This window comes from Tatumella sp. UBA2305 (assembly GCF_002345795.1).
In the GTDB taxonomy this organism is placed as follows: Bacteria; Pseudomonadota; Gammaproteobacteria; order Enterobacterales; family Enterobacteriaceae; genus Tatumella; species Tatumella morbirosei.
The window spans coordinates 115,344-171,627 of the sequence record NZ_DDVT01000015.1; the positions used below are offsets into that span (position 1 = coordinate 115,344).

The 56,284-nt window shown below is 50.8% G+C and carries 56 protein-coding genes, 1 tRNA gene and 2 pseudogenes (2 of these 59 only partly in view); 25 read left to right on the plus strand and 34 right to left on the minus strand.

Annotated features, from left to right (window positions below; genetic code table 11):
* From B3Z23_RS06890 to katG, 3 genes are all read left to right on the plus strand, one after another.
* Nucleotides 1-1,861 carry the 3' portion of a cyanophycinase gene (locus B3Z23_RS06890; protein WP_294904695.1) on the plus strand. The gene continues 323 nt to the left of window position 1, outside the view, so only the last 1,861 of its 2,184 coding nucleotides appear in the window; its start codon lies off the left edge, out of view; its stop codon occupies nucleotides 1,859-1,861.
* Between the two features lie 63 nt (nucleotides 1,862-1,924).
* On the plus strand, nucleotides 1,925-3,142 hold the full coding sequence (locus tag B3Z23_RS06895; RefSeq protein ID WP_294904698.1) for a M14 family metallopeptidase: 1,218 nt from the start codon (nucleotides 1,925-1,927) through the stop codon (nucleotides 3,140-3,142).
* A gap of 182 nt (nucleotides 3,143-3,324) precedes the next feature.
* Nucleotides 3,325-5,526 (plus strand): catalase/peroxidase HPI, encoded by a 2,202-nt coding sequence (gene katG, locus B3Z23_RS06900; protein WP_294904700.1) that lies wholly within the window; start codon nucleotides 3,325-3,327, stop codon nucleotides 5,524-5,526.
* Between the two features lie 476 nt (nucleotides 5,527-6,002).
* Here the strand turns inward: katG and B3Z23_RS06905 are convergent, their stop codons facing one another.
* Together B3Z23_RS06905 and B3Z23_RS06910 are read right to left on the minus strand one after the other, a co-directional pair.
* Nucleotides 6,003-6,389, minus strand: a complete 387-nt coding sequence (locus tag B3Z23_RS06905) for a hypothetical protein (protein WP_294904703.1) — start codon at nucleotides 6,387-6,389, stop codon at nucleotides 6,003-6,005.
* A gap of 10 nt (nucleotides 6,390-6,399) precedes the next feature.
* Nucleotides 6,400-6,717 carry a hypothetical protein gene (locus B3Z23_RS06910; RefSeq protein ID WP_294904705.1) on the minus strand — a complete coding sequence of 106 codons (318 nt, stop codon included), beginning with the start codon at nucleotides 6,715-6,717 and terminating at the stop codon, nucleotides 6,400-6,402.
* A 313-nt stretch (nucleotides 6,718-7,030) separates the two neighbouring features.
* On the opposite strand from B3Z23_RS06910, the gene B3Z23_RS06915 reads away from it, so the two are divergent.
* Genes B3Z23_RS06915 through B3Z23_RS06925 form a run of 3 tightly spaced genes read left to right on the plus strand, consistent with a single transcriptional unit; the run spans nucleotide 7,031 to nucleotide 8,443 of the window.
* Nucleotides 7,031-7,354, plus strand: coding sequence for an antibiotic biosynthesis monooxygenase family protein (locus B3Z23_RS06915; RefSeq protein WP_294904707.1), 324 nt, complete (start codon nucleotides 7,031-7,033; stop codon nucleotides 7,352-7,354).
* Nucleotides 7,347-7,730: an amino acid-binding protein gene (locus tag B3Z23_RS06920; RefSeq protein WP_294904710.1), complete on the plus strand. Its 384-nt coding sequence runs from the start codon at nucleotides 7,347-7,349 to the stop codon at nucleotides 7,728-7,730. The genes B3Z23_RS06915 and B3Z23_RS06920 overlap by 8 nt, the downstream gene beginning before the upstream one ends.
* Complete coding sequence (locus B3Z23_RS06925) at nucleotides 7,730-8,443, plus strand: ArsR/SmtB family transcription factor (RefSeq protein WP_294904713.1); 714 nt, start codon at nucleotides 7,730-7,732, stop codon at nucleotides 8,441-8,443. Before B3Z23_RS06920 ends, B3Z23_RS06925 begins: the two co-directional genes overlap by 1 nt.
* Nucleotides 8,444-8,529: 86 nt before the next feature.
* On the opposite strand, the gene B3Z23_RS06930 is transcribed toward B3Z23_RS06925, so the two are convergent.
* The 5 genes from B3Z23_RS06930 to B3Z23_RS06950 all read right to left on the minus strand — a co-directional run bounded on the left by B3Z23_RS06930 (nucleotide 8,530) and on the right by B3Z23_RS06950 (nucleotide 14,011).
* Entirely contained in the window at nucleotides 8,530-9,438 is a 909-nt protein-coding gene (locus B3Z23_RS06930) for a LysR substrate-binding domain-containing protein (RefSeq protein WP_294904716.1), read from the minus strand.
* Nucleotides 9,439-9,739: 301 nt separating this feature from the next.
* Nucleotides 9,740-11,176: a CoA transferase gene (locus B3Z23_RS06935; RefSeq protein ID WP_294904718.1), complete on the minus strand. Its 1,437-nt coding sequence runs from the start codon at nucleotides 11,174-11,176 to the stop codon at nucleotides 9,740-9,742.
* A 45-nt stretch (nucleotides 11,177-11,221) separates the two neighbouring features.
* Nucleotides 11,222-12,793, minus strand: a complete 1,572-nt coding sequence (locus B3Z23_RS06940; RefSeq protein ID WP_294904721.1) for a sodium:solute symporter family transporter — start codon at nucleotides 12,791-12,793, stop codon at nucleotides 11,222-11,224.
* 1 nt (nucleotide 12,794) lies between these two features.
* The gene (locus tag B3Z23_RS06945; RefSeq protein ID WP_038021074.1) at nucleotides 12,795-13,046 is read right to left on the minus strand and encodes a DUF485 domain-containing protein; all 252 of its coding nucleotides are present in this window, start codon (nucleotides 13,044-13,046) and stop codon (nucleotides 12,795-12,797) included.
* A 590-nt stretch (nucleotides 13,047-13,636) separates the two neighbouring features.
* Entirely contained in the window at nucleotides 13,637-14,011 is a 375-nt protein-coding gene (locus B3Z23_RS06950; protein ID WP_038021072.1) for a hypothetical protein, read from the minus strand.
* Nucleotides 14,012-14,126: 115 nt separating this feature from the next.
* Between B3Z23_RS06950 and B3Z23_RS06955 the strand changes: the two genes are divergently transcribed.
* From B3Z23_RS06955 to B3Z23_RS06970, 4 genes are all read left to right on the plus strand, one after another.
* Entirely contained in the window at nucleotides 14,127-14,531 is a 405-nt protein-coding gene (locus tag B3Z23_RS06955; RefSeq protein ID WP_038021070.1) for an Rrf2 family transcriptional regulator, read from the plus strand.
* Nucleotides 14,532-14,710: 179 nt separating this feature from the next.
* A complete protein-coding gene (locus B3Z23_RS06960) occupies nucleotides 14,711-15,865 on the plus strand; it encodes an MFS transporter (protein WP_294904730.1) in 1,155 nt (384 codons plus the stop codon).
* Nucleotides 15,866-16,363: 498 nt separating this feature from the next.
* Nucleotides 16,364-16,621 (plus strand): AbrB/MazE/SpoVT family DNA-binding domain-containing protein, encoded by a 258-nt coding sequence (locus B3Z23_RS06965; RefSeq protein WP_294904733.1) that lies wholly within the window; start codon nucleotides 16,364-16,366, stop codon nucleotides 16,619-16,621.
* Nucleotides 16,622-16,954 (plus strand): type II toxin-antitoxin system PemK/MazF family toxin, encoded by a 333-nt coding sequence (locus B3Z23_RS06970; RefSeq protein WP_294904735.1) that lies wholly within the window; start codon nucleotides 16,622-16,624, stop codon nucleotides 16,952-16,954.
* Between the two features lie 265 nt (nucleotides 16,955-17,219).
* Here the strand turns inward: B3Z23_RS06970 and B3Z23_RS06975 are convergent, their stop codons facing one another.
* On the minus strand, nucleotides 17,220-18,080 hold the full coding sequence (locus tag B3Z23_RS06975) for an SDR family oxidoreductase (protein ID WP_294904738.1): 861 nt from the start codon (nucleotides 18,078-18,080) through the stop codon (nucleotides 17,220-17,222).
* A 316-nt stretch (nucleotides 18,081-18,396) separates the two neighbouring features.
* Here B3Z23_RS06975 and B3Z23_RS06980 point away from each other — a divergent pair, with 316 nt between their 5' ends.
* On the plus strand, nucleotides 18,397-19,317 hold the full coding sequence (locus tag B3Z23_RS06980; RefSeq protein ID WP_294904741.1) for an AraC family transcriptional regulator: 921 nt from the start codon (nucleotides 18,397-18,399) through the stop codon (nucleotides 19,315-19,317).
* Between the two features lie 1,159 nt (nucleotides 19,318-20,476).
* Here B3Z23_RS06980 and B3Z23_RS06985 read toward each other — a convergent pair.
* The 3 genes from B3Z23_RS06985 to B3Z23_RS06995 all read right to left on the minus strand — a co-directional run bounded on the left by B3Z23_RS06985 (nucleotide 20,477) and on the right by B3Z23_RS06995 (nucleotide 23,866).
* Entirely contained in the window at nucleotides 20,477-21,445 is a 969-nt protein-coding gene (locus B3Z23_RS06985) for an ornithine cyclodeaminase family protein (protein WP_294904743.1), read from the minus strand.
* A gap of 34 nt (nucleotides 21,446-21,479) precedes the next feature.
* Entirely contained in the window at nucleotides 21,480-22,991 is a 1,512-nt protein-coding gene (locus B3Z23_RS06990) for an amino acid ABC transporter permease/ATP-binding protein (protein ID WP_294907628.1), read from the minus strand.
* A gap of 83 nt (nucleotides 22,992-23,074) precedes the next feature.
* A complete protein-coding gene (locus B3Z23_RS06995) occupies nucleotides 23,075-23,866 on the minus strand; it encodes a transporter substrate-binding domain-containing protein (RefSeq protein WP_294904746.1) in 792 nt (263 codons plus the stop codon).
* A gap of 359 nt (nucleotides 23,867-24,225) precedes the next feature.
* On the opposite strand from B3Z23_RS06995, the gene B3Z23_RS07000 reads away from it, so the two are divergent.
* The 4 genes from B3Z23_RS07000 to B3Z23_RS07015 all read left to right on the plus strand — a co-directional run bounded on the left by B3Z23_RS07000 (nucleotide 24,226) and on the right by B3Z23_RS07015 (nucleotide 28,487).
* A complete protein-coding gene (locus B3Z23_RS07000; protein WP_294904750.1) occupies nucleotides 24,226-25,569 on the plus strand; it encodes an alanine racemase in 1,344 nt (447 codons plus the stop codon).
* Between the two features lie 16 nt (nucleotides 25,570-25,585).
* On the plus strand, nucleotides 25,586-26,377 hold the full coding sequence (locus tag B3Z23_RS07005) for a maleate cis-trans isomerase family protein (RefSeq protein WP_294904753.1): 792 nt from the start codon (nucleotides 25,586-25,588) through the stop codon (nucleotides 26,375-26,377).
* Nucleotides 26,374-27,507 carry a M20 family metallopeptidase gene (locus B3Z23_RS07010; protein WP_294904756.1) on the plus strand — a complete coding sequence of 378 codons (1,134 nt, stop codon included), beginning with the start codon at nucleotides 26,374-26,376 and terminating at the stop codon, nucleotides 27,505-27,507. The genes B3Z23_RS07005 and B3Z23_RS07010 overlap by 4 nt, the downstream gene beginning before the upstream one ends.
* Before the next feature lie 95 nt (nucleotides 27,508-27,602).
* Complete coding sequence (locus B3Z23_RS07015; RefSeq protein WP_294904759.1) at nucleotides 27,603-28,487, plus strand: LysR substrate-binding domain-containing protein; 885 nt, start codon at nucleotides 27,603-27,605, stop codon at nucleotides 28,485-28,487.
* 143 nt (nucleotides 28,488-28,630) lie between these two features.
* Here the strand turns inward: B3Z23_RS07015 and B3Z23_RS07020 are convergent.
* Nucleotides 28,631-28,934: pseudogene (locus B3Z23_RS07020) on the minus strand (transposase); the annotation flags it as partial.
* Nucleotides 28,935-29,515: 581 nt separating this feature from the next.
* Here B3Z23_RS07020 and B3Z23_RS07025 point away from each other — a divergent pair.
* Complete coding sequence (locus B3Z23_RS07025) at nucleotides 29,516-29,674, plus strand: S-type pyocin domain-containing protein (protein WP_294907631.1); 159 nt, start codon at nucleotides 29,516-29,518, stop codon at nucleotides 29,672-29,674.
* On the opposite strand, the pseudogene B3Z23_RS07030 reads toward B3Z23_RS07025, so the two are convergent.
* The 8 genes and pseudogenes from B3Z23_RS07030 to shiA all read right to left on the minus strand — a co-directional run.
* Nucleotides 29,626-30,167, minus strand: a pseudogene (locus tag B3Z23_RS07030) (tyrosine-type recombinase/integrase); the annotation flags it as partial. The gene B3Z23_RS07025 and the pseudogene B3Z23_RS07030 overlap by 49 nt on opposite strands.
* A 161-nt stretch (nucleotides 30,168-30,328) precedes the next feature.
* Nucleotides 30,329-30,404 (minus strand) — tRNA-Asn (locus B3Z23_RS07035).
* Nucleotides 30,405-30,731: 327 nt separating this feature from the next.
* Nucleotides 30,732-31,832: a porin gene (locus tag B3Z23_RS07040; RefSeq protein ID WP_294907633.1), complete on the minus strand. Its 1,101-nt coding sequence runs from the start codon at nucleotides 31,830-31,832 to the stop codon at nucleotides 30,732-30,734.
* 252 nt (nucleotides 31,833-32,084) lie between these two features.
* Nucleotides 32,085-32,879: a metal ABC transporter permease gene (locus B3Z23_RS07045; protein WP_294904762.1), complete on the minus strand. Its 795-nt coding sequence runs from the start codon at nucleotides 32,877-32,879 to the stop codon at nucleotides 32,085-32,087.
* Nucleotides 32,872-33,771 carry a metal ABC transporter permease gene (locus tag B3Z23_RS07050; RefSeq protein ID WP_294904764.1) on the minus strand — a complete coding sequence of 300 codons (900 nt, stop codon included), beginning with the start codon at nucleotides 33,769-33,771 and terminating at the stop codon, nucleotides 32,872-32,874. Before B3Z23_RS07050 ends, B3Z23_RS07045 begins: the two co-directional genes overlap by 8 nt.
* 10 nt (nucleotides 33,772-33,781) lie before the next feature.
* Nucleotides 33,782-34,612: a metal ABC transporter ATP-binding protein gene (locus B3Z23_RS07055; RefSeq protein ID WP_038021054.1), complete on the minus strand. Its 831-nt coding sequence runs from the start codon at nucleotides 34,610-34,612 to the stop codon at nucleotides 33,782-33,784.
* A 6-nt stretch (nucleotides 34,613-34,618) separates the two neighbouring features.
* Nucleotides 34,619-35,605 (minus strand): metal ABC transporter solute-binding protein, Zn/Mn family, encoded by a 987-nt coding sequence (locus B3Z23_RS07060; protein ID WP_294904769.1) that lies wholly within the window; start codon nucleotides 35,603-35,605, stop codon nucleotides 34,619-34,621.
* Nucleotides 35,606-35,936: 331 nt separating this feature from the next.
* Nucleotides 35,937-37,247 (minus strand): shikimate transporter, encoded by a 1,311-nt coding sequence (shiA, locus tag B3Z23_RS07065; RefSeq protein WP_294904771.1) that lies wholly within the window; start codon nucleotides 37,245-37,247, stop codon nucleotides 35,937-35,939.
* Between the two features lie 391 nt (nucleotides 37,248-37,638).
* Between shiA and B3Z23_RS07070 the strand changes: the two genes are divergently transcribed.
* The 5 genes from B3Z23_RS07070 to dsrB all read left to right on the plus strand — a co-directional run bounded on the left by B3Z23_RS07070 (nucleotide 37,639) and on the right by dsrB (nucleotide 40,405).
* Nucleotides 37,639-38,346: a phosphohydrolase gene (locus tag B3Z23_RS07070; RefSeq protein ID WP_294904774.1), complete on the plus strand. Its 708-nt coding sequence runs from the start codon at nucleotides 37,639-37,641 to the stop codon at nucleotides 38,344-38,346.
* 345 nt (nucleotides 38,347-38,691) lie between these two features.
* Complete coding sequence (locus tag B3Z23_RS07075) at nucleotides 38,692-38,970, plus strand: hypothetical protein (RefSeq protein WP_294904776.1); 279 nt, start codon at nucleotides 38,692-38,694, stop codon at nucleotides 38,968-38,970.
* A 57-nt stretch (nucleotides 38,971-39,027) separates the two neighbouring features.
* Complete coding sequence (locus B3Z23_RS07080; RefSeq protein WP_294904779.1) at nucleotides 39,028-39,942, plus strand: DUF808 family protein; 915 nt, start codon at nucleotides 39,028-39,030, stop codon at nucleotides 39,940-39,942.
* A 32-nt stretch (nucleotides 39,943-39,974) separates the two neighbouring features.
* Nucleotides 39,975-40,106, plus strand: coding sequence for a hypothetical protein (locus tag B3Z23_RS07085; RefSeq protein WP_281177686.1), 132 nt, complete (start codon nucleotides 39,975-39,977; stop codon nucleotides 40,104-40,106).
* Nucleotides 40,107-40,204: 98 nt separating this feature from the next.
* The gene (gene dsrB / locus B3Z23_RS07090) at nucleotides 40,205-40,405 is read left to right on the plus strand and encodes a protein DsrB (RefSeq protein ID WP_294904785.1); all 201 of its coding nucleotides are present in this window, start codon (nucleotides 40,205-40,207) and stop codon (nucleotides 40,403-40,405) included.
* A 35-nt stretch (nucleotides 40,406-40,440) separates the two neighbouring features.
* Here the strand turns inward: dsrB and rcsA are convergent, their stop codons facing one another.
* From rcsA to fliF, 14 genes are all read right to left on the minus strand, one after another.
* Entirely contained in the window at nucleotides 40,441-41,073 is a 633-nt protein-coding gene (rcsA, locus tag B3Z23_RS07095; RefSeq protein WP_294904789.1) for a transcriptional regulator RcsA, read from the minus strand.
* A gap of 280 nt (nucleotides 41,074-41,353) precedes the next feature.
* Nucleotides 41,354-42,127, minus strand: a complete 774-nt coding sequence (gene fliR / locus B3Z23_RS07100; RefSeq protein WP_294904792.1) for a flagellar biosynthetic protein FliR — start codon at nucleotides 42,125-42,127, stop codon at nucleotides 41,354-41,356.
* A gap of 6 nt (nucleotides 42,128-42,133) precedes the next feature.
* Nucleotides 42,134-42,403 carry a flagellar biosynthesis protein FliQ gene (gene fliQ / locus B3Z23_RS07105; protein WP_294904795.1) on the minus strand — a complete coding sequence of 90 codons (270 nt, stop codon included), beginning with the start codon at nucleotides 42,401-42,403 and terminating at the stop codon, nucleotides 42,134-42,136.
* Between the two features lie 36 nt (nucleotides 42,404-42,439).
* The gene (fliP, locus tag B3Z23_RS07110) at nucleotides 42,440-43,168 is read right to left on the minus strand and encodes a flagellar type III secretion system pore protein FliP (protein ID WP_294904798.1); all 729 of its coding nucleotides are present in this window, start codon (nucleotides 43,166-43,168) and stop codon (nucleotides 42,440-42,442) included.
* A gap of 2 nt (nucleotides 43,169-43,170) precedes the next feature.
* Nucleotides 43,171-43,554, minus strand: a complete 384-nt coding sequence (fliO, locus tag B3Z23_RS07115) for a flagellar biosynthetic protein FliO (RefSeq protein ID WP_294904802.1) — start codon at nucleotides 43,552-43,554, stop codon at nucleotides 43,171-43,173.
* A gap of 2 nt (nucleotides 43,555-43,556) precedes the next feature.
* Complete coding sequence (fliN, locus tag B3Z23_RS07120; protein ID WP_294904805.1) at nucleotides 43,557-43,961, minus strand: flagellar motor switch protein FliN; 405 nt, start codon at nucleotides 43,959-43,961, stop codon at nucleotides 43,557-43,559.
* Nucleotides 43,954-44,961 carry a flagellar motor switch protein FliM gene (fliM, locus tag B3Z23_RS07125; RefSeq protein ID WP_294904807.1) on the minus strand — a complete coding sequence of 336 codons (1,008 nt, stop codon included), beginning with the start codon at nucleotides 44,959-44,961 and terminating at the stop codon, nucleotides 43,954-43,956. The genes fliN and fliM overlap by 8 nt, the downstream gene beginning before the upstream one ends.
* A 4-nt stretch (nucleotides 44,962-44,965) precedes the next feature.
* Nucleotides 44,966-45,460, minus strand: a complete 495-nt coding sequence (gene fliL, locus B3Z23_RS07130; protein WP_294904810.1) for a flagellar basal body-associated protein FliL — start codon at nucleotides 45,458-45,460, stop codon at nucleotides 44,966-44,968.
* Between the two features lie 191 nt (nucleotides 45,461-45,651).
* The gene (locus B3Z23_RS07135) at nucleotides 45,652-46,836 is read right to left on the minus strand and encodes a flagellar hook-length control protein FliK (RefSeq protein ID WP_294904812.1); all 1,185 of its coding nucleotides are present in this window, start codon (nucleotides 46,834-46,836) and stop codon (nucleotides 45,652-45,654) included.
* Entirely contained in the window at nucleotides 46,824-47,276 is a 453-nt protein-coding gene (fliJ, locus tag B3Z23_RS07140; RefSeq protein ID WP_294904815.1) for a flagellar export protein FliJ, read from the minus strand. The genes B3Z23_RS07135 and fliJ overlap by 13 nt, the downstream gene beginning before the upstream one ends.
* On the minus strand, nucleotides 47,273-48,643 hold the full coding sequence (gene fliI, locus B3Z23_RS07145) for a flagellar protein export ATPase FliI (RefSeq protein WP_414716467.1): 1,371 nt from the start codon (nucleotides 48,641-48,643) through the stop codon (nucleotides 47,273-47,275). The genes fliJ and fliI overlap by 4 nt, the downstream gene beginning before the upstream one ends.
* Nucleotides 48,643-49,377 (minus strand): flagellar assembly protein FliH, encoded by a 735-nt coding sequence (locus tag B3Z23_RS07150; protein ID WP_294904818.1) that lies wholly within the window; start codon nucleotides 49,375-49,377, stop codon nucleotides 48,643-48,645. The genes fliI and B3Z23_RS07150 overlap by 1 nt, the downstream gene beginning before the upstream one ends.
* Nucleotides 49,361-50,353, minus strand: coding sequence for a flagellar motor switch protein FliG (gene fliG, locus B3Z23_RS07155; RefSeq protein WP_294904820.1), 993 nt, complete (start codon nucleotides 50,351-50,353; stop codon nucleotides 49,361-49,363). Before fliG ends, B3Z23_RS07150 begins: the two co-directional genes overlap by 17 nt.
* Nucleotides 50,350-52,059 (minus strand): flagellar basal-body MS-ring/collar protein FliF, encoded by a 1,710-nt coding sequence (fliF, locus tag B3Z23_RS07160; RefSeq protein WP_294904823.1) that lies wholly within the window; start codon nucleotides 52,057-52,059, stop codon nucleotides 50,350-50,352. Before fliF ends, fliG begins: the two co-directional genes overlap by 4 nt.
* 218 nt (nucleotides 52,060-52,277) lie before the next feature.
* Between fliF and fliE the strand changes: the two genes are divergently transcribed.
* The 4 genes from fliE to B3Z23_RS07180 all read left to right on the plus strand — a co-directional run.
* Complete coding sequence (gene fliE / locus B3Z23_RS07165; protein ID WP_294904826.1) at nucleotides 52,278-52,586, plus strand: flagellar hook-basal body complex protein FliE; 309 nt, start codon at nucleotides 52,278-52,280, stop codon at nucleotides 52,584-52,586.
* A gap of 751 nt (nucleotides 52,587-53,337) precedes the next feature.
* Complete coding sequence (locus B3Z23_RS07170) at nucleotides 53,338-53,850, plus strand: hypothetical protein (RefSeq protein WP_294904829.1); 513 nt, start codon at nucleotides 53,338-53,340, stop codon at nucleotides 53,848-53,850.
* 469 nt (nucleotides 53,851-54,319) lie between these two features.
* The gene (locus tag B3Z23_RS07175) at nucleotides 54,320-55,276 is read left to right on the plus strand and encodes an ABC transporter substrate-binding protein (protein ID WP_294904832.1); all 957 of its coding nucleotides are present in this window, start codon (nucleotides 54,320-54,322) and stop codon (nucleotides 55,274-55,276) included.
* 18 nt (nucleotides 55,277-55,294) lie between these two features.
* Nucleotides 55,295-56,284, plus strand: partial view of an SfnB family sulfur acquisition oxidoreductase gene (locus B3Z23_RS07180; protein WP_294904835.1) — the 5' portion only. Its footprint extends 192 nt past the window's final position; 990 of the gene's 1,182 nt are visible here — the first part of the coding sequence; it begins with the start codon at nucleotides 55,295-55,297; its stop codon lies off the right edge, out of view.

A 56,284-nucleotide genomic window follows, 5' to 3' on the forward strand; every position in this document is an offset into this window, starting at 1 on the left:
TACCGAAGCCCTGGCACCGGACGGTAACGAGAGTCCGGTACTGGCGGCTATCCGTGAAGCTTTTGCCGCCGGAGGGCTGGTGGCAGGTTCCAGTGCCGGAGCGGCGATGATGTCTGACACGATGATTGTCGGCGGCACCTCACTGGAAGCGGTGACCTACGGGATTATTCCGCACGAAGACCAGCCCGGCATGTTACTGGGCAAAGGGCTGGGATTTTTCAGCCAGGGTATTATTGACCAGCATTTTATTAAACGCGGGCGCTTTGGCCGGCTGGTGATTGCGCTGATGAACAGCGATGTCACCACCGGCTTTGGCGTTGACGAAAATACCGCAATGTTTATTCAGGGCAATGAAGCCAGTGTGTTGGGAGAGTACGGCGTGTTTGTGATTGATATGCAGCACGCCAGCTATGACACCACAGCCGGTACAGCAGAAAATATCCGCTTCAGCTATCTGGATAACGGTGACCGGTTACTGCTCGACACGCTGCAGGCACTGCCTCATCCTTCCAAAATCGCGGTTTCGCACGCGGATGTGGCTTACCGTGCGCCGGCCCGCTCACTGCGCAATGTGTTTGGTGCCTATACCCTTTACGACCTGCTGGCTCGTCTGGTGCTGGGTGATCCGACGAGTTACCAGAGTGACAGTGCCAGCGCTGTCGATCCCAACCGTGGGGAAGCCACCAGTGTCGGGTTTGAACGCATCGGGGGCAGTTCTCAGTCGCTGATCTCGATAAAAAATAATGAGTTACGGATGACCGCCATCGGTTACCGTGCCAGCCTGAATCATTTCCGGTTAGATGCCTCACAACTCACAGCCAGCCATTATCGTGCACTGGCGCGTGATTATGGGATTGAGCCGCAGGTCGATTCCCGTCTGATACTGCTCGGCTCTACGCCGTTGGCCTATGATTCTCTTTTGCTCGATGAAGTGCTGAATGCCTGTGTCGGTGCAGGCCCGGTAGGTATTCTTGCGGCGGCGTCGTCTGAGCCACGCAGCGAGGCGGCACGCTATGTCAGACGGCTTGAAGAACAGGGTATCGACAGCCTGGATTTGCGGGTTACCATCGACAATATTGAGCGGATCGGTCTTGACCCTGAACTGGTCGAACAGATTGCTTCCCTGAAGACCATTCTGCTGACTGGCGGAAATCAGATCCGTCTGGCAGAAGCCTTATTACACCGTGGTGAAGTGACGCCTGTTCTGCAGGCGTTGGTGGAGGCTTATGCGGCCGGGGCTACTATTATTGCGGTCAGTGGTGCGGCGGCGGCTTTGTCAGGATTTATGATTGCCGGTGGCAGTTCCTATGAAGCGATGCGCTTTGGTATAGCCTCAGATATGGGACGCCGTGGTCTGGTGATTCAGGAGGGACTTGGCTTATTCGGCGTGGGAGTGGTTGACCAGAATCTGATTTCTGCCGGGCGGCTGGGTCGTCTGGTGGTGGCCTGTGCTGAAGAAGGGGTACATTACGGGCTGGGTATCTGCGATGACAGTGGTTTTATCACCAACCATGATAATTCGTTACTGACGGTGATTGGGGCCAAAGGCGTGGTGCTGGTAGAAACTAACCGCTCGCAGATTACCCTGCAGGCGGATGAATTTATTGCCAGTGGTAATCAACTGACCTTTGCGCTGCCCGGAGATGTTATCAATCTGAATACCGGAACCGTGTTACGTCAGCAGCCGGTTGAGAAAGCTGATGAGATGCTCAGTCGGCTAACCGCAGACCTTATCGAGGATTGTGGGGACGATGGCAGAAGCAGTTATACAAAACGAGGTCCGATACAACTCAGTTATCAACCTACTGGCAGTGGTCAGGGAATACTCGATATCGAAAGTCTGCGCGAGAAACATGGCTAATCGCTGGCTGTTTATCGCCAGAGATGGCTGCAGATTTGCAGATTTTTACTCAGGTTTCGTTGCATGACAGCGAAATCAGGCAGCAGTACGACAATGCAGGAAATAATGATGACCAATGACTTTCAAACCGGCGAAGTGGTAGCCACCGATGAAATTTCAGCTACCGCCAGCCAGTATCCGCTGATTGCTCTTGAATCGGGTACTAAACATAGTGTCACTGCCTATCACTTTGGTGAACCGGGGGCCAGACCGAAAGCCTACCTGCAGGCTGGATTACATGCCGATGAGTTTCCGGGCATGCTGGTGTTACATTATCTGCGTCCAATGCTGGAGCAGGCTCAGCAACGGGGTAAACTGACAGGGGAAATAGTCCTGTTACCGCAGGCGAATCCGCTGGGGCTGACTCAGCACCATCAGGGATTTCTGAATGGTCGCTATGAAGCCGAAACCGGAAGTAACTTTAACCGGGATTTCCCGGAACTTGCGGCGGCAGTCGGAAAAAAAGTGGCGAAAAAACTGGGGCAGGATGCACAGGAAAATATCGCGTTGATTCGGGCTGAGATGGCCACCGTGCTGGCGGCAAAACGCCCGAAAAGTGCTATCGACAGCCTGCGGAATACGCTGCTGACACTGGCCCATGATGCTGACCTGGTATTTGATTTACACGCCGACAATGAGGCGCTGGTGCATATGTATACCGGGCCTGCGCTCTGGCCCGATGCCAGCGATATTGCTGCCGAGTTGGATGCGAGAGCGATACTGCTGGCTGATCTTTCCGGTGGAAATCCGTTTGATGAGGCCTGTAGCGCACCCTGGTGGCAACTGGCGGAGCGCTTCCCGGATAACCCCATCCCGCCGGCCTGTCTGGCGACCACCCTGGAACTTGGCAGCAATGATGATGTGGATATCCGTCAGGCTCAGGATCAGGCTGCGGCACTCTACCGGTTGCTGGAAAGACGTGGTGTGATCAGTGGTCCGGAGGCATCGGCGCTTCCGGCATTGCGTTGTGAAGCGACCCCTCTGGCGGCGATGTCACAGGTAAAAGCGCCGCAGGCAGGGCTGGTAGCTTATCATCTGCGGCTGGGGGACACGGTGAAGAAGGGGGATCTGATTGCCACGATTATCGACCCGCTGAAGGGGAGCACCGAAGTCCTGGCGGAGACCGATGGTATTCTGTTTGCCCGCCACAGTCAGACCTATGCCTGGCCCGGGAAAATAATCGGCAAAGTGGCCGGCAGTGAACCTCTGGACGGGCGCGAAGGATTACTGTTAAGCGATTAATCCGACCATGCGTGTCTCCGGCCGATCGGGGGCACGCGCTGGCAATCCCCCTCAGTGAACGCCTGATTCATCACAGACAGACCTGGTAAGGTATTAGCTATCAAAGAGATAGAAGCAGGCAGATAGGCGTCCGGCCAACTCCGCGTTAAGGTAACTCCGCTAAATACTATAAGGGGTTGCGCATGAGTCGTTCCGAAGAACCGAATAACAATACATTTTCCACAGCAGAGCCTGAGTCCGGGGCTGCTAAATGTCCTTTTCCACACAGCAAAACCAATAAAGTCGCCGGTGGTGGTACCCGCAACAGTGACTGGTGGCCCACACAACTGCGGGTAGATTTACTGAATCAACACTCCTCACGTTCCAACCCGCTGGGTGACGACTTTGATTACCGTCGTGAATTTGCCAGCCTGGATTATTATGCTCTGAAAGCCGATCTCCGTAAGCTGTTGACAGATTCACAGTCATGGTGGCCGGCTGACTGGGGCAGTTATATCGGGCTGTTTATCCGTATGGCATGGCACAGTGCCGGAACTTATCGTTCTGTCGACGGCCGCGGTGGCTCTGGGCGGGGACAACAACGTTTTGCGCCGCTGAATTCCTGGCCGGATAACGTCAGTCTGGATAAAGCCCGCCGTCTGCTTTGGCCGGTAAAACAACAGTACGGGCAGAAAATCTCCTGGGCCGATTTGTATATTCTGGCGGGTAATGTCGCCCTGGAAAATTCCGGATTTCGTACCTTTGGTTTTGCCGCGGGTCGTGAGGATGTCTGGGAAGCCGATCTCGATGTGAACTGGGGTGAGGAGAAAACCTGGCTGCAGCACCGCCATCCGGAAGCCCTGGCCGGTTCGCCGTTAGGGGCGACCGAAATGGGCCTTATCTATGTCAACCCGGAAGGACCGGAGCATAGTGGTGACCCCGCATCGGCGGCTCCGGCTATCCGTGCCACCTTCGGTAATATGGGGATGAATGATGAAGAGATAGTCGCGTTGATTGCCGGAGGCCATACCCTGGGTAAAACTCACGGTGCAGGACCTGCCAGCCATGTGGGTGCAGACCCGCAGGCAGCGCCAATTGAAGCGCAGGGACTGGGGTGGGCTTCGGATTATCAGAGTGGTGTCGGGACTGATGCTATCACTTCAGGTCTGGAGGTGGTCTGGACACAAACCCCGACCCAGTGGAGTCATTATTTCTTCGAAAACCTGTTTAACTATCAATGGGTACAGACGCGCAGTCCGGCAGGCGCAATCCAGTTTGAAGCAGTGGATGCCCCGGCATCGATTCCGGATCCTTTCCATCCGGGGATAAAGCGTAAGCCGACGATGCTGGTGACTGATTTAACCCTGCGTTTTGACCCGGAATTTGAAAAAATTTCACGGCGTTTCCTGAATGATCCGCAATTATTCAATGAAGCCTTTGCCAGAGCCTGGTTTAAACTGACTCACCGCGATATGGGGCCAAAATCCCGATATATCGGCCCTGAGGTTCCGTCAGAAGATCTGATCTGGCAGGATCCGCTGCCGGTGGCGAAGTATCATCCCTCACCGGAGGATATCCGTGCCCTGAAACAGCAGATTAAATCGTCCGGACTGTCGGTGGCTGAGCTGGTAAATGTGGCCTGGGCTTCAGCCTCTACCTTCCGCGGCGGTGATAAACGCGGCGGAGCCAATGGGGCAAGACTGGCGTTATTGCCGCAACGTCAGTGGCCGGTCAATGCGCTGGCAGCCAGTGTTCTGCCGGTACTGGAAAAAATTCAGCGCGAATCGTCGGTAGCTTCACTGGCGGATATTATTGTGCTGGCCGGTGTGGTAGGTCTGGAAACAGCGATTGCCGGTAGCAGTTTCGAGGTTGAAGTGCCGTTTACTGCGGGGCGGGTCGATGCCAGTCAGGATCAGACAGATATTGAGTCTTTCGGCTTTCTGCGCCCTGAAGCGGATGGTTTCCGGAATTATCGCGACAGTCATGCCACGTCACGCACCGAAGATTTGCTGATTGATAAAGCACAGCAACTGACCCTGACGGTTCCGGAGCTTACGGTATTGATCGGTGGAATGCGCGCTCTGGGAGCTAATTTCGACGGTAGTTTAGTCGGAGTGTTTAGTCATGTTCCGGGTCAACTGGATAACAGCTTCTTTGTGACATTGCTGGATATGCGGACCGAATGGCAGGCAACCGATGCAAACGCTGAACTGTTTAATGGTCGTGACAGGGTCAGCGGTGAGGTTAAATACCAGGCCAGTCGTGCCGACCTGATCTTTGGTTCTCATCCGGTCTTACGGGCCAACGCGGAGGTTTATGCCAGCGCAGATGCCGGCGAAAAATTCGTCCGTGATTTCGTGGCAGCCTGGACCAAAGTGATGAATCTGGATCGGTTCGATCTGTGATTATCCCCTGAATGAGTATCGGTTAATATCTTTCCCCACCAGTCACTGAGTAACACTGGTGGGGAAGGACAAATAACAGTTTTATCGATCGATACTGACCGTTCATTGCAGGTACGACCGCAGGCTCATAACCCCGATGAGCCCGTGAAATTCCTTTCTCAGTCACGTTATCAGACTCACCCCTGTCCGGTTGATGATCCTTACCCATCGAATCGCCAGTCGGTTGGTAATTACAGGCCCGGGGTTGACGGGTTCATGCGTAGCGGGTTACCCGGAGTAATTCACGCGGCCAGACAATCTGCGATTTACGGGGCAAATACAACGGATTCCCCCCACAAACTGAGGCTAACTGTACGGTAGTGCTGGAATTTGAACAGCAACTGGCACCGTTGCTGACGGAAAAATTGCTGTCGGTGTAGCGCAGAGAAACACGCGGTGAACTCAACAGGTTAACCGCGTGTCTCAGGGCAGGGTGCTTATTCGATGACCGGATGATGAATCATCGCAAACTCGGCGGTATTTTTCATCATCAACGGAAAACCCTGGCTAAATGCGCTGGCGGGTAGTTGATGGGCGTATTTACTGCCGGTGGCGGGTTCTCCCGGGGCTGCCTGTTTTCCAAACCAGGTCAGTTCAGAGATGAGTGCATTCGGGTTTTGTAATATCGACTGATCGTCATTGGCCCTGACATCCGACATTCCATTAATAGCCACCGCCTTCAGATATTTATTTCCGTCAAAACCCAGACCTTCATAGCTGAGCTGACCATTCTGATACCAGGTTTTTTCGAGCACCGACGCGCCGGGATCAGGATAACGCCGGACCTCTTCGGGCTTGCCGCTTTCGCGCCAGCGGGTTTCCATTCCGACAGAATCACCCTCCTGATTCCATTCCCCCTGTTTTTTTAAGCTTGCCGTCAGGGTAAAACATCTGATAATTCCCCGTCATATTATCGCTGGCCAGCAGGTCCGCAGCATGGGGATTTTTGAGGGTTGCCTGAATATAGGGCTGATTATTGGGGTAGCGCAGGGTGAATTTACCGTTGGCGGGAACCGGCCAGTCCAGTAACCAGGCGGTTGCTTCGCCGTTTATAGCCGGTTGAAATTCACTGTTAATCTTTCGGGTTTCCGCCATGACGGCCGGCGACAGCAGGGCGGCAGACAACAGGTATATTGCAGGCTTGAAGATCATAGGGTTCCGTAATTATTTTGAAATTCTGTTTAGCGTTTTACATTTGGTTCCATCCTGTCTTATCAGGGGAAATATATCAACCTGATGAATTACCGATAAATTCTGATTTTAATCCCATCATTAACCCGGCATAACTATTGGATATGCAGGTCATGCATTCATTTCCATCGTAAATAAACCTGACCTGCATCAGTGCGATATTTCCGGAAGATACGGTGATCCTGGCAGCACTCATGTTCCATATTTCGTTGCGTAACGAAGCATCAGAAGTCAGTGCTGGCAGAATAGTGTCTTCAGAAAACAGGAGACAACTATGATTGCTGTATTATTCGAAGCCGATGCACGACCGGAACATCAGCAACGTTATTTTCAGCTGGCGGCCGGGCTCAGATCGGAGCTGGATAATGTTCAGGGCTTTATTGCGATTGAGCGCTTTCAGAGCCTGACGAATCCCGGCAAAATTCTTTCCCTGTCATGGTGGGAGAATGAACAGGCGGTACGGGAATGGAAGTGTAATTTGCGGCATCAGGCTGCACAGAGCGAAGGAAGAGAAACTATATTCTCCCGTTACCACATTAAAGTGGCTACTGTAGTTCGTGAGTATTCCTCTGTCGGGAGTGGAGCCGAAAATGTATGACATCTGGGTAGTTCTGGCGAATCAGCCCGCTGAACTGGCACGACTGGGGCAACGGTTGGGCCAGGAGAATATTGGTCTCGAAGGTGGCGGGGTGTTTACGGTGGGTGAGGAATGCCATGCTCATTTTCTGGTGGAAGAGGGTGAGCGGGCCGCACAGGTGCTCCGCAATGCAGGTTTACAGGTGAAACAGGTAAAGGCTCCACTTATCAGAAAGCTGAGCCAGACAAGGTGTGGAGAACTAGGTGAAATCGCTGCGGTTTTGGCCGGTCATCATATTAATATCCTGACTCAATACAGTGATCACTGTAATCACCTGATTCTGATGACGGACAATGATAAACTCGCGGCGCAAGTCACTACCCGTTGGAGTCTGTAATGAGCACAAAAAATTCACAGGCGTCTGCGTTAGCAGAGGTTGAAAATCCGCTGCTGCGGCCTGTGTCGGAAATTGCTGCCGCCATGGCTGACCCTTCACGGGTCAGCATGTTGTGTGCGCTAATGGATGGCAGGGCGTGGACTGCCACCGAACTCAGTGTGGTGGCCGGTATTGCCCCTTCAACTGCCAGTGCGCACCTGGCCAGACTGCAGCAAAACAGACTGATCAGTTGTCTGTCTCAGGGCCGTCATCGTTACTACCGCTTGTCGGGGGAAGAAGTAGCGGCTGTGCTGGAGTCCCTGATGGGGCTGTCAGTGAACCCGCAAAAAACAGCATCTGTCCGGACTCCGGCACACTTACGCCATGCACGTACCTGTTACGATCATCTGGCCGGTGAAGTGGCTGTTGCCATTTACGATGTGATGCTGGCTGAACAATGGATCCTCCCTGAAAGTGAATGTTTATCTCTGCCGGGTAAAGAGAAATTTCTGCTAATGGGGATAAGCGACATCCCAAAGCTCAGACGTAAAGCCGCTTGTGCTTGTCTGGACTGGAGTGAACGACGCTTTCACCTGGGGGGAAATGCCGGAGCTCAGTTGCTGACGATTATGTTGCAAAATCAGTGGATAACCCGGCAGCCAGGTTACCGGGAAGTCACTTTTACTCCACAGGGAAAAAGGGCAGTGAAACGTTTTTTTGGTGTGACAATGTAGTGGTCCGGGGTATCTGTACCTGTGCATAGTCAGACCACACGGCAGACGGTCTCTGGTTCTTCTGAAGAACCATCGGCTGAATGATATCAGGTGGCAACCGTAATGCTTTTCCCGGGCTGTCCGGCCAGGCTGTGGTCTTTAACACATCGAACAAATCGTTTGAGCGCGGTGGTTGGTTGCACATCATTCCGGGTTATAAACAGGGTGGGAACCCGGGAGATGGCGGGGATCACTTCATGAACCTGTAATCTTTCTGCGAGTCCGGATTTCTCAACCACCGAGTGGGGCAACAGAGTGATGCCCACTCCGGCACTGATACATCCCAGCATGCCATCCAGCGAGCCGAACTCCATGCGCTTGAATGACGGGTGGCCCAGCCAGGTCAGATACTGTTCCAGCCTTTGTCGGTAGGCGCAGCCTTGTTTAAACATCAGTGCGGTAATACCCCGCGGGTTATCTTTCAGTTGTTGCGGATCACGTATTCCGGTGGCAGTCACCAGTACCAGTTCCTCGCTGAACACCGGTGTCGCTGCGAGTAACGGATGATCTACCGGTCCGGCCACAAATGCCCCGTCAGCCTCACAGCTGAGAACTTTATCGATAAGAAAAGCGGTGGCATCAATGGTCATTGCCAGTTGAACATCCCGATAACAATCATGAAAGCTGGCCAGAATATCCGGCAGACGGACTGCCAGCGTGGTTTCCATCGAACCAATAGTGATAGTCCCGCTCGCTTCCCCTTCATCTCTGGTCACCCGAGAGGCTTCTTCCAGCATAGCCAGCGTGCGTTGTGCATAGGGTAACAGGCGGTTGCCGGCACGGGTCAGTGTCACCCCACGACTATGGCGTTCCAGCAGAGGTAAACCGATAAATTCTTCCAGTGACCGGATTCTGCTGGTGACATTGGACTGAACTGTATTAAGTTCTTTGGCGGCGGCAGTAATGCTGGCGCATCGGGCCACGGCAGAGAACGTCAGTAAATCACAGGTTTTCATCAGGAACTCCCATCTCGTTTCTACCTCGTTAGGGTACGTTGCCATCATCAATTAAGATGTCAGAAAACTAAGCAAGATTCAGGCCAGTCGAACAGTTGAAGGTAATATACTCAATATTAAGAGAATTAAATCCGACTCATCGCCAGGGCTGTCCCGGGGTGCCTGTGCTGTAAGCGCTATTGCACCATCAGGAGAGTACTCCCGCTATCTGAGGAATACGGGTTCACCGCGGGTCGGCGGGTAATACTGACTCCGGCAGGCCCCGGCAGGAGTGACTTGCCGGTCGGGTTGTTCATCCGGTTTACCAGACCGGTGGATGGCTGCCTAATGCCGGCGTGGTTCCCCGCCACTGACAAGGTGTTTCAGACATCCGCAGCACCGGTCCCAGTGTTTTAAGGTCGCCATAACAGGTGCCTTCATCACACACTGCCCACTGTTCAAATTCCGCGGCGGACAGACGTCCCGGGGCATGCCGGAAATTATCCAGTAACCCCTGACGTTGCAACAACATGGCAGACTGGCAGAGAGAGACCTGCACCCGATAACTGCCCCCCTCGCGGGCACGACGTGCCAGCGCCACCAGACCGCCAAAGGTCGCCAGGAAGCCGGTCAGAAAATCACAGGTAAATACCGGCATCAGTCGGGGAGAACCGTTACCGTGATGGAGTCCCTCGGTATGGCAAATTCCTGTGACCGCCTGGGCGACCTGATCCCAGCCGGCGCGGGATGCAAACGGTCCTCCTGATCCAAAGCAGTTAATCGCAATATGAATCAGCCCGGGGCGTAAATTCATCAGCTCATCTACGCCAAAACCATGCGCTTCGAGTCGTCCGGGACGGTAGCCATCAATAAATATATCAGCATCTCTGACCAGCTGTTTCAGTTGCCCGGCTTGCTGTGGATTATCCATATCCAGGAAACAGCTGCGTTTACCGTGGCTGGTATCACGGACAAAGGCGGGGACCTGCGGCAGATGAGGGGCGGTGACCATTAATACATCCGCGCCATGTTCAGCAAAACCGATTCCTGCGGTCGGTCCGGCCAGAATCCGTGTCAGATCTAACACCTTAATCCCTGAGGCCGGAAGCTCCCCGTCAGGGAGCGGCTGCGGTTCACCTTCCGCTATTTTGGTGATTTCCACCACCGGACGAGCTGCGAGATACTGGCCATGTGGGTGATTCAGCCACTCTTCAGGACTGCGAACTTTGCCGCCGCAGGCCATGGCATCGGCAATCGTCTGTTCAAGCTGATCTGACTGCCAGCGACGGACCCCCTGACTGACGGAGGACGGCGTGCTACTGCATTGCAAAATATCGAGAATTCTTTTTTCGAGATGGGGGAGATTGGTATGAGGCAACAGCCAGCGATCATCGGCGGTTTGCCAGGGCTGGGTAAGCGATACCATGTGTTTCATAGCCTCAGAAACGACAATCGGCCTGAATATGCCGTCATCGCCGCGTCGCTGTGTCATGTCTCCGCCCGCCAGCGAGGTTGCCGCCGCCGCACGCATATCGATACTGATTTTTTGCCGTCTGCCAGTTTTCAGTTGCCACAGATCATTGGCCGCCACACCCCGGGCTGCGAGTAATGCTGCTGCGGTTTCGCCGACCTTAAACGGAGTGTTAAATAAGTTATCCTGGCCGGTAACCTGAACTTCGCCTTTTGTCAGCGGGGTTCCCTCCCTGATGGCCATCAGTTCGGCAAAAGCCCCGGACTGTTCAGTAAAATTTTCCAGCATGGTGAGTGACTCCATAATAGCATGATGAATAAACCGGTGAATAAATCAGACAGTGTTATCGGCTGTGAAACTGGCAAGACTTTTCCTGCCTGCCAGTGAAACGGCGATACACACCATAAACGCCAGCGGGACGGTAACAATGGCAGGAGGGTCGATAGCAAATAGTGGCGTGCTGTGGCCAAGAACCTTTACCCAGACGGAGGGGCCGGCAATGGTCAATACCAGTGATGACACTAATCCGCATCCACCTCCCCACAACGCACCACGGGCAGTGAGTGAACGCCAATAAATAGCCAGAAGGAGTACCGGGAAGGTGGAGGAACAGGAGAGTGAAAATGCCAGGCTTATCATGTAGGCAATATTTTGCCCTTTAAACAGGATAGCAAGCAGTACAGCCAGTCCCCCCAGGACGATGACCGATCCCCGCATGATTTTTACTTCGCTGGCATCACTGACGCTGCCTGTCTGGCTGAGAGTGCCGTAAATATCATGGCTAACCGCCGATGCCCCTGACAGTGTTAACCCCGCGACCACCGCCAGAATGGTGGCGAAAGCCACTGCCGCCAGAAAGCCGAACAGGGGTTGTCCGCCAAGCAATGCTGCAAGTTGTAGTACGGCGGTATTACCGCCCACGCTGGCAGAAGGCAGACTATGAGCACGAAGCAGATACAGCGCACCAAAACCGATGATAAATATCATCAGATAAAATCCGTTCATAAACAGGGTGGCCCATAACACCGAGCTGCGTGCAGATTTGGCGTCTGGCACCGTGAAGAATCGCATCAGTACATGTGGCAGGCCAGCAGTGCCGAGCATTAATGCAATACTCAGTGAAAATGCTGACCACGGGTCTTTCGCGGGAGAAACAGGGATAAGGACCTGCTGGCCAGCCGGGTGAACACTGACCGCACCTTTCAGTAGTTCACTAAAACTGTATCCTGTCATTCTTAGTACCAGAAAGCAGAGCAGCAGGCAGCTGAACATCATTAATACGGCTTTGATCATCTGAACCCAGGTGGTCGCCATCATGCCGCCAAACATAACGTACAGCACCATTAATACCCCCACCAGGGCGACGGCCCGGGTATAGTGGATGCCGAACATGACTTCAATGAGTTGCCCTGCACCTACCATCTGGGCAATCAGGTACAACAGCACAATGGCCAGAGAGGCAAAGGCTGAGAAAATACGGATGCCTTTCCCCGGTAACCGGGCACAGACCACATCGGTAAAGGTATATTGACCCAGCCTGCGCATTTTGGCAGCCATCAGAAAGACCACGATTGGCAGTCCGGTGGTGTAACCGATGGCATAAAACAGGCCATCAAAGCCACGGGAGAATACCAGAGCCGTCAGCCCCAGTAAGGCCCCGGCGGACATCGCATCTCCGGCAATGGCTAAACCGTTCTGAAAACCGGTAATTTTCCCTCCGGCACTGTAAAAATCACTCGCGGTTTTGGTCCGGCGGGCCGCCCGCCAGGTGATAACCAGCGTCATCAGAATGACGGCGATAAAGAATAAAATAGCTAACCCGCCGGAGGCTGGTGAGGTTCCGGTCGATGCCAGTACCGGTGTACAAACAGCACTTAGCAGAGCGATGAGTAACAGCCTGATCATCTTAGTATTCCTCATGCTGGTTGGCTATCACCACATACAGCGTGGTGAGGATGATTCCACTGAGAATAACCACAGCTCCCAGCACAAAAGACACGGGAATCTGCGTCTGCATAAAGTTCTTCTGCAATGCCTCTGTGTTAAAAACGCACAGCTTAATAAAGGTAAAAAAAATAATAATTTGTACAGCGCTGAACAGGATGCCTGGCGTTGTATCATTCCGGGGTTTATGACTGACTTTCACTGAACGGCTCATACCATCTGTCTCCTCATTAGCAGAGTAAAAGCGGGTCTTTCCTGAGGGTGACGACAACTCACGGGGTGCTACCAGAGGAAAATCATCACTTATGAGAAAACTGTAAAAGTCTGCCGGTATCACGGGTAGCGATTTGTTCTGATGTCTGTCATCTGAATTTATGATGGCTGGCGGGTATTGCACTGCGGACAGTGCATGACGCACCTGTGTGGGATCTCTGAAGATTCATTCTGGTGCATTTTGTGATTCAGTACGGAAAAAAAGATGAGACAATGCCCTGAATATTTTTTAAGTAACTCAATGAGTTAAACTGTATTTAATAAGAGAGGGTGGGGTAGTCCGCCTCGCCGGACCGGGCCCACAGAGGGTTCTCCCGATATCCCAATATCTAAATGATTCTGGCTTTTATATGTCAATTTAGAATAAAAACTAATAAGGATGTAGAACCCCGGCCTCCGGAGAAACTCACCGACAATGTCTGATCAAGAGCGTTGACGGATGACTATTCAGTGAAAGCATTGTTCACCCTAAGCCCCCGGGCCAGAGGCCTGTAACATAACTCCTGCCGGTGTGTCCGGCAGGCATAGAGGTTAATTCGCAGATTTATTTTTCAGGTCTATTTCTTCACTGGCTTTAGCTATCGCAATGCGTACCACCTGAAGGATGATACCGCTACACACAACAGCAAGCACAACGGTAAAGAAGGCCGTGACCACTAAATCCACCAGAGTATTACCGGAGATCACCACCACCGGCCGATAGATAGCGATACCCGCGAATACCACCCAGTGACTAAAACAATAAAAACAACTGAACAGATGTCCTGCCATAGGATGTTTTGTCGCGGCCCACTGACGCAACGGACGAAACATTTCCTGTTGGGTGACCGAAACAGCCATACAGGCGGATACCATGGCAATGACCAGGCATAACCAGAGATTTTGTAGCAGATTTTCAGACAGCATAACCGATACCTTCGTTGAGTACTTCATGTAATAATATAAGGTACATGAAAGTAACTAACTCATGCAACTAATAAAGTTACAATATTAACCCGCATTAACTGATCCGGAGTGAAGAATGCGTAAAGATCACCGGCTTTCCAGAGCCTTACATATCCTGATTCATATGGAAAAAATCACTGAAGCCGTGACATCAGAGCAAATTGCACTGATGATAAAAACCAATCCGGTCGTAGTGAGAAGGCTGTTTCAGGGATTACGCGAGGCCGGACTGATTCGATCTGAAAAAGGCCACGGCGGCGGATGGACTCTGGAAAAACCCTTACAGGAAATCACCCTGTTACAGGTGTTTTTAGCGATTGGCAGTAACGAGATGTTTACGGTGGGATGGGCTAACGAACATCAGGATTGCCGGATAGAACAAGCGGTTAATCAGCAACTTGAGCAAACTCTGGAGGCGGCACAGATGCTGATTGTTGAGCGTTTTGCCGAACTCACTCTTGACCGGTTGGTACCGCAATAATAGCAAGTATTGCAGAGGGGAGGAGCCCTTCATCCCGCCCGGTCAAACTTCAGCGGAAAAGTGTCTTTGATTACCGGCAGGAAAGGGAAGGTTATCATACTGAATAACCAGGCTATTATTTTAGTTTCTGGCTGGAAATTTATACTTATTCAGCCGTTAAGGCGGTTAGCGGAGGGTTAATGCAGGACGCAGGTCTATCTCAGGAAGTGAATACTGTTGCACGTAGAGTATCGACACGGGCAGTGTTTTTTATTGCAGGCTTTGCAATGGGGGTCTGGGCGCCGTTAGTCCCTTATGCTCAACAGCGGTTACAACTTGATGCTGGTTCACTGGGGCTACTGTTACTTTGCCTGGGCACTGGTTCACTGATCACAATGTTGTTTTCGGGTAAGCTCACCAGCCGCTTTGGCTGTCGGGCTATGGTTATCGCGGGCGCTCTGATGGCCTGTCTGGCTTTGCCGCTGCTGGCTACCACAGAGTCTCTGTCCTTAATGATTGCCAGCTTGTTACTGTTCGGCGCCGGAGTGGGACTGACCGATGTGACAGTGAATATTCAGGGGACTCTGGTTGAGCAACAGAGTGAAGTTCCTCTGATGTCTGGATTCCATGGTTTATTCAGTGTGGGTGGAATAGCCGGAGCTGCGGGAGGAAGTCTGGTACTGGGGGCGGGCATGTCGCCTCTGTTGATGGTATTCTCCGCGGTGACGTTAATGCTACTGACCATGATACTGAGCCTCCCACATTTATTACCTTTTGCCTCTCACCAGCAACAACAGCATTCTGTTTTTCGCCTGAATCTTCGGCTTATCCTGATGGCGGGAATGTGTATGCTATGTTTTCTGGCAGAGGGTGCCATGCTGGACTGGAGTGGGATCTGGCTCACCGAACAACGCGGGCTGGCGATTGAACATGCAGGCTGGGGCTATGCGGTGTTTGGGGGGGCGATGGCGTTGATGCGACTCACTGGTGATCGGCTGGTCAGCCGGCTGGGGCGAAAAAAACTCCTGATTCTCAGTGGTGTTTTTGCGGCGGCAGGTTATGCACTGGCGGTATTGCTGCCAGGCATTGCATCCTCGCTGGGGGGATTTATTCTGGTGGGGATAGGTGCGGCTAATGTCGCGCCGGTGATGACTACCCTGGCGGGAAAAGAGCAGGTGATGCCATCAAATATGTCGGTAGCTTTTGTCGCCACGGTCGGTTATCTCGGTATTCTGATGGGCCCGGCGGTGTTGGGTTTTATTGCGCATGGTTATGGGCTGGCGATGGCGTTTACCTGCATGTCATTATCGTTGCTGCTGGTGGCGGCAGGGGCACTAAAACTCGATTACCGGTAATGATGGGCAGGGCTGGCTGCCAGAACGGACTATCGCCGGGAGCCAGGTCTGTTTGCCGGAAGTTTTTTTCGCCGGCCAGCAGGCTTATCCTGTCAGTCACCTCCAAACATAGCATGACCTTCCAGGCGCTTAGTGTTTGCCATATCACATATTTTCCGTCAGTGAATCACAAATTCCAGACTCTCTCTTAAGCAACGCCGCAATTCAAACTTCTTCGTGAAATTAATGCTGTTCATCCGCAGAGGGTTGTATTGCAATGTCGTTGCTTTCCCATGACAACAGTCCTGGCGGACATAAATAATTGATGGTATGGCCGACGGGAAGATGGAGCATTCACCAGGCGCTGTAGTCCTTTTGCTGACTACTATCTTGAGAATTACGCCGGCATTTGCCGTTAACCAATATCGTAATGTTACGGAGGGCCTTATGCAGTTGGTTAAGAATTGCACTTCGGGTGGTTCGGATGTTATATTAAAATATAATATCCGGAGATCTTTTATGCATACCACACGTCTCAAAAAAGTCGGCGGTTCAGTCATGCTGTCAGTTCCGCCAGCTTTGCTGAAAGCCCTGGGGCTGTCAGCAGACAGCAAAGTCGGGATTACCATTGAAAATGGTTGCCTGGTTATTGCACCACAGAAAAAGCAACATTATACACTCGAAGAGTTGTTGGCACAGTGTGACCCTCACGCTGAAGGCGTTATGCCAGACAGCCAATGGATTGACGGAACTCCTGCTGGCAAGGAGATTTTGTAGATGGAGAGAGGTGAAATATGGCTGGTATGCCTTGACCCCACAGAGGGGCATGAGCAGCGCGGCCAGCGGCCGGTATTGGTCGTTTCCTCCACGGCATTTAACCACTTTACGCGTCTTCCGGTTGTTCTGCCCGTGACCCGGGGTGGAAACTATGCCCGGGTGGCCGGTTTTACTGTGTCTCTTGAGGGCGCTGGCACACTCACGACCGGGGTGATCCGTTGCGATCAGCCCAGAACCATTGATATAAGCGCACGTCACGGAAAACTGCTGGAAAAAGCCCCTGAGTCTATCGTCAACGAAGTACTGGCCCGGCTGGAAACCATTATGAGCTGATAAGGTCTGTCCACGAAACTGCATTAGCACGACAGACCACAGCGTTATCATTCAGATTCCGGGCGGGCAGACAAATTTTAAACAGTCATCATATTTTCCGTTGCAGGGAGCATTAATCGTGCTTACCGAAGGTTTGTCGGCTTACTGTAAAAATTAAACAGACTTAATCTGTTATAAGTTATGCCGGTAAACACTCCGGTTACAGGCGCAAAGTATTGCGAGAAAAACTTACCGAATTCAGTTCAGGTGCATCCGGATTTCATGCTTAGAGCCACACAAAATCTGTGGCGTCTGACGCACTTCTCCAGACATCAAGGTCCTGACTCACTGCATGCATTTTTTGTTCAGCAAGAGAGTTGGCAATCTTACCTGCAAAAAGATGTACGGGTGGGGCGTCAGCACTGGCCGTCTGCAGTATCAGAGACGCGACTTTATCAGGATTGCCTGCCTGTTTGCCGTCCAGACCGTTCAGATGGAGGTCCAGCGAGGCCTGAGCTTCGGTATAGTCAGCGATCGTGCGGCGGGCGACGACCAGCGTCTCCTTCGACAGGAACCCGGTGCGCACCGGCCCGGGATAGACCACGGTGGCTCTGATATTCAGTTCGGCCAGTTCGGCCGCCAGGGTTTCGGTCAGACCGGCCAGTGCGAATTTACTGGCGACATAGCTTCCCCATCCCGCGTAACCGCCCTGAAAGCCCACGATCGACGCCACGTTGAAGATATGGCCGCTGCGCCGCGTACGCATGTGCGGCAGGGCATGGCGCAGTACATGCAGGGGAGCAAATACGTTAACATCGAAATTGCGGCGTAATTCGCTGTCAGTTAATGCTTCAATGGTACCCTGCTGGCCGTAGCCTGCATTGTTAACCACACAGTCAATGCGCCCGAAGGCGGCAATGGTGCTGTCGATGGCTTTTTGAACGCTGACTTCGTTCACCAGGTCCACCTCCAGCGTCAGCAGCCGCGCGTTATCGTCGCCGAATTCCTGTCGCAGACTGGTCAGACTGCGGGAGGTTGCGGCTACGGCATCGCCTCGCGCCAGTAACTGTCGTGCCAGCGAAAGACCAATACCACGAGCCGCGCCGGTGATAAACCAGATTTTTGCAGGGGAGGTTATTTGTTGCATTGATGAAGACTCCTGTTGTTGAAAAATGAACTGTATCACTGAATGGTGACACGCACGCCACTGTCGGGCCATAACCACTGCGCCAACCATGTAACTGGCCCTGTCCGACGCCATAAAGACTGTTTCTCCTTGCATGTCACCGGGCTGGAGAGGGTATGTCGTGGCAATATTTAACTGACAGGAATCATAAAGAGAGAGCACATCCGCTGACAGACCTGACACTCTTGCATCATTGCCTAATCCTATTTCCCTTATTGATTTTTATGCATGCAGGAGGTGAAAATATAAGCATTAAGTTAATTAGCAGGTCTGATGTATGTCACAAAGATTACCTTCAGGATCTCAACAGTCCGAAATGGCGGCTATGATTTGCCAGCTCGCCCCCCATGAAGGTCATACCCTTACGTTGCTGGATGGCGTGCGTCTGATGCGAGCTGACGGAGCGCTGGGGAGAACCCCGGTATTGTACGAACCGGGCATTGTTATTGTCTGTCAGGGGCATAAAAGAGGTTACCTCGCCGATAAGATTTATCACTACGACCCATTACACTACCTGGTGCTTTCAGTACCTCTGCCATTTTCAACCGAGACAGATGCCAGTCCGGAAGAACCTTTGCTTGCCGTGTCCATTCGTCTGGATATGACGGCGGTGGCAGACCTGGTGATGACTATCGATCACCATGACAATGCTCCTTCAGGTTCACCTGTTGGTATTGTCTCAACCCCCCTCGATGACACGCTGGCAGATACGACAGTTCGTCTATTGAAGGTATTATTTTCACCAATTGAGGCCAGAATTCTGGGGCCCGGGATTGTTCGGGAGCTGATTTTTCGTGTTTTGCTGGGTGACCGGGGCGGAGCTATTCGTGCTGCGTTGGCCTGTCATGGTAACTTTGGTCGTATCGCGCGAACGTTACGGCGTATCCATCTCGAGTATACCCAGCCACTGGATGTGGCCTCGCTTGCGCAGGAAGCTGGTCTAAGTGTTCCTGCTTTTCATGTGCATTTTAAAGCTGTGGCGGCGACTTCTCCCATCCAGTACATCAAGTCTGTGCGTCTACATCAGGCGCGACTGATGATGATTCGGGACAACGTTACTGCAGCGGGCGTAGCTGCGCGGGTCGGCTACGAAAGTGCGTCGCAGTTCAATCGGGAGTTCAAAAGATTATTTGGTCGTAGTCCCGGAGAGGAGGCGCGTACAATGCGCACAGCATTCGCACTAATGGAACCTGTGTAACCCGAAGCGGCAGCACAGGCACATTAATCTGCAACTGTCGGTATCCTGTGCAAATGTTCAATGTAGACCGGACTGCGGCGCCAGGAGGCACATGACGATAATGGGGTTATCGTCATGTGCCGATGGATTTCGTTGGTGAAAAAAATTTTAGCAACAGCTGCTATCACATCGACATCCACTATCAGAGTCAATATGGGGCACTTCATTATTGAGCTCACCTGAGTACTGCCAAACCACCGGACTTTCCTGAGGACGAGGAAAAATAAAATGCCCTGGAAACAATCAATAGTTAGTGTGTTGTCGCAGGATCAGAGCCAGATAAAGATCGTAAGGCGGTATAAAAGCAAAAAGCCCGCTTAAGTTTCCTTAAGCGGGCTTTTTTAATTTGGCTCCTCTGACTGGGATCGCCTTTGCCAGTAACTGGCTAATAAGTAAGCTAAACCTCGCTCATCCTCTTGTCAAGACCGCCAAAATGACCACCATTCTGGATTACAGTCAGGGCTGACATGAAACGTTTACTATCTAAACCTAAACTCTGGATTTTATATGGCTGCGTTTCACAGACGTAATTTTGCCTATGACAGGCTTTTCTCTTGTTACTGGCTGGTTAAGCTCATAGAGCTACATATCCAAGGACAATACGGCTAACACTTGCCCCAACACGCTGAATATAGTTAAGTGCATATTCATACCTTAGCTTTGCGATAATTTTCGCATCCTTATGATTAATATTGATTTTTATATCATCGAGTTCGGGTTGAAGTTCTAACAAAGAAAGTCTTCCGTTTTCAATAATGCCACCATGTTGTGCAACAAAAGTTCTCCAATCTATTTTTTGGACCGCAGGATTACTGGAATCCTCTTTAGGAGGTTTTACTCCTGGTCCTAATATCTTCCCTTCATGCTCTACATAGCAATAAGATCCACTATTGATGTGGCGGTGAGTTAATTTATAGAGACCTGTTACAGGATAAAGTCTTATGGCGGTGAAGGTGTAAGCATCCCTGCTTCAACGCAAATATGGTATGTCTCTGTTACAGGAAAGCTTTGTCTGGTGTTATGCTAAAAAAACGGTGTAATGCTGACAGACAGTTATGTAAGTCCGTCCTCAATGACAGACTATCTGCAGGCTGTACTCCACAGAGTAAAACGCCAGGCTCTAAGATCTCTTAAGATTATCCAGGGCCAGCAAGGCAATTGCCGTGTCCTGTACGCCTAGTCCAGTCAGGTCGGCTATAGTGATATCTTCTTCGCTGGTTCTTCCCAAACTCAAGCCGGTAATCACATCTCCAATTTCAACTACGGGGTAATCATCAGGAATCGCTCCGGCCTTGAGTGCCATATTTAGTTCGGATAACGCCCTGCATTGTTGTGCGCTGTCAGCAATATAGCGATCTGCCTTAGCCAAAACATCAGGGAAAAGCTCGGATTTCCCAGGCGAATCCGCCCCCATTGCAGTGATATGTTGTCCCGCGCTGAGCCACTCTGGTCGGATAATCGGTTCTCTTGCAGGGGTGGTGGTTACGATAATATCCATCTCCCTTACAGCCTGCTCTGCGTTGAGCGTCGGTTGAACTTTGATACCCAACTGCTCAGACATTTTCTGGCAGAACTGCTCAGTTTTTACCATGTCGGGCGACCATATTCTTACCTCTTCTATGGGGCGCACTGCCAGCAGGGCGGCAAGCTGCAATCCTGCCTGTTTACCAGCACCAATAATGCCTGCGCAGGCGCTACTGGCACGAGAAAGATGCTTTGCCGCAACGGCCCCGGCAGCCTGCGTGCGTAACGCTGTAAGATAACCATTATCCAGCAAAATAGAATCTACCTGTCCAGTCTGACTCTGGCAAATCAACATCAAACCACTGCTGTTAGGCAGGCCTGACAAATGATTATCGTGCCAGGTACTTGCGAGTTTCACGACGAAGTGTGATGCGCCTGCAACATATGCTGATTTAACGCAGGTCTGTCCATGAAAGGCTTCGACATTGATTTGCATCACGGGTGGCATAATCACTGTGCTGCCACCCGCCAGTGAAGCAAAAGCAGCTTCAATGGCTTCAATTGCACGGGTATCAAAGCTGACAGCATCTGTAATCTGCTGGGTGGAAATAATGTTCGGCTGCATAAGGTATGTTTATCCTGGTGAAATGTGAAAAATATTATTCAGCAGACTGCTGCAGAAAACCTGCAATACGAGGGTTGAGATGACTGAACAGTGTTTCAGGTGGGGAATCCGCGACAAGACAACCGTCTTCCATAAAGATAATCCGGTCAGATATTCTTCTGGCGAAGCGCATTTCATGTGTGACAATCAACATGGTCATCCCTTCTCTTGCCAGCTCTTCGATGGCGCGTAAAACTTCGTTGACCATTTCCGGGTCGAGTGCAGAGGTCGGTTCGTCAAATAACATTACGCGAGGTTCCATGACCACCGCACGGGCAATAGCGACACGTTGTTGTTGCCCACCGGAAAGCTGATGGGGATATTTATGTGCATGTTGCTGCATACCTACTTTTTTTAACGCGTCCAGCGCCTTAACTTTGGCCTCTTTGCCACTTGCCTTACCGTGATAGGTCAACGCCAGCGTCACATTTTTCAGTACGCTCATGTGAGGAAACAGATTGAAGCTCTGGAAAACCATACCGATGTCTGTAATTCTATTTTCGAAATCTACCGCCAGTTTGTAATCGCTGTTATGCGCACCAATCCACTCGCGGTTATCAAATAAAATCACGCCATCATCAATATCCTGAAGCCCATTAATCGTTCGGATTAATGTGGTTTTACCCGAGCCAGAAGGACCGATGACCGATATAACTTCACCCTGACGAATACGGAAACTTACGCCTTTGAGGACTTTTCGGCCATCAAAAATTTTCGTGATACTTTCCATTGCAATAACCACTGGGTTTTTATCTGAAGGTGGCTGGCGTGGAGATAAGGGAGGATTGAAGGGCGTTGCTTCAACAGCATCGTCACTGGACGTGTTATTACGAACTTTTGTGACATCCAGCCAACGTTCAAGCTGATGCACTAATATATTAAAGATACTCACAATCAAGACATAGAACACAGCCACCACGACCAGGGTTTCGATAACCTTAAAATTCTGTGTATAAAGTCTCTGACCCACCAGCAGAATTTCATTTAGGGAAATCACCGAGACCAACGAGGTTAATTTTACGATGGTTATGAATTCATTTGACAAACTCGGCAGCGCGATGCGAAATGCCTGAGGAACGATAATCAGGCGCATCCGACCCCAGAAGCCAAACCCCAGCGCTTTGCCTGCCTCATGTTGCCCTCGCGGAACTCCGAGTAATCCACCGCGATGGATTTCAGCAATATAAGCCGATTCACTGGCAATGAGGGCGACTAACCCTGCTATAAAAGGGTTAGATAAAAAAGAGGTGGTGGCGGGAAATAACTGTGGAAGATTATAGACAAAAATCAGTAATACCAGCAGCGGCAAGCTGCGGAAAAACCAAATATAACCATACGCAGCTGCCCGGACATAACTTTTCCGGGCGTCTTTACACAGCGCAATACCCAGACCGAGAAACAACCCAGCTCCCCAGGTCAGTACAGAGAGAAGCACCACGGTTACGCTGGCTTTCCAGAAGTCTGTATCGCTAAAGAGGCTACATACATAGTGCCAGTCAAAATTAATCATTGTGTTATCTCTTACCCGTCACTGAAAAGAGGTGTATGCAGCATGGGCCTGCATACACTTAAAGAAAAACATCTGTCTGGTTATTGACCGATTGCTGCCTGATACTGCTCTGAGGTTGGACCTGCGAGGTGATATTTATCCAGCAGCTTTTGATAAACACCATTGCCTTTGATGACAGTAAAGGCCTTCTCAAGCTCAGCTTTGATTTCCGGGTGATTTTTGGCGATACCAATACCGAGCACTACCGGGTAGAGTATTTCTTTGGAGCTGATGATAAGGCGACCTTGTGTTTTATCCATAGCAACTTTCAGTACGGCAACGTCATCTGCCTGTGCATCGACATTCCCTGATAGCACTGCCTGGCTGGCTTCGGCTGAGGTTGGGAACTCTCTGATGTCAATCGACTTACCGGCATCGGAACAGGCTTTACTAAGGGTACTGATATACGCCGCTCCTTTGATAATCCCGACACGTTTACCGCACAATTGCAACGGTTGCTCAGGCTGGAATGTACTGCCTTTTTTCACAGCAAAACCCAGTCCAGCATCAGCGTATGGAATAAAATCGATAACCTTAGCGCGCTCTGGTTTGATAAACATAGACGATGCAATGACATCGAATTTGTTGGCATTCAGACCCAAAATAAGATTCTCGAAACGGGTGTCATTAAATTGCAGTTTGAAATTCCCCGTTTTTGCCAAAGCTTGCATAAATTCAGCATCGAACCCAGACGGTTGCTTATTACTGTCAAAGTAGATGTAGGGGGGGGAGGTGATATCGCTTCCCACTCGCAATGTGCGTTCGTCTTGTGCCTGTACGGCACAGCCGATCAATAACAGTGAAGTTAACGCACTTTTCAAAAAGATTTTCATTGCTGTGTATCCTCGGTTTTAAATTCTGCGACTTGCCTGTTATCAGCACAGGACAGTTAGTCGAGATTTACACTCCCTGTAGTTGGTCAGATAGTCAGGCTCCCTTGGTGTGGCGCCACATCATTACTATTAATGACTCTGCCAGAGTGAACAAACTATAAATTCTGTTATACATGTTAATTAAACTAACGAATTCCGTTGGAATAAAATAAAAGACTAATTAAAACATTATCTTATGATTAATATAGGTGTCTTATGTAAAAAAAACTAATATCTTTCAAAGAAAAACCTGCTAGTGGACAAAGTGAAACAACCATTACACTTTGCTCGTTCAGAACCCACAGCTGCCACAGGAGTCAATGATGGAACCCTTTCCCGATCTTATTTCATGCGATCAAGGGCAACTTGCCGGTCATTTAGATGACATAAAGAAATCATTACCGGGAATAATGTGTAAAGGCATTCCCGCTGATTTTTCAGGGTGTTTCGGGGATATTGGTGACCAGGGTTATTTCCTGGGTGATCAGCGATTACCCATGCCAGTGGCTTTTTTACGCGATGATGTGATGCTAAAAAATCGGCAGTGGATGTCTGAATTTATTGCAAAGGCCGGCGTGAGTCTGGCACCGCATGGCAAAACTACGCTGTCACCTGAATTGTTCAGCATGCAGCTAGAAGACGGCATATGGGGGATCACTGCGGCCACCGCGCAACAGGTGGTGTTCCTGGCGCGTCTTGGTATACGTCGTATATTGCTGGCAAACCAGTTGGTTGGGGAAGGCAATATCCATATGGTGCTGGATATTCTGCAGCAATATCCTGCTCTTCAGTTATGGCTGACCGTTGATAGTCGACAGAATGTTGACCAATTAGTCAATGCCAGCTCCGCTTACACTACGCCGTCATCGCTTCGTTTATTAGTTGAAATTGGTGTGGAAGGTGGGCGTACCGGCGTGCGCTGTATCGCAGATGCTCTGGATCTGGGACACCATATTATGCAACAGCCTTATGTTCAACTGAGTGGTATTGAAGGCTATGAAGGTATTGTGGCAGGACACGATCAGGCTGCCCGGGAGCAAGCTGTTCAGCGAATGATCGCCACGATGATAGAGTGTGCTGAAAAATTTGAAGCAGAAAAATTGTGGGCATGTGATGAAATTCTACTGACAGCCGGTGGCACAGAGTTTTTCGATCTCTGTAGCCCACTGAAACAGTTCCAGAGCCAGATTCCTTGTCGGGCAGTCATTCGATCTGGTTGCTACATCTCCAGTGACAGCATCGCTTATAAACGGGCATTTCAGCGCATTGAACAACGTACATCAACGGCTCGTCAGTTAAGTGTACCGGCACCCGAAGGGGCATTGGAAGTTTGGGCGGTCTTCCAGTCTAATCCCGAATCAGGTTTGGGGTTTGTCACCCTGGGTAAACGAGATATTTCTCATGACTGGGAGCTTCCTGTTCCCCTTTATTGGTTCAGGCCGGGTGAAATGTTGCACCCACAGCGTATGCCTGAAGGCCATACCGTCACGAAGTTAAACGATCAGCATACTTATCTCCATCTGCCAGAGGATACCCCTTTGCAGATAGGTGATTTGATCGGTTTTGGTATTTCCCATGCCTGTACCACGTTTGATAAATGGCACTGCCTGCTCAGGGTTGATGATCAATACAGGGTCACGGGTGCCGTGAGAACCTTCTTTTGATTCCAGGAATTTTGCCATGACTACACAACCATTATCAGCCACACCCGTCGTCCATCCCACTACCTCAGGAGGTGGGGAGCCTTACGGGCATGAAGCCAGGATTGGGCTTATCGTACTATCGACCGATCCCGTTATCGAACGAGATTTTCACCGGATGGTGCCCGAAGACAGTATGGGTGTTTTCTCAACCCGTATTTATCTGGAAACACCAAACTGTGACCAAACGTTTCTTGCCCTTGCTGAGGAGCTGGAGCCAGCCGCAAGCCTGTTGCTCCCGGACTCGAGACTTGATGTGATTGTTTTTGGCTGTACTTCAGCTTCAACGTTGATAGGCCCTGAAAACATCGCTGCCCGTATCCAGCAGGGCCGACCTGGTGTTGCTGTGACTAATCCGGCAACGGCTGCTCTTGCGGCGTTACGTTTTTTTAAGGCTAAACGGATTGCACTTGTTACCCCTTATACCGTCTCCATGACCGAGAATGTCATGGCCTTTCTGCAGGAGGACGGAATCACGTTCAGCTCTGTTCGGGTTGCTGGCCTCGATACCGACCATGCTATTGGAGCTATTCCGGCAGAATATTTCGTAGATGCAGTTCTTGCTTCTGACTTGTCTGAAGTTGATGCAGTGTTTATTTCCTGCACGGGTACTCAGGCACTCAATGTTATCGATGAAATAGAAGCGAAAACCGGGCTTCCGGTTGTTGTCAGCAATCAGGCCGCATTCTGGCACGCATTACAACTGGCTGGCTGGAAGAAAAACATCACAGGCTTTGGGCGATTACTGAATTTAATGGGAGAAAAGGGATGAGTGAAACACTGGCATTGACACGGGCACTGATTGCTCAGAATACCATTGACCCGCCGGGGAATGAGCGTTTGGCTGCCATGGTAATTGCTCAGGCCTTGCGCAGAGAGGGGATTGAGCCACTGGTGTATGAAATTTCACCAGGGAGGACAAATCTGGTCGCCAAAATTCGCGGTACTGGCGAACTGCCTGCTCTGGCCTTCTCTGCCCACTTTGACACTATTGGTGTTGAGCCAGAAAAATGGCAGGTCGATCCCTTTGCCGGTGAGATTCGCGAGGGGCGTTTATATGGGCGCGGCGCAACAGACATGAAAGGGGGGATGGCCGCAATGACTGTCGCAGCATTGAATATCGTGCGTTCGGGTCGTCAGCTAAAAGGTGACTTGCTCCTGACATTCTCAGCGGCAGAAAATTCAGATTGCCTGGGGGCCAGAAGGTTGTTAGCCGATGGACATTTTTCCGGTGTGGGTGCCTTACTGGTGTCAGAACCAACAGGAAACCGTACCTTTGTGTCAGAAAAAGGCGCACTCTGGCTGCGAGCAACGGCGCGTGGTGAATACGGGCACAATGCGTTTTCTGAAGATCGCCAGGGCGATCGCGGTAATGCCATTGTACGGCTGGCAAGGTATCTGGATAAAGCCCATGACCTGAAACTTGAAGCACCAGAACACCGTCATATTGGTCCCCCTACCATCAACATCGGGATGATCCGTGGGGGACTGTCGTTTCCACTTATCCCCGACGCAGCCTCAGCTGACATTGATGTCAGACTGGTCCCGGGACAAGATCCTGAATCAGTTATGGCCGTATTTCAGGCCATTGCCGGTCCGCACATCACACTTGAGCTGCTTGATTTTAAACTGCCAGTTGATACAGCGGATGATCATCCTTTTGTCGGACAATGTCTGGCTGCGTGTCTGGCAGAAGGTGTTGAGAATCCTGGGCCAGCGGGTGTTGCCTACTACTCTGATGCGGCGATTATTGCGCCAGCACTCAATTTGCCAATGGTGATCATAGGACCGGGTGAGGTAGGAATGAGTGGTGCGGTGGATGAGTACGTCTGGCTGGATAAACTTGAAGCCTCGACCCGCATATTTGAACGTGTAGCATTGTCTTATCTCGGTGCAGAATAAAGAATTGTAGGGAATTTTTAACAGTATCAGGAAATGGACTTCCTTTATCGAAAAACAGTATGATCGGCTTTTAATGCTACGACAGTGATAACTTAATGATTCTTCCACCTCTTAATGCTGTACGGGCTTTTGAAGCCACGGCCAGGCTTCTCAGTATTTCAAAAGCAGGAGAAGAACTGTGTGTTACCCATGCGGCGGTCAGCGGTCAAATCAAAAAACTGGAATCATGGATTGGAAGAAAGTTATTTGAGCGATCTGGGCGGGGTGTGGCACTGACCCCGGCAGGACAGCAGTATTACCAGTCGATGCAACAGGCGCTGGGTATTATTTCTGCGGCATCACAGTCACTGCGTGTGCGTAAAGAAAGCAACACCATTTCAGTCGCCTGTATTCCTTCCATTGCCACTCGTTGGTTGATTCCTGCGCTGTCAGAATTTACTTCGCAGTTTCCGCATATAACCATTGAGGTGGCTTACTCTCAGGCTCATGACTCTTTCGATTCTGAAAAGCATGATGTTCTGATTACCCATCAGAATGTGAATGCCGGTGATGTCACCTCCACGCTTCTTTTTTCCCGTATTAACAAACCGGTGGCCAGTCCACGTTATCTTGAAAGAAGTGCATGCGATACCCGACTGAACAACGCCATGTTGTTACATGATGAGGTAATTTCAGCTTGGGAAGAATGGTTTACTAAGGCGGGATACCGTCCGGCAAATCTTAGTCATGGCCCTGTGTATCAGGATTTTAACCTGCTGGCTACCGCCGTTATTGCCGGTCATGGCGTTGCATTATGCCCGATAGAGGTATTCCATCGGGAACTTGCAAGTGGGGATCTGGTCGTCCTCTCAGATATTTCAACGTTGGATGATGAAGGTTATTACCTGCTCTCGGAGAAGGAGTGTAATCGTTCGACACAAGCTTTCTGCCAGTGGTTTTCGAATGTGTGCCGGCAAAAGAAAGGTCATAATTTTATATGATCATCATTTTTACAGTCAGAATGTGTAGGTTATTGTCGCGGTTAACACCCCCTCGTTTCGTCTCAATACCATTGCTGCTTTGTAAATCGTAACCGACTCCCTTTTGAGAATCGAAAAACAAAGCCTTCCGGCGAGCTTGGATCCAGCAGATCTTCAACGTCCTCACGCTTCTGCACCGGCCTCAGAACTTTTTTGGATGACATCCTGCAGCATTTCTATGCCCAGACTCAGAACAGCTACCAGACGTTTTAGGCGGTGATTCTCTTCCTCCAACTGCGTCAGACGGCGTAATTCAGTCGCCCCTATGCCGCCGAATTTCTTCTTCCAGTTTTAAAAAGTGGCCTCAGGAATACCCATATTTCTGCAGACTTCCTCAACCCGAGGGCCGGTTTCTGCCTGTTTCAGGGCGAAAGCTACCTGTTCTTCCCTATAACGTGTCTTTTTCATGCCGGATTACTTCATTTAATGAGAGAAAGAAAAGCTGGAAACTCCACTTTACACCGGGACTGAACAAAAGGAGGAGATCAGCCAAATCCTGCCTGCGTGGTTAGGGCTGTAATGATGCCGGGCAGGAGTAGGAACCTCATACTAATTTCGCTGCGATGGCATTTTATCGGGCTGTCCCACCTGCTGAGCCTGCATCGGATAATGATGTGGTCCGGCACACCCGGACTGCCCGGAAGAAGACACCCGCAGAGGAAATCTTAAAGCGAAAGAAACGATACGCTATGTATCAATGGTGGTTCGGTAATCATGAGGAAGTGGAATACCAGCGGGCCACAGCCGCAGCGATAAGTGCTGCTAATGCTCAGACGGCTGTCGAAGGTGCCAGTGTCCTTGTTCTGATGGGTGGGAGTGCCATTACGTCAGGAACGTGGGAGGTAAAACCGGGTAAGATGGCAACCGGACCGGGAAGGATTGCTGCCAGCGGCCCCGGTGCGCTCATCGCCGTAATCGTGATGGGAATGATGCCCGGCAGGCTTAATGACGGTGAGCAGGATTTCATTGACCGTCCGCGTCTGGAACAGATGCGTGAAGCTCCGACGCGTGCGCGTTATACATGGGAGCAGGACGAGCAGGGTAATCTGAAGCCGCATGGCAGGCATACCCCATCGGGTCAGGATAGGATGCGTGTGCACAAAATGGAGTGGGACAATGCATGTCGCGTGATTTTGCACAGGTGCTGACGAGTACGGGACGCGACTTCCAGCAACCCTTTTGTCTCTATGTCTTTCAGCATGTCGATAAAATGGGGAGCTTTGAGTTCTGTGACTGGCAGGAGCCCGATTTTCGGGAAGATATGATTGTTCATGCTGGCAAGCAGGCGGGCAGAGTGGTTCCCTGACCAGATTCGATTGCTTTTATGCCAGCTCAACGCAACGTGTTTAAAGGTTTTTTCCGGTGCGTGGACTGCTTTGTCTGCGATACGTTGCTGGGCAGGATTGATATTTTGCGCGAGGAGTTTACGGATGCCTTCACGCTATTGTCGGGCATAAGTCAGAGAAACATCGGGATAAGCCCTAAGCCAAGCCGGGATTCTTTACTATTGTTACTATATTTGAGATACCAGAGACGTGAACCGCCTGGATTGACTAAAAGGTACAGGTCATGAGAATCGGAAACTTTGAAAGATTTAGCAGATGGTTTTAAGCTGCAGGTTTTTGTGTCGTTAAGAGACATTTGGGGGGCACTACGTCATCGAACTAACCTGCCCCCAGATTTGACCACCAACTTTTCCCGATGCAGAGAGTAAAATCAAAATACATCAGGAAGAGTTTTCACGCCAACCTGTTGAATCAAAATAACATAAGGATTCGCAAGGATGCATGAATGGAGGAAATTGGCTCCTCTGACTGGACTCGAACCAGTGACATACGGATTAACAGTCCGCCGTTCTACCGACTGAACTACAGAGGAATTGTCGTGAAGACGAGGCGCATATTAGCGGCGCCTGCCTGGGTTGTCAAAGGTCTTTCGCGCGGGTTTTGACTGAATGTTGAATATTTCAGCGCTCCTGCTAAATCTGGCGCAAAAACCATCGTTTGTGCGCTGTGCAGCCGCGATCACCGGTCACTTTGTCGTCTCGTTGGTTTCGGTCGGGTAGATCTGATCAATCACGTTCTGCTCAATATCTTTTTATTCGATGAAAATAACGGTAACGATGGGTAAAAATTGGGCAATCCAGGTGGGAAAACCAGGGGGTTTTACCGGCCCTGACACTGGATGGGCCGGTGGTGGGGCGAATCAAAATTTGTAGGTCATGCCCACTGCCAGAATATTATCGGTATCCAGTTGCAGTTTATTATCAGAGGACAGACGGTTAATTTCGTAGTCAGTAAACAGCGACATATTTTTGTTAAAGTACCAGGTAAAAGCGACATCGATATAATTGACTAAATCGGCATCACCCACCCCTTCAATATTTTCGGCACGGGTATAAACATAGCCAAGAGAAGGCGCGAATCCTGAGTCAAACTGGTACTGAGCCGCCAGTTCCATCGTCTGGGTTTTGCGGGCATAACCAGTGACTTTCTTTTTAGACAGGCTGGAAACCCCTTTGGGTACCGTTAACGGGATGGTATTACGGGTTTGAGCAAAGGTGGCGGCCAGATAAATCTGGTTGGCGTCGTACTGAATGCCGACAGTTTTGGTGGTGGCTCTGTCTCCGGAACCGAGGGCTTCCTCTTTCTGAGCCAGGGTACGGTCAGAGGATGCATAGGCTGCACCCACACTAACACCACCGCCGATCAGGTAGCGGGCAGATGCCGCATAACCGTCACCATTGGTGGTTTTTTCTTTTCTGTCGTCATTTTCGTTTTTGCCCTGATATTGCAATGCCACATCCAGACCATCGATCAGGTCAAAGAAATCATTGTTGCGCCAGGTCAGCAAGCCATTGGCACGTTTGGTCATAAACTGGTCTTTTTTCACGTAGCCATCGCCCCCGAACTCCGGGAATACATCGGTCCAGGCCTCAATGTCGTATGTGGCACCATAGTTACGACCATAGTCGATGGAGCCCCATTTCTTAGCTTTCAGACCGGCAAAGCCCAGCCTGGTCTTGTCATTATCGGTGCCCTCAGACTCTGAGACGCTACTATCGGCTTCATATTCCCATTGACCATAACCTTGCAGCCAGTCATTAATTTTGGTCCGGCCTTTAAATCCGAACCGGACATAACTCTGGTCACCCTCATTATCTGCAGATTTGGAAATATAATGCTCGGCCCGGACTTTACCGTACAAACTTAATTTGTTGCCATCATTGTTGTAAATCAGAGCCGCATGAGAAGCCACAGGAATGAGTAATGAAGAAATAAAAATCGCGAGGGAATTGCCTTTAATCATTATTATCGCCACTGTTTCAGTAAGAAAAAGTCACCTCCCGTGCAGAAGCCGGACAGGTGATTTAAATAAGGTAACAATGATTTACAGGACGCAGATGATAGAAATATGACATGAGGGGGAATTCCGATAATTCATAATATTATCTGAATAAAAATTAAACATTGATGTCAGTGGTGGGGTGCAGGTGACAATAAATTCCGACCCGGCTCAGCAGAAATAACCTGAGTCCGGGCCAATAAGTACACAGTTTTACGCCGGTGTATGGCGGACAGCGCTAATCCCACGGCTGATAAGATAAAACAGTGCACCAAGGGTTCCGACAAAAAATCCGGGAGGCCAGTCGCTGAACCATGACAGGGTAATAGCACTCCATGCCACGGCCAGTGCCATCACCACGGACAGTAATAATGCGCTGCCCGGTCTGCGGCACAGGGTTCGTGCAATGGCGGCCGGGGCGACCATCAGGCTAAATACCAGTAATGAACCGACCACAGGCACCGCCAGACTGGTGGTGAGCGCGAGTATAGTCAGGAATCCGGCCTGGGTGGCGCGCAACGAAACTCCCCGTACCACGGCCAGTTCCGCTGAGAGTGAACTGAGCAACAGTCGGCGGAAAAGAAGGGCGGTAAGCGAAATACTGATGAAGGCGGTGACGGCCAGTGGGATTAACTGTCCCCGGCTAATCCCGAGCAGGTCACCAAACAGTAATGAATACACGGATTGTGCATAGCGTCCGCTAAGACTCAGTAACAGGGTTCCGGTAGCCAGTAACATGACCAGACAGAGCGCCGTGGCAGTTTCATGCCGGTGATGACGGCTGAAGTGACTGATTCCTGCGGCTCCCAACCCGGCAAACAGCAATACCCCATAAAACGGATTGATACCCAGTAACACCGCCGCCGCCGCACCGGGAAATGCCCCCATCGGTAAGGCATGCGCGGTAAAAGATTCACCGCGTAAAATAACAAAAAATCCGATGATGCCGCACAGGACCGCTACCAGAGTGGCGGCAATCCATCCGGTTAACATAAACCCGCTAAACATGCTGATTCTTCCTGAACAAACGTCCTGACAGCCGCTTTTCACGACTGAAGAGTCCGGAAACTACCCCACTGGCTGCCCAGATAATAAAAATGATCCCGACAATAAAGAAGCTGACCGGCCAGCCCTGGCCATTGGTCCAGTAGAAGCTTTCCCATGCCAGCCAGACACCGATACACACGGAGAGTAAACCGGTCAGGGCCGCGATAATCAGAGCCGTGGCTGCTGAACGGGCAAACTTCAGCGCTATGGCTGCAGGACCTGTCAGCAGTGCAGTCGACAAAATGGCGCCGACAGTCATTGAAGACAACGCCACGGCCAGTGCCAGTGCGGCCAGTTGCATAATACCCACCCGGCGCACAGCAACACCACGAATCATTGCCAGCTCAGGATCGATGGCACATAACAACACAGGTCGCCAGATCATCGCTAACAGTACCAGTACTGCCGCTCCGGTGGTGAGAATCCAGGGAATAATTGATGACGGCAATGTCCAGATGGATCCAAACATCACAGATAATGTGGCGCCAGACGAATTATGATGTTTTACAGCGAAATAGAGAAACAGGGCGGAAAACCCCAGCCCGGCACTGAGCACGATCCCCGTCGCCAGGCTGCGTTCCCGACTCCGTCGTGTCGCACTGAGTTCAATACCTGCGGCTCCGGCCAGCGCCATAATAATAAACCCGGCCAACGCATTGATGCCGAGCAGAAAGGAAGCGGCACCTCCTGCACTACTGATATCAGATAAGGCATGGCCGGCAAATGCATGGCCACGTATCAACGCGAATACCCCGGTAATTCCACAGACCAGGGCAGCACCACCGCCAACGATCAGGGCGGTATGCACGGTTTCACTGCTAAAAAAGCCGTGGCTGAATAACGCGGAAAACATAAATGAATACCTAAGGAACGGTGGTTACATGAGGGGCCTGGCAGTCTACCGGGTCAGAGAGGGCGCTGTCACGATCAGTGGCAACTACCAGTATCCGGCCGTGAACCCGGATCACATCGATATGGTAGCCATATAACTGACTGAGTACACTGGTACGGATAACCTGGTCTGTCGGCCCGCTGGCGGCCTGGCCATTAGCCAGATAGACTACCCTGTCCATCACAGGCAACAACGGATTAATATCATGGGCCGACAGCAACACCGAAACCTGCTGTTCACGTACCAGTCTTTTCAGCACACTGATGATATCTGCGGCAGCGGCCATATCCAGGTTAGCCAGAGGTTCATCCAGTAATAAAATCCGCGGGCGACGCACCAGTGCATGAGCAATCAGCACCCGTTGTTGTTGCCCGCCAGACAAGCGGCCGATCCGCTGGTCAGCGAAAGCAAGGGCATCGACCGACGCCAGAGTGTCATTAATTAACTGGCGATGACGGTTTGGCCAGAGTCTGAAACCCGGACGGTGGCCATCGAGTCCAAGGGCAACCACATCTCTGGCGGTCAGAGGAATATCCGGGTCGAGGAAGTTTTTCTGCGGGACATAACCCGCAGCAGAGAGTCCCTGTTGTACCGGATGACCGTTCAGTAATATCCGGCCACTGGATAATGGTTGCAGGCCAAGCAGCGAACGAAACAGAGTGGTTTTCCCTGAACCGTTGGCACCGATCAACCCACAAAATTCGCCGTGGTTGATATCGAAACTGACGTCATGAAGTACCTGCCGCCCGGGGTAACTGACCCCGAGCTGACTGACACTCAGTACCTGAGACTGGTGAGACATATTTTTTTATTTACCGGCAATCAATGATTCTGTGGAGGCTTTTTCTGTCAGGGCTTTACGTAACGCTTTGACTTCCGCCAGCATCCAGGACTGATAGTGATATCCTGGTACAGGCATTGTTTCATATACACCGACCACCGGTATATTATTTTTTCTCGCCAGGCTGAGGAAATGTTCGGTAATCGGGTCGGTGACCTGCTGATTATACAGGAATGCCCGGACTTTTTTACCGTTCAGTAACTCATTTTGCGCACTCACCAACTGAGGTGCCGGGTCAACATCATTCATGATGCCGTATTCAAGGGCCTTCGGGGTGAGGATTTTTACACCAGCAGCCTGCAGCAGGTAGTCACCTACCGGCTCGGTCACTGCCACCGGAGTATCAGGGAAATCTTTTTTGAATGCCTGAATAGCGGCATTGAGCGGTTGCATAGACTCACGGAATGAGGCTGCATTTTTCCGGAATTCTGCAGCGTGGTCAGGCAACGCTTTCGCCAACTGGTCGGCGATAGCATCAGCGACCGCCGGCATAGTGTTCGGGTCATACCACAGGTGCGGGTTTTCGGTATTTTCAGGCAGCTTCAGTAAGTTATGAACGTTGATGACTTTACGGTCAGAATTAGGTGATGCAGCAATCAGTTTATCAGCCCAGTCATCATAACCGGCACCATTTTCAACAATCAGCGTGGCGCTGGCAATCTGGCGGGCAATACCCGGGCTGGCTTCAAAAGTGTGCGGGTCAGTATTAGGGTCTGAGACAATCGAAGTGACCTCAACGTATTTGCCACCGATCTGGCTGATGACATCGGCATACTGATTTTCGATACCAATTGCGTGAACCGGGGCGTCTGCCGCATGGCTGGCCTGGCTGAATGCCAGTAGGGAAGTCATCATTGCGGCGACTGGCAGCAGGGAGCTGGTGAGTTTACCGGCAGAGATTCCGTGTTTTTTATTATTAACTTTGGTCAAAGTGGACTGAGTCATGTTTTGCATTTACATCCCCGTAGTATCGTGAGCAGGTTCTCGTGATGTTATAATATAACAATGAATGTCGGCGCTCATCCTATACTTTCTGAAAGTTCTGTCAATAGCCGCTACCCGTCACCAGAGTAAAATAGCCGTGGGTGGACTGCAGGTTTTCGTCCTGCGGAGTGCTCTGTGGGGAAAGGGTATCTCCGGGGATGATGAGTCGGAGGCCATGATCTGGCGGCCTCGCTGTTCAGTTGAGAGGCTATTTTGCCCCGGGAAGGGCGGCAGGAAGTTCAGGGGGGAGCGATGTACTCCGGAAACGAGCCTCCCGGTGAAGGGCCGGGAAGCCCTCAGATTATCCGTGGGTGCGGGTTTTCATTAATGCGGCGACCAATACCGATATCAGACAACCTACGCTCAGATAAACCGCTACGCTGTGCCAGCTGCCGCCAGACCCGGTGACTAATGCCGCAGCGATAAACGGGGTGAACCCGCCACCGACCACACTGGCTACCTGATAGCCCACCCCGGCACCACTGTAACGGAAACCGGCACCGAACATTTCTGTGAACATGGGCTGCTGAACACAGACCACCATGTCGTGAGCAATATTCGCCAGCATCAGTGAAAAAAAGATAATCCACACTACCGATTGTGATTCCAGCGCCATAAAAAAGGGTACCGCGCTGAGGGTACCGATCAGTGCCCCGGTAATATAAATTCGGCGCCTGCCATAGTTATCCGCAAGCCAGGCGAAGCAGGGAATAGTGACGCAGCTAATTGCCCCGACCAGCAGTCCAATATTCAGAAATAAGTCCCGGGACAGACCCAGATTCTGGGTCGAGTAATTGAGCGCGAAGGTAGTAACAATGTACATTGTTAACAGCTCACACAACCGCAATGCGATGATCTGCAAAAATGCCCCCGGGTGCTTAATCAGCGCCTGGAGAACGGGTAAGCCACTGTGTTGCTCCGGGATTGCCTGTTGTTCAAATTCAGCCGATTCCTGCATACCGTGACGAATCCACAGGGCGCCCGCCACCAGCATTACACTAAAAATAAACGGGATTCGCCATCCCCAGCTAATAAACTGCTGGTCGGTAGTGAAATGACTGATCAGCGATACCAGCCCGGTAGAAAGTAATAAACCAACGCCATAGCCCACCTGGACACCACTACTGTAAAAAGCTTTTTTCTTTTCCGGCGCACTTTCTACCGACAATAACGCTGCGCCACCCCATTCGCCACCTACCGCAAACCCCTGAATCGCACGCAGAGTCACCAGCAACACCGGAGCAAGCCAGCCGATTTGGTTAAAAGAGGGTAATAAACCGATAGCTGCCGTTGCACAACCCATAATCCAGACGGTCAGCATCAGCATGCGTTTACGGCCAAGACGATCACCAAAATGACCGAAAATAATGCCGCCTAACGGACGGAATAAAAAGCCAACGCCAAAAGTGGCGAATGCTGCCAGTGTGCCCATCGCAGGGCTGATTTGTGGGAAAAATTCACGGTTAAACACCAGCGCCGCAGTGATGCCGTATAACAGAAAGTCATACCAGTCGACCACTGCACCGGCAAAACTCCCCCAGGCAGCACGTCTTGCCCGTGAAAGAGAATGACCATGTGATTCACGGCTGTCTGATGTGAGTGTTGAGTCCATAGTTGTCCTGCCAGTCATTAGTTTTTTTTATCACTTCTGCACCCGCTGTAGTCTGCCATTATCATGGTGAGCCCGGGAGGTTTATGCAGGGGTAAGAGACTACCCCGACAGAGGGCTGCTGAAAACTGTTTTACTGCAGTTTTAAAGAAAAAGATAAAAACTGTTTATCACGCAGGTAAATCATGCACTTTGCCCGTCGGAGCAGGCTGAGTTTCACGCAGCAGAGTAATGACTGTCAGTGACATTGTCACCGACAACAATGTCGTTTAACATCAGTGACAATGCCATCTTTGTTACATTTAATTTTACCGTATTCTTAGCAGTGTAAGAATGCTGGCTTATGATTAACACAGGACAGCAAGTCCTTCAGGTCGAACAGGGGAGCGTAATAATGGCATTATTAACTGACTGGCAGTCCCGATTTGACCAATGGTTCAGGGAGAACTGGGACCATGAAGACAAAGCACATGATCTGGCACACCTGCAACGCGTCTGGGCCAGTGCGCAAAAGATTATGCAGGATAGTGCGGCCAATCCACTGGTTGTACTTACCGCCTGCTATTTTCACGACATTGTGAATCTGCCAAAGAATCATCCTGAGCGACACTTAGCATCCCGCTATGCTGCCCGGGAAACGCTGAGGGTGCTACGGGCAGATTTCGCCGATTTTCCCTCAGAACTCTACCCGGCCGTAAGTCATGCGGTCGAGGCACATAGTTTCAGCGCCGGAATACCCGCAGAAACCTTGGAAGCTAAAATTGTGCAGGATGCTGACCGGCTGGAGTCATTAGGGGCTATTGGTCTGGCACGGGTGTTTTATACCTCCGGAGCCCTGGGAAGGGCGTTGTTCGACAGTGAAGACCCGTTTGCCCGTCAACGTCCGCTGGATGATATCCATTGGGCACTGGACCATTTTCAGACCAAATTACTCGGCTTGCCGGCGACGATGCATACTGAGAGCGGCAGGGCGATTGCCAGGTATCATGCCGCGTTTCTGGTGGAGTATATGGCAAGACTGAGTAGTGAGCTGGCCGGAGGAGTACAGCATCCGGATGAAGCCATCCGCGAAGAGTTTATGGCGCGGGTAGATAAATGTTAACTGCAGCCGGCCCGGGTGGCCGGCTTTACTCCTCTGTCCGGGATTCCGGTTCAAATCTTTCACACACACTCCGGAATTGTCAGCCTATACTTCCGTAATGGTGAATGTGTTTCCTGTAATCTGTCAGGGGTTAGCATCGCCACTACGGTGAGAACCAGGCGCAGGATTAAAAAATCCGGTTGCGAGTTTACTCCGTCGATGCTGAAACGGGTTTACTCTGAATCACAGGCCTGTTACAAAGTGTGACTGAACAATCAGCGGGATCGCTACTGAGCGTGAAGTTTCTGAAGGACAAGCGCAGTCGCTAATGGCCTTCAACCTGTAACCTTCATCCGGAACCAAACCATGGCCAGTATCAAACTGACGGTAAAACGGCTGTATGCCCTGCAGAGTGAGCGGATGGTGAATACCCACGCAACCGCGACTATTTTTGTCGGAGAACAGTTGATCGCCACAGAAGAGATCAGTGGCCTGACCGAAACACCGGTGAGCAAGTATATTCATCATGATCTGCCCGCCGGCCAGCCGGTGCGGGTGGAATGGCAAACTGCGGGTATTGCCGATATGACCGTAAGTGAAATGGACGTTTGTCCGTGTTGTCGGCACAGTGAGCCGGAGGACTGAGTCACTGTGCTCATCATCATGATGAGTCGTTTTTTATTCAACAGGAAGGGTAATTTCTTGGCAGGAACCAGTTTACTTACGCTACTCGACGATATTGCAACCCTGCTGGATGATATTTCAGTCATGGGGAAAGTCGCCGCTAAGAAAACCGCCGGAGTATTAGGCGATGATTTATCACTCAATGCACAACAGGTGACGGGGGTAAAAGCTAACCGCGAGTTGCCTGTGGTATGGGGCGTAGCTAAGGGGTCGTTGCTTAACAAGGTTATTCTTGTTCCGCTGGCCTTACTGATATCGGCATTTGCCTCCTGGCTGATTACTCCGCTACTCATGCTGGGTGGCGCTTATCTGAGCTATGAGGGAGTGGAGAAAATCGTCCACTGGCTGACGGCAGATAAACACCGTAAATCTCCTGAGGCACGGCAGCAGCGGTTACAGAAGCTCAGTGAGCAGGAAGCTGCCCGTTATGAAAAAGATAAAATCAAAGGTGCGGTCCGTACCGATTTCATTTTATCGGCGGAGATCGTGGCCCTGACCCTGGGGATTGTCTCATCCGCACCATTACTTAACCAAATCCTGATCCTTGCGGGAATTGCTGTGTTGGTGACCGTAGGGGTATATGGCTTTGTTGCACTGATCGTTAAAATCGATGACCTGGGATTCTGGCTGCAAAAGAAACAATTATTCCTGGCTCGTAAAACCGGTGACGGTTTATTGGTCCTGGCACCGTTACTGATGAAAGTATTGTCAGTCGTCGGGACGCTGGCAATGTTTTTAGTTGGCGGCGGGATTGTCATCCACGGAGTCCCTTGGTTACATCACAAGGTGGAACAACTCAGTGAACAGAGCAGTGGTCTTTTCGCATCACTGATCGGCAGTATTGCAGCACCTCTGGTCATTGGTGCGGTGATTGGGTCGATTGTGCTGTGCCTGGTAAAACTGTTTGGAAAATTAACCGGTAAAAAGGTATAACTGCCGGCAGGTATAAAGTAGCGGAGTAGATGATGAGCGACGATATTTTCGAATTTGATATTGATGCCCAGCTGGCAGATGCAGAAGCCAAAGCACAGGAAAAGGCAAATGAAATCCCGACCGACCTGAATGATGAAGCCGATTGTGAAGGCTGTAAAATCTGATTTGTGGTCGATGTCAGTAGCGTATAATCTGAGCAGGACAGCCGAAAGGTTGTCCTGTTTTACTTTAACAGCATGATAAAAATAAACAGGAGCAGAAGATGCAGGTAAATGAATGGGTCAGTGTCAAAACCGACGGTGGACCCCGCAGAACCGGTCAGGTACTGGCGGTGGAATCATTCAGTGAAGGCGTCATGTTTCTGGTGGCTCTGGAAGATTATCCGCGTGGCATCTGGTTCTTCAACGAGAATAACTCTCCGGACGGTATCTTTGTGGAACCGACCACTCCACCGGCAGCGTAACGCCCCGGCTAAGCGATGGCAGTCACCCATAGCGATCACTGGCTGCAATTGAGCCCGCTGGTCAGGGTATGGGTCAGCCTGAGCAGATGATGGATAACCTGTTTGTTCTGAGTCTTGATTTTTTTCTTTATATTCCCTTTATGTGCCGAGATGGTTTTGGTTTTTATCTGCATTATCCCGGCTATTCTCACGGTATCATACCCGGACATCCACATTCTCAACATTTCATGTTCAGTCCGGCTTAGCGCTACCGGACCTGTCAGTGACGTGGTATTGCGTCGGCACTTGATCTTATTTTTTTTAATCAGAGAGCTGCTGATCAGTTCTTCCAGAGTGGTCTTGTCCAGCTGTTTGGTAGTGACAATAATATTATCCCGCAGACAGAGATACTCACTGAAATGGCCGTTAGACAATGCCATGAATATAATGAAGGTACTGTCCGGATAGCGGGAGATGATTTTTTTTAATACTACATCCTCAGAGCGGTTGTTACTAAGGCAGTGCTCCGAAATAAACACCAGCGCAGGACTTACCCGTGCTAATAGTTCGTCGAGCAGTTCGGGAGCGATCAGCTGATCGAGATTGTAGCAGGTGATACCTTTAGACCCCAGATAGTCATTCAGAGCGGTTTGGGTATAAACACATGGATCCATAATAACGCTTGTCATGCTGGCTGTTCCTGACCAAATTAAAACCTTACAAAATTGCAGAAATACCCATCAGTTTGTAAAAAGAAGGGGTATTGCTACAAAATTGAACAAATAGCATCCAGTGTTTGCAAAACAGGGCAATGTAATGATGAATATGTTGCCTGAAAAACGAAAATTATTAATAAAATATGTATAAGTATATTTAATGTATCCGCTCAAAGGAACCGGTATCATGAGAAAATTCTCATTATTGAATCTGTGAAAGGATTATCCCGCGACACGGAGAAAATAACAGCAGTTAGCGGAGCAACAGAGTGGCCAGCTGTTCCAGCAGGCCGTTAAATAGCTGGCTGCTGTAGGGGATAAACCAGGGGAGCAGTAGACGACAACTGAGTATACCCACCGACAGGGTTAGCGGGAAACCGACAACAAATACCGAAAGTTGGGGTGACATGCGGTTAAGTATCCCAAGAGTCATATTTAGTGTCAGCAACAGCATAATCAGTGGCAGAGCCAGTCGTAATGCACTACTAAAGATCATTGCAGCAAGGTTGCACAGACCACTAAAGAAGTCCGGCTGCCATCCACCATGACTGACCGGCAGTGCGGTGAACGTATCAGCCAGAATACTCAGTAGCCAGAGATGTCCGTCCGCACTCAAAAATAGCAACAACGCCAGGGTATAAAAGATTCGTGCCAGTATTGACAACGAACTGCGGGATGACGGGTCATAAAATGAGGCGAATGACAACCCCATTTGCATCCCGGCGACTTCCCCTGCCAGGCGCACAGCGGCAAATGCCAGCGACATACCCCAACCAAGACTGATACCGATGAGTAGTTGCTGGCACAGAGTCAGTAAACCTTGTGGGCTGAACAGTGGAATACCGCTGGCGGGAAGTAATGGAGTAAGCAGTGCTGACAGTGCCAGTGCCAGCCCGATTTTCACCCGGCTGTTGACCTGCTTGTCCCCGAGTAACGGTGCGGTACTGGTAAGCGCCAGAATACGACAAAAGGGCCAAAAATAATCACTGAACACTGTGGATAACTGATTCAGGCTGCCAGGGAGCATGACCCGTCAGCCTGCAGCAAAGGCGACAGAGGTAAACAGAGTACGCATATATTCCAGCAGACTGTTTAGCATCCAGGGGCCGGCAATCATCAGTGCCGTAATCACCGCCAGAATTTTAGGAATGAACGACAGAGTTTGTTCGTTTATCTGGGTGGCGGCCTGCAGCAGACTGATCAGCAGTCCGCTTATCAGCGCGGCCAGTAATGGAGGCGAAGCGAGCGACAAAGCAATTTTCAAAGCACCCTGACCAAGTGTCATTACAGATTCGGGAGACATGGTGAATTCCTCACAATATTGAGCGTCAGAGACCAGTTACCGGACAAAACTCTGTGCCAGGGAACCGATCAGCACCTGCCAACCGTTAGCCAGCACAAACAGCATCAGCTTAAATGGCAACGAAATGGTGGCGGGGGGAACCATCATCATCCCGAGAGCCATCAGTACGCTGGCGACCACTAAATCCACAATCATGAAAGGAATAAATATCGTAAATCCTATACGGAACGCCGTTTTCAGTTCACTGGTGATATATGCAGGGATCAGGATTCGCATCGGAACATCTTCAGGGCTTTGCAGAGCCGGATGATTGGCCAGCCGGACAAACAGCGCAAGGTCTGACTGTCGGGTTTGCTTTAGCATAAATTTTGCCAGTGGGCGGCTACCGGCCGCCAGAGCTTCTCCTGCCGGCATCTTGTTTTCGCTAAATGGCAGCCACGCCTGCTGATACACCTGGTCGAGTGTCGGAGACATCACAAACATTGTCAGAAATAATGCCAGCCCAAGCATGACCTGATTCGGCGGTGCGGAAGGCGTTCCTAGTGCGCTGCGTAGCAGACCGAAAACAATGATGATACGGGTGAAGCTGGTCATCATCAGCAACGCTGCCGGAAGCAGAGTCAGAGCACCGATAAAAATAAGTGTCTGGACCGGTAAAGGCCAGTCCGGGCTGTTGGCCGTCAGCGACTGTAAGGGGACAGCCGCCGCATTCCCCGCCGAAGGGATCAAACAGATCAGTAACAGGCACCGCATCAATAATTTCATGATTATTTTCCTCTCCCGGCCAGCATCGATCGCAACTGACTGAGAAATGCCTGGCTGACCGGTGGCCGGGAGGGCGAAGTATCAGCCGGTTCGCCCGCGGGAAGAGTACAGAGGTGGTTAATGTGCTGAGTCGTCACACCTACCACCAGTCGACAGTCCGGAAGATCCAGGATGACAATCCGCTGGTGCTGTCCGACCGCCAGACTGGCAATCACCTGCATCCGTGGAGAGCCAGGGTGGCGGGGCATATTGACTCGTTTGCTCAGCCAGCGCACTATTATCAGTAGTACTGCGACCAGCAGCACGGCGCAACCCGCTTGCCACAAACCACTGAAAGGAAGGTTACTGTCAGAAACCGGCAGTGCGTCAGCGAATAATATCGACATGGCTAACGACTCAGACGGCGCATACGTTCTGATGGGGTGATGATATCGGTGATCCTGACACCGTATTTATCATTGACCACCACGACTTCACCTTGCGCAATCAGATAGTTATTGATCAGAATATCCAGAGGTTCACCAGCCAACCCCTCCAGCGGGACAATCGAACCGCGGGTCAAACGCAACAATTCCTTGATAGTCATTCTGGTGCGCCCCAGTTCAACGGTAAGCCGCACAGGGATGTCCATGATCAGGCTGACATCCTGTTCATCTGTCGCCGGTACAGTGTCCGACAGATCATAATTCAACACCGGCTCAACTGAATCCGTGGTGGCTTGCTGTTCCAGTGCTTCCGCCCATGCATCATCATCTGAACCACTGTGTTCTGGAGGTTGTTGTATATCACTCATCAGGCTGCTCCTTGTGCAAAGAGTGTAAAATCGGACTGATCAGGCTGGTTACGCGTAATGCATACTGATCATTTAAAATGCCATGTTCGCCGGTGAATACCGGCACGTTATCCACATGAACTGTGACCAGTTCGGGTTTATCCAGGGTCAGGATATCGCCGGTTTTAAGTGCCAGAATGCGCGACAGAGGTAGCGGGATATCCGCAAAATGGGCGGTAAGTTCCAGTGCGGAAAGCTGTACCTCTTTGACAAGAGTTTCACGCCACTGGTTATCCTCCTGCAGGGAGTTTTCCAGCGGAGGGTTAACCAACAGTTCCCTTAATGGCTCAATCATGGCAAAGGGAATACAGATGCTGAACTCACCGACCAGATTACCAATTTCTACCTGAAAGGCGGTATTCACCACGATGTCATTGGGGGAGGTAGTGATATTGGTGAATTTTACCTGCATCTCAGATCGAACAAATTCGATAGACAGCGGATAAATCGCTTGCCAGGCCTCCCGGTAACTCTCCAGAGCTAGTTTCATCATCCGGTGGATCACCCGTTGTTCGGTATAGGTGAATTCACGGCCTTCTACTTTGGTCGGGAATCGTCCATCGCCCCCAAACAGGTTATCGACGGCAATAAATACCAGGCTGGGAGAAAATACCAACAATGCCGTCCCGCGCAGAGGTTTAAGATGAATCAGGTTCAGGTGAGTCGGTACCGGAAGATTCCGTGCAAACTCCTGATAAGGCTGAATATTGATTTGCCCGGCACTGATGTCGGGGCTGCGGCGCAGCAGGTTAAACAATCCCATCCGCAACTGTCTGGCGAAACGCTCATTAATAATCTCCAGCGCTTGCAAACGTTCGCGTACAATGCGGCGCTGGGTTGCCGGGTCATAGGCTTTTACTGTCTCTTCACCGGCTAACGGCCGTTCAGGATTATCACTACTGGCGTTATCACCATTCAATAACTGGTCGATCTCCGCCTGAGAAAGAATGTTGTCAGCCATGGGGTTATCTCAGAATAAAGGAGGTAAATAACACATCGTCAATCTGCTGAGGCGGCTGGTTAATCACTAAGGGCGGCGTCAATGCAGTCTTAATGCTGTCTGCCAGCTGCTGTTTACCTTGTTCAGTTTCCAGTTGATGTTGATTCTGGCTGGTCAGCAATAAAATCAAACGACTGCGTACTTCCGGTAAATACTGGTTTAACCTTTCACGGGTAGCTTCATCGGGTAAACGTAATGTAAAGCCGGCATAAAGTACCCGTTCATCATCATTATCACTACGGGCGGACAGGTTAACGGTAAAAGCTTCCAGTGGCAGAAATACCGGACTGGCGGGTGGGGTTACCACCGGGGCTGTTGCTCCGGTAGCAGGGGTATCATCCAGCCGCTGTAGTTGAAGATAGCTGAAAGCAGCAGCGCCGCAGGCCGCCAGGGTGATCACACAAAGTGTGATCCGAAGCAACAGCTTTTTCCCTGTTTTCTTTTTTGGCAGAGTTGTCATTGGCTAAATCAGTTCCTGTGATAAAAACAGCATTACCTGCTGCCTGAAATTATCCTGTGTTGATGACTGAACAATGGTCGGAAAAGAGCACATTTACGGGAGGACATCGCCGTTAAGCATGGTGTATGGCCTGTAGCTAACACTGGCAGTATGTCCGGTACACTCTTGTGCAATTATGCAGGGAAGAGGCCTCAGACAAACAGATCCACCCGACCGGTCTGCGATGTCACAGAAGGCCTGCGCTCCACGGTGAGTAGCGTCGGGGAGTCCAGGGCTTGCCCGCTAAAACTCTGTCCGGACCTTGGGGTGTCCTGCGGTTGTTCACCAAACCCACCAGAGGGATTGAACATGGCGGAAGCGGAATCGTCACTGCCGACATGACTCTCTCCGAGACTGATGCCGTTTTCTGCCAGAGCCGTTCTCAGGTGTGGCAGGGCTGCTTCAATAGCGGTACGTACCTGGCTATGGCCCGAAATGAGACTTATCTCAGCCTGGTCGCTTTTAATCACCAGAGATATTTTGAGATTGCCGAGTTCCTGAGGATGCAGACGTAGTTCGGCGCTCTGGATCCCCTTATGATGCATAATCAACACCTGCTGACTGAGCTGCTGTTGCCACTGCGGGCTGTCCGGGGTCGCTCCCCCCGTGGCCGGTACCAGTCTGATTGCATCTCGTGGTAACGTTTCGGAACCCGATGCCAGCAGCGGTGCGGCTGGCGGAGAATCTGATTTAAATTCCGATGCGGATGGACGCACAGGACTGTGCGGTGCCGCGAAGGATGCCGCTACCCCGGAGAGCTGTTGGGCTAACGGAGTTCGTTCTGCCCGGGGAACCGGATTCTCCCGGGGTTGCCCGTCAACCTTATCCGGCAACGGGCTACGCGCAGGGTGGCCTGAAGCAGAAGACGGTGTCTTTGCTGGCTGCTGCGGTGACCGGGGAGCGTTAGACCAGATATCCTTATCCTGAGATAAGACATCGGTATTTTGCGAGACTAAATCACGGAGGGTGTTCGGGTGATTATTCAACGACAATGGTCCCGTGATGTCTCCGGCGCTGACGGACGTACGTAGTAGCGGACTGCCCTGAGCCGCGACAGCGACCCCGTTAACTGATGTGAGCAGTGGCCTGACTGTGGGTATCGGGGAAAACAGGGCCAGCAGTTGGGTGACGTTGTCACTTTTGTCCGGTTCACTCTCTTTAGATTTGGAGGCTGGCAGACGCGGAATTTTATGGCCAGGCAGATTTTCCTGTAGCCGGGCCTGCCCGTTAAACAGCGCAGAAAACAGTTGCTGCGCACTGGTCTTACTGGAATTTAACCCGACCTGATGCCCGCTCCCTTGACCCGGCATCGCAGGTAACAGAATTAGTCCTGACATAAAACATTCCCCCTGAAATGACGGGCTGAAAATTCATCCATTTGCTTCTGCTCACGTCGGGCCGCTTCCACTCTGAGCCGCTGTTGCTGGCGTTCGAGTAATGTCTGTAATGCATTCTGGCGTTGCTTTTTCTGCTGCCAGTGCCGTTGAGCCTGTGAAAGTTGCTGCTCGCCCTGCAGCAAGACCTGTTGTTGCAGTTGTATCGCCCGTTGCAGTGCAGGAATAAATTGTTGAAAGTCATCCCAGCGGTTCAGTGACATCCCGGGCATTATTTTCTGTTGCAGGAAGTGTTGATAATCCTGGTGGTAACCGGTCAGCAGTTGTTGCTGTTGCAGGGCCTGCTGCCTTGCACTCTGCAGTTGTCCGAGTTGTTTCGCTGCCCGGCCAGTCTCATTGCGCGCGAGTTCGCACAGTGTGGCAAGGACAGATGGCTGGTTCATGACACTTCCTCCGGATAACTAAACAATTGATGTAACTGCTCACAGGCAGTTTCGTAATTGCAACGCTGATGAATACCTTGTTGCAGGTAGGCAGTGATCGCCGGATACAGTGTTATCGCCTGATCAAGCAGGGGATCACTGCCTGAGACATAAGCACCGACACTGATCAGGTCGTGGTTACGCTGCCAGGCCGAAAGCAGCTGTTTACAGTAGCGTGACTGCTGAAGTTGTGATTCACCGACTAACTCGAACATTACGCGGCTGATCGAAGCTTCGATATCAATGGCCGGATAATGTCCCGATTCTGCCAACTGGCGGGACAGCACAATGTGCCCGTCAAGTATGGCCCGGGCCGCATCGGCAATCGGGTCCTGTTGGTCATCACCTTCCGCCAGCACGGTATAAAAAGCCGTCACAGAACCTTCACCACTGTCTCCGTTTCCTGCCCGTTCAACCAGTGCGGGCAGTCGGGCAAATACTGAGGGGGGATAGCCACGGGTGGCGGGAGGTTCACCGATAGCCAGAGCAATTTCCCGTTGAGCCATGGCATAGCGGGTCAGGGAGTCCATAATCAGCAATACATGCTGTCCCCGGTCACGAAAATCCTCGGCAATCCGGGTGGCGTAGGCGGCGCCCTGCAGGCGCAACAGTGGTGAAAGATCCGCCGGCGCAGCAATGACTACCGAACGAGCCAGTCCTTCGCTGCCCAGAATGTTTTCGATAAAGTCCTTCACTTCCCGGCCTCGTTCGCCAATCAGTCCGACCACAATCACATCCGCGTGGGTGTAGCGTGCCATCATGCCAAGCAGGACACTCTTACCTACGCCGGAACCGGCAAACAGTCCCATCCTCTGGCCACGCCCGACAGTGAGTAATCCATTAATGGCGCGGATCCCGGTATCCAGAACCTGTTTTATCGGAGATCGTTGCAATGGATTGAGTGGGCGGCTGGTCAGTGAACCATAATCACAGCCGCGTGGCGCAGGCAGGTTATCCAGTGGTCTGCCACTACTGTCCAGTACTCGTCCCAGTAATGGCGGTCCGAGTGGTAACAGCTTTCCGCCGTGAGTAGCCGGGTCAGCCGTAGTGGCAAACACTCTGGCCCCGGGCAGCAAACCGTCGGTATTTTCCAACGGCATGAGGAACAGTTTCCTGCCACTGAAACCCACTACCTCGGTTTCGGCGGGGGACTCTCCCTGGCGTTCAACCAGACATACGGCACCCAGCGGTAACGCCAGTCCGGTGGCTTCCAGCACCAGCCCCGTGGCACGGGTCAGACGACCATAGCGGCGGACAGTTGGCAAAGAGACTAACGAAGATTCGAACCGATCAAGCTGTTGCATCCAGCGACCAAACGGCATATCCATCAGTAGACTCCCGTTTGCGCACGCTGGCATAACTCCAGCCAACGCCCCGACATGCCACAATCCAGCTCACCTTCCTCTCCCTGTAACAGACAGTCGCCGGGATGCAGATGCGGATCGGCCTCGACTTTCCAGCCCTGGTTGTTGACCTGTGCGGCGAATAACTGTTCAGCCAGCGGCAGATCCTGCGGATGGACCCGTATCCTTGGGGTACCGGTAAATAACGGGTCGTCCGCCAGCAGGCAGCGAATCTGTTCGGCCAACTGGTGGTTATCACATTTGATCGCCTCGCCGCAAAGCTGCAGGGCTATCTGCAGGGCCAGCTGCAAAATTCTTCCGGTGATCACCCCATCGAGAACCTGCAATGACCGGTCGAAATTTTCCGCCAACTGACCGACAAGTTGCTGCTGTGCCCGTTGTTGTTCTGCTGACAGGCTAACAGCCGCCTGCTGACCTTCCTGAAAACCGGCGGCCCGTCCGTGCTGTTCGCCCTGACTAAGCCCCTGTTGGTAGCCTTCCTGCCAGCATTGCTGGCGCTCCTGTTGTTGCAGGGCTTCGTTGTGCATACTCTGACTCAATAGCTCCGGCTCTGCCATCGGTGGGGTTTCAGAAGGCGGGCAAGGTTCCGGGGGTGTCGGTAGCATTTCAACGGGCTGCTGGCTGTACACTGCACTGAACTGTTGTGGTTGCCATTTCTGCCAGTGTTCCGTTTGCTGTAACTCAGACGTAGGTTTCATCCGCGCCTCCTATCACAATATCGCCTGCCTCGGCCAGCCTTCTGACAATCAACAGAATCGCTTTCTGCTCTGTTTCCACGGCGGACATACGTACCGGCCCGCGGCTGCTTAAATCATCACGTAAAATATCAGCTGCCCTGGATGACATATTTTTCAGGAACTTATCGCGCAATGGCTGTTCGGCACCTTTCAGAGCCACCAGTAACTGTTCGGAATCCACTTCCTGCAACAGCCGCTGGATACTGCGGTCATCCACATCCACCAGATTTTCGAACAGGAACATTTCATCAATGATTTTTTGTGCCAGCTCATTATCGAATTCACGCACTGCTTCGATCACCGATTCTTCCTGTTGTGATTTCATCAGGTTAAGGATCTCGGCTGCAGTCCGAACCCCACCCATTTTGGCCCTTTTCAGATTCTGACCATCAAGCAGGTTATTCAGCACTTCGGTCAGCTCTGCCAGGGCCGCTGGCTGAACACCGCCAAAGGTCGCGATCCTTAACATCACATCATGGCGTAACCGGTCATCAAACAGCGCCAGAATGTCGGCGGCCTGTGACCGCTTCAGGTGAACCAGAATGGTCGCGATAATCTGTGGATGCTCCTCGCGGATGAGGTCGGCGGCGGAAGGGGGGTCCATCAGATTCAGAGCATCCATGCCAGAGGTGGTATCCCGCGTATCCAGGATATCTTCCAGCAGACTGCTGGCACGTTCTTCACCCAGGGCTTTCACCAGGACACTGCGAAGATAATCGTTATTGTTTATACTCAGCGCAGAATACTGACCGGCGTCTTTTTCGAATTGCTGCAACACGCTGGTCAGTTGCTGGTGGGAAACCTGTTTCATGGTGGCCATGGCAGCACTCAGATGCTGTACTTCCCGTTGATTAAGATGCCGGAAAACTTCGGCAGCTCGTTCTTCTCCCAGCGTCATCATCAGAATGGCGCTTTTGTCTGTTCCGTTAAGAGTCATAGTTCACTGCCCATCCAGTCGCGGATTACCAGCGCAACCACCTGCGGATCGTTATCCGACATTTCGCGGATACGCTGGCTTAAAATTTCACTGTTAATTCGTTGCTGTGCCTTACGGGCGGTCTCCTGTAATGCACTGTCGTGGCGGGTATCTTCCGCGGCCGGTAGCGATACCTGCTGTAATTCGGCCGCTTCTCTGGCCTGTTCTGCCCTGATCCTGCGCTGTTCAAGCATGGGCCGTATCGCTTTACGGTAGAGGATAAAGGCCACGATGAGGACAACCAGCCAGCGGCCAGCAGAAAGCAGCAATGCCAGGAATTGCGGCGTTTTCCAGTAAACCGGACTGTTATCATTATCGGCAGCACTGAACGGGGTATTGACCAGATTGACTGAATCCCCCCGTTTTTCTGAAAATCCCATCGCTTCTTTGGTCAGCGCGGTGATTTGTTGCATTTGTTGCTCAGTCAATGCCTGAGGTTTACCGTCCTCGCGGCTCCGGTAGTTCACCACCACAGCGACTGACAGTCGTTTAATATCACCGCTGTTCAACTGAGTACGTCGGATAGTCCGGTCCAGCTCATAGTTAGTCGTAGAATCCTGACGCAACTGCTGATTCTGAGGTGGCTGAGGATTGTTGCTGCCTGATTTCACCGGCGTAGTGGTAGTGCGGGCAGGGGGAGTGCTCTCCGTAGTGGCCTGAGTTGCCGGGGGATTAACCGGTGCGGTGGCCACCGGAGTCGGCTGATTACTCAGTGCGCCCGGCACACCTCCCGGCCATATCCCGCCATACTGACGGCTGTCGCTGGATTGTTGTGAACGTATCGCTTTACTGGCCGGATCATTGTTCGGGTTGTAATGTTCATCCGTCTGTTCCTGCTTATCGAAATTAATTTCTGCCGTGACCTGAGCACGCACATTCCCGCGCCCGACCACCGGGCCGAGGATATCTTCAATCCGTTGTCGCATATTACGTTCAATTTGCGAGGTGTATTTGAGCTGTGCGCCGTCAAGCCCCTGAGCTCCGGCGGAAGTTTTGGTCAGCAACGAACCGTCCTGGTCAACCACGGTCACATTCCCCGGAGGCAGACGGCTGACACTGCTGGAGACCACATGCACGATGGCGTTAACCTGACCATCATCCAGAGCACGTCCGGGCTGTAGCTTTAAGGTAACAGACGCAGTGGGTAGCTGATTATCGCGGATAAAAACCGACGGTTTAGGTATGGCCAGATGCACACGGGCTGTTTTAACGGCGCCAAGGCTTTCGATGGTTCTGGACAGTTCGCCTTCCAGCGCCCGCTGGTAGTTAATTTGTTCACTGAACTGGCTAATACCAAACTTTTCGCGGTCCAGCAGTTCGAATCCGGTGGAGCCCCCTCTGGGCAGGCCTTGTTCTGCCAGCTTCAGGCGAACTTCTCCTGCCTGACTGGCAGGGACCAGAATATCTCCACTGTTTTCTTCCAGCCGGTAGGGAACATTCATCTGACTCAGGCGATTGATGATACTGCCGCCATCCTGTGCAGAGATATTGCTGTAGAGGACGCTATAGTCCGGAGTACTGGCCCACAGGACCAGACCAACGATCACGGCTGCCGATACCGCGGCAGCAAAAATCAGTGGAATCCCGGCGGAAGTCCGTAATCTGTTGAGCAACTGCTGTACTTTGCCGGAAAACGTGGCTGAAATATCGGTAGGGCTAACTGTCATAGCGATACCCTGGTGGTCCGGAGCGGACTCATTATAAATAACAACACATGCTTCTCCTGAATAACGGGTAAGGTGGCGGTAGAATAAACAGCATTATTTACCTGCCATCGGGGAATGATGGGAGAAACAGCCGGTTTTTTAAGGGTTATATTTGCGGTTTATTATTTTCTGACTGAGGTAGATTTAATTTAATGTCTTTCAGTCACAGAGAAACCACTATGTTTTCATTAATTCCGCAGGTTACAGAACAAATGACGGCAGTTGCCCGACTGGCTGAGGGGCGCGAAGCCCCGTCCAGTCAGTCGGATGCCTTTTCGGGAGTGTTCCATTCGGCACTTAACCAGCTTAACCAGCATGTGCAACAGTCTGTCGTGACTTACGAAAAGTTTGAGGCAGGAGACAGTGATATTTCACTGAATGATGTGATGCTGAATATGCAAAAGGCAAGCCTCTCATTACAACTCGGGACCCAGGTCCGAAATAAACTGGTGAATGCTTATACCGACATTATGAATATGTCCGTGTAATATTTTAAAATTATCAGAGACTGACTGTAATAATAAAACTGATTTTAATAAAAATAATCTGCGCCGGAAATTTCCATTATCAGCGAACCGTATTTTATTGATACGATTCGCCTGATAACCGGGCAGGTTAGCGCTCAGTGGCATCGTTGATCACCGTGTTGTAGTCAACCGGTTTGGTTCGCCATAACCCTTTTCCGCCAGGGTAGACATATCCCAGCGGGGGAATTCACGGAAAACATTAGTATCCCACTGTCACAAAACCCTGTGAGCCCATCTCATTTTTAGATCCTGACGCAGTCTGCCCTGCTTTCTGTCTCCCCGGCCGCTGACCCGGGGTCTGCCAGATTTAGTGAGCTGTGTGCCGGGTCTGCCTGTAGCCTGTAAAGCTTCATAACCACGGTAATGCCAATCTGAAGACTTTGTGAAATGTAGTACGTTTTGCCAGTGCTTACCGGCAATACCTGACAGGTCAGATCAGGGCGGTTGTTTTCGACCATGTTAAACAGTCACTGGCTGCAGAGACTTTTCTGTTTCAGATAATGACGTGATTTTTTTACAGATTTGCTGTCTCAGTGCTGATGCGGTGAATTAAATAGCGCCCACGACCGGTTTCAACGACATAACCCGGCAAGGCACCGGCTTCTGGTTTCGCTGCCGGGTAACAGGATTACACAGTTAAGTGGTTGGGTGTGGCTTCCCCCTGACAGTTTTTGGTTCCAGGATGTAGTTAACGTTATCTGAGGAGAAAGAGATGAAAAAGTTACTTTTGTTCACCGGACTATCTGCAGTGTTATTATCCGGATGTTCCGCCATTGGCAACAACAAAAACTCAACTGCAGCGGTCAACGGACTACAACTCGATAACAGCGGGCATTATCAGTATGTGAAAAACTATCCGGTCACCGGCCAGGGCGTTCCTGGTGCGTTAAAGTTACAGCAGTGTTCGGTCGCAGTCGTATCCGGTGCTGAGGGTGGGAGCAACGGAACCATCACTGGCAGCCTGTATACAACCCGCGGAACAACTTCGTACCACATTACCTCGTTAGGCAACCCGGTGACCTTTGTGGTCGGTTATTCACTGAATCTGAGTACCAGCAGCAGTGGAGTACACTATGTGTTCACTGATATCAGGCAGGCTCAGAGCAACAACGGCTCGTTAACCGATACCGGTCCGTTAAGTTCATGGGTCGGATCAAACCCTCAACAGACAGTGGCGGCGTTCACGCAGATTTCAGACCAGATTAATCACTGTCTGTCATCCTGATATCGCTGATAAAACTGTGTACCGGGGCAGAAACATCACCCGGTATCGCCTGCAAAAAAACAGAGCTCTTTTGCTAGTTGACTGAACAACTAAACCAGAAGTTGTGTTTATCATAAAATAAATAACGTCGGGTATTCCAGATAATTCCCCATGGTTTGTGGGACAATGATCTGCCGTCTAAAAGGGACGCTGAATGTTATCAGGAAGTGTTATACGCAATGCATTGAACAATATGACCTGAAATAGGATTGGCAAGGAGTTCTTTGCCTTACTTAATCATCCACGAACTGAATGAAAATTTCCGGAAAGTTATCATACTATAAATAATCACCAACAAATCCTAAGTATTTCTCATTAAGTAATATTTAAAATTTAAAAAGATTGACTGATAAAGCTTATAATTAATTTATATTTTGAGTTGGTTGATTTTATTAGTAAGGTAAAATTTTTAGAAAAATAAGGAAAAGAAATGTTATCAAGGCGAAACTTTGTTATTTCTGGCTCCGCAGCATTTATGATTATGATTGGAGGGAATGCTTTTGCGCAGCGGAAAATATTGCGAATTGGATTTCAAAAATTCAGTACGATCAATATATTAAAAGGTACAGGGCGCCTTGAACAAGCTCTGCTAAATCTTGGCGTAACGGTCAAATGGGTAGAATTCACATCTGCGCCTGCCACGTTTGAAGCCCTAAATTCTGGTAATATAGATATCGCACATGCAGGAGATACAAACACGGTTTTTGCTCAGGCATCAGGGATAAATTACACCTATCTTGCTGCCGAAGTCCCTAATCCTGAAGGATTAGCCCTGGTTGTTCCGGTCGATTCTGATATCAGAAATATTCATGACTTACATGGCCGTAAATTTGTCACAGGAAAGGGATGGACACCACAGTACCTTATGTTCAGGGCGCTTCAGGCCGCTGATATGAGTTATGCAGAAATTAATTCTCTTTATGTCACTATGGTGGCCGATGCTCAGCTCGCGTTCGAAGCCCATCAGGCTGATGTCACTGGTTTATGGGAGCCCTATCTGTCAGTAGCAGAAGCCGGAGGGACAACGCGGATTCTCCGGAACGCAGAGGGTTTAGCAGATAACCGGACAATATATGTGGGAAACCCTGATTACGTATCAGGAAATCCTGATGTATTATCTGTTTTTTTCCGTGAGCTCTCTGCCACGAATAAATGGGCAAAAGCAAATCCTGATAAAGTGGCCTCATTATTTTCCCCTATACTCAGAATACCTGAAAAAACCTTACAATTGGCTTCTGGTCGACGAAATTATGGTATAGAGATAATAAATCCACAGATTATCTCTGCCCAGCAAAAAATTGCCGATGCTTTCTTTACTTTAAAACTTATACCTAATGCCATAAGAGTTCAACAAGCCAGGTTTGCTGACAGTCAACGTTTTATTTAAAAATTCAGAGAGACAGTTATGAGTGTTAAATATATAAAAGATGAAGGTGAAGCAATCTCAACTGCTAATGAAATTGCTGCGTTATTTGCCACTGGAGCATCATATCGCGACAGCAAAAGAGCTCTGCCTCACGATGAAATAAAAGCTTTTTCTGAAAGTGGGTTAGGAGCCATCACAGTTCCCCGGGAATATGGTGGAATTGGGGTGAGTAATGAAACTTTGATTAAGGTGATTAGTATCATTGCCGCAGCTGATTCATCATTGGCGCAAATTCCCCAGAGTCATTTTGTCTTACTTGACGGACTCCGCACCATAGGCACCGATTATCAAAAGGATTTTTTTTTCAGGGAGGTTCTAAACGGAAAAAGAATTGGTAATGCTTTTTCGGAAGCTGGCGGAAAAAACGTACTTGATATCAGTACAAGACTTGAGAATACCGAGCAAGGGCTACTTCTGACGGGTATCAAAGCGTATGCCACAGGAGCACTGTATGCCGATTGGGTACCTATCTCTGCTTTGGATGATGACAATAAACTTGTCTATGCATATATCCCAAGAAATGCACCAGGTTTAACCATAATAGATGACTGGAGCGGCATCGGCCAGAGAACTACCGCGAGCGGAAAGGTCGTCGCAGATAAAATTAGAGTTGCACCTGAAAACATCGTCAGGCGTGACAAAGCTTTTGCTACCCCTAGTTTCGCCGGACCCTTCTCACAACTTCTGCATGCTGCAATTGATCTCGGTATTGCAAAGGGAGCCTTTGAACTTGCAGTAAGGATTGTGCGTGAAATTGCTCGTCCATGGATTGACAGCGGAAGTGAGCGTGCCGATGCAGATCCTCATTCGCTGAATATAATCGGGGATCTTCAGATACGTTTGAACGCGGCTGAAGCACTTGTTTTGAATGCGGCACGTTATCTTGATACTCATTCGGGAACTCCTACGGCAGAAGAGGTGGCAGATGCCTCAATCCATGTCGCGGAAGCACGTGTGCTGGCTGACGAT

What these genes read in the sequence shown, in the direction of transcription:
- B3Z23_RS06950 (WP_038021072.1), bottom strand. Translation starts at nt 14,011, where the DNA reads ATGCTGTCTGAAAATCTGCTACAAAATCTCTGGTTATGCCTGGTCATT.
- B3Z23_RS07075 (WP_294904776.1), top strand. Translation starts at nt 38,692, where the DNA reads ATGGCCAGTATCAAACTGACGGTAAAACGGCTGTATGCCCTGCAGAGT.
- B3Z23_RS06940 (WP_294904721.1), bottom strand. Translation starts at nt 12,793, where the DNA reads ATGATCAGGCTGTTACTCATCGCTCTGCTAAGTGCTGTTTGTACACCG.
- B3Z23_RS06955 (WP_038021070.1), top strand. Translation starts at nt 14,127, where the DNA reads ATGCGTAAAGATCACCGGCTTTCCAGAGCCTTACATATCCTGATTCAT.
- B3Z23_RS06985 (WP_294904743.1), bottom strand. Translation starts at nt 21,445, where the DNA reads ATGCAGCCGAACATTATTTCCACCCAGCAGATTACAGATGCTGTCAGC.
- dsrB (WP_294904785.1), top strand. Translation starts at nt 40,205, where the DNA reads ATGCAGGTAAATGAATGGGTCAGTGTCAAAACCGACGGTGGACCCCGC.
- B3Z23_RS06930 (WP_294904716.1), bottom strand. Translation starts at nt 9,438, where the DNA reads ATGAAAACCTGTGATTTACTGACGTTCTCTGCCGTGGCCCGATGCGCC.
- shiA (WP_294904771.1), bottom strand. Translation starts at nt 37,247, where the DNA reads ATGGACTCAACACTCACATCAGACAGCCGTGAATCACATGGTCATTCT.
- fliF (WP_294904823.1), bottom strand. Translation starts at nt 52,059, where the DNA reads ATGACAGTTAGCCCTACCGATATTTCAGCCACGTTTTCCGGCAAAGTA.
- fliQ (WP_294904795.1), bottom strand. Translation starts at nt 42,403, where the DNA reads ATGTCTCCCGAATCTGTAATGACACTTGGTCAGGGTGCTTTGAAAATT.
- B3Z23_RS06920 (WP_294904710.1), top strand. Translation starts at nt 7,347, where the DNA reads ATGTATGACATCTGGGTAGTTCTGGCGAATCAGCCCGCTGAACTGGCA.
- B3Z23_RS06960 (WP_294904730.1), top strand. Translation starts at nt 14,711, where the DNA reads ATGCAGGACGCAGGTCTATCTCAGGAAGTGAATACTGTTGCACGTAGA.
- fliP (WP_294904798.1), bottom strand. Translation starts at nt 43,168, where the DNA reads ATGAAATTATTGATGCGGTGCCTGTTACTGATCTGTTTGATCCCTTCG.
- B3Z23_RS07000 (WP_294904750.1), top strand. Translation starts at nt 24,226, where the DNA reads ATGATGGAACCCTTTCCCGATCTTATTTCATGCGATCAAGGGCAACTT.
- fliO (WP_294904802.1), bottom strand. Translation starts at nt 43,554, where the DNA reads ATGTCGATATTATTCGCTGACGCACTGCCGGTTTCTGACAGTAACCTT.
- fliG (WP_294904820.1), bottom strand. Translation starts at nt 50,353, where the DNA reads ATGACTCTTAACGGAACAGACAAAAGCGCCATTCTGATGATGACGCTG.
- B3Z23_RS06910 (WP_294904705.1), bottom strand. Translation starts at nt 6,717, where the DNA reads ATGATCTTCAAGCCTGCAATATACCTGTTGTCTGCCGCCCTGCTGTCG.
- B3Z23_RS07055 (WP_038021054.1), bottom strand. Translation starts at nt 34,612, where the DNA reads ATGTCTCACCAGTCTCAGGTACTGAGTGTCAGTCAGCTCGGGGTCAGT.
- fliN (WP_294904805.1), bottom strand. Translation starts at nt 43,961, where the DNA reads ATGAGTGATATACAACAACCTCCAGAACACAGTGGTTCAGATGATGAT.
- B3Z23_RS06970 (WP_294904735.1), top strand. Translation starts at nt 16,622, where the DNA reads ATGGAGAGAGGTGAAATATGGCTGGTATGCCTTGACCCCACAGAGGGG.
- B3Z23_RS07170 (WP_294904829.1), top strand. Translation starts at nt 53,338, where the DNA reads ATGAAAAAGTTACTTTTGTTCACCGGACTATCTGCAGTGTTATTATCC.
- katG (WP_294904700.1), top strand. Translation starts at nt 3,325, where the DNA reads ATGAGTCGTTCCGAAGAACCGAATAACAATACATTTTCCACAGCAGAG.
- B3Z23_RS07050 (WP_294904764.1), bottom strand. Translation starts at nt 33,771, where the DNA reads ATGTTTTCCGCGTTATTCAGCCACGGCTTTTTTAGCAGTGAAACCGTG.
- B3Z23_RS06895 (WP_294904698.1), top strand. Translation starts at nt 1,925, where the DNA reads ATGACAGCGAAATCAGGCAGCAGTACGACAATGCAGGAAATAATGATG.
- B3Z23_RS06915 (WP_294904707.1), top strand. Translation starts at nt 7,031, where the DNA reads ATGATTGCTGTATTATTCGAAGCCGATGCACGACCGGAACATCAGCAA.
- B3Z23_RS06935 (WP_294904718.1), bottom strand. Translation starts at nt 11,176, where the DNA reads ATGCTGGAAAATTTTACTGAACAGTCCGGGGCTTTTGCCGAACTGATG.
- B3Z23_RS06965 (WP_294904733.1), top strand. Translation starts at nt 16,364, where the DNA reads ATGCATACCACACGTCTCAAAAAAGTCGGCGGTTCAGTCATGCTGTCA.
- fliM (WP_294904807.1), bottom strand. Translation starts at nt 44,961, where the DNA reads ATGGCTGACAACATTCTTTCTCAGGCGGAGATCGACCAGTTATTGAAT.
- B3Z23_RS07045 (WP_294904762.1), bottom strand. Translation starts at nt 32,879, where the DNA reads ATGTTTAGCGGGTTTATGTTAACCGGATGGATTGCCGCCACTCTGGTA.
- fliE (WP_294904826.1), top strand. Translation starts at nt 52,278, where the DNA reads ATGTTTTCATTAATTCCGCAGGTTACAGAACAAATGACGGCAGTTGCC.
- rcsA (WP_294904789.1), bottom strand. Translation starts at nt 41,073, where the DNA reads ATGACAAGCGTTATTATGGATCCATGTGTTTATACCCAAACCGCTCTG.
- fliI (WP_414716467.1), bottom strand. Translation starts at nt 48,643, where the DNA reads ATGGATATGCCGTTTGGTCGCTGGATGCAACAGCTTGATCGGTTCGAA.
- B3Z23_RS06925 (WP_294904713.1), top strand. Translation starts at nt 7,730, where the DNA reads ATGAGCACAAAAAATTCACAGGCGTCTGCGTTAGCAGAGGTTGAAAAT.
- B3Z23_RS07070 (WP_294904774.1), top strand. Translation starts at nt 37,639, where the DNA reads ATGGCATTATTAACTGACTGGCAGTCCCGATTTGACCAATGGTTCAGG.
- B3Z23_RS07175 (WP_294904832.1), top strand. Translation starts at nt 54,320, where the DNA reads ATGTTATCAAGGCGAAACTTTGTTATTTCTGGCTCCGCAGCATTTATG.
- B3Z23_RS07135 (WP_294904812.1), bottom strand. Translation starts at nt 46,836, where the DNA reads ATGTCAGGACTAATTCTGTTACCTGCGATGCCGGGTCAAGGGAGCGGG.
- B3Z23_RS06980 (WP_294904741.1), top strand. Translation starts at nt 18,397, where the DNA reads ATGTCACAAAGATTACCTTCAGGATCTCAACAGTCCGAAATGGCGGCT.
- B3Z23_RS06975 (WP_294904738.1), bottom strand. Translation starts at nt 18,080, where the DNA reads ATGCAACAAATAACCTCCCCTGCAAAAATCTGGTTTATCACCGGCGCG.
- B3Z23_RS07060 (WP_294904769.1), bottom strand. Translation starts at nt 35,605, where the DNA reads ATGCAAAACATGACTCAGTCCACTTTGACCAAAGTTAATAATAAAAAA.
- fliL (WP_294904810.1), bottom strand. Translation starts at nt 45,460, where the DNA reads ATGACAACTCTGCCAAAAAAGAAAACAGGGAAAAAGCTGTTGCTTCGG.
- B3Z23_RS07150 (WP_294904818.1), bottom strand. Translation starts at nt 49,377, where the DNA reads ATGAAACCTACGTCTGAGTTACAGCAAACGGAACACTGGCAGAAATGG.
- B3Z23_RS06995 (WP_294904746.1), bottom strand. Translation starts at nt 23,866, where the DNA reads ATGAAAATCTTTTTGAAAAGTGCGTTAACTTCACTGTTATTGATCGGC.
- fliJ (WP_294904815.1), bottom strand. Translation starts at nt 47,276, where the DNA reads ATGAACCAGCCATCTGTCCTTGCCACACTGTGCGAACTCGCGCGCAAT.
- B3Z23_RS06905 (WP_294904703.1), bottom strand. Translation starts at nt 6,389, where the DNA reads ATGGAAACCCGCTGGCGCGAAAGCGGCAAGCCCGAAGAGGTCCGGCGT.
- B3Z23_RS07005 (WP_294904753.1), top strand. Translation starts at nt 25,586, where the DNA reads ATGACTACACAACCATTATCAGCCACACCCGTCGTCCATCCCACTACC.
- B3Z23_RS07015 (WP_294904759.1), top strand. Translation starts at nt 27,603, where the DNA reads ATGATTCTTCCACCTCTTAATGCTGTACGGGCTTTTGAAGCCACGGCC.
- B3Z23_RS06945 (WP_038021074.1), bottom strand. Translation starts at nt 13,046, where the DNA reads ATGAGCCGTTCAGTGAAAGTCAGTCATAAACCCCGGAATGATACAACG.
- fliR (WP_294904792.1), bottom strand. Translation starts at nt 42,127, where the DNA reads ATGCTCCCTGGCAGCCTGAATCAGTTATCCACAGTGTTCAGTGATTAT.
- B3Z23_RS07025 (WP_294907631.1), top strand. Translation starts at nt 29,516, where the DNA reads ATGCGTGAAGCTCCGACGCGTGCGCGTTATACATGGGAGCAGGACGAG.
- B3Z23_RS07085 (WP_281177686.1), top strand. Translation starts at nt 39,975, where the DNA reads ATGAGCGACGATATTTTCGAATTTGATATTGATGCCCAGCTGGCAGAT.
- B3Z23_RS07010 (WP_294904756.1), top strand. Translation starts at nt 26,374, where the DNA reads ATGAGTGAAACACTGGCATTGACACGGGCACTGATTGCTCAGAATACC.